This window comes from Agrobacterium tumefaciens, assembly GCF_005221385.1.
In the GTDB taxonomy this organism is placed as follows: Bacteria; Pseudomonadota; Alphaproteobacteria; order Rhizobiales; family Rhizobiaceae; genus Agrobacterium; species Agrobacterium tomkonis.
Genome location: NZ_CP039903.1, coordinates 2910344 through 2966051, shown reverse-complemented (window position 1 = coordinate 2966051; position 55708 = coordinate 2910344). Strand labels below are relative to the sequence as shown.

55 protein-coding genes and 1 tRNA gene (2 of these 56 cut by a window edge) are annotated in these 55708 nt (G+C 58.4%); 37 read left to right on the top strand and 19 right to left on the bottom strand.

Annotated features, from left to right (window positions below; translation table 11 throughout):
* Together CFBP6623_RS14750 and CFBP6623_RS14745 are read left to right on the top strand one after the other, a co-directional pair.
* Positions 1–66, top strand: partial view of a SelT/SelW/SelH family protein gene (locus CFBP6623_RS14750; protein ID WP_046799220.1) — the 3' end only. Its footprint begins 240 nt before the window's first position; 66 of the gene's 306 nt are visible here — the last part of the coding sequence; its start codon lies beyond the left edge, outside the window; the stop codon is at positions 64–66.
* Between the two features lie 120 nt (positions 67–186).
* A tRNA-Leu gene (locus CFBP6623_RS14745) sits at positions 187–273 on the top strand.
* A 239-nt stretch (positions 274–512) separates the two neighbouring features.
* Here the strand turns inward: CFBP6623_RS14745 and CFBP6623_RS14740 are convergent.
* Complete coding sequence (locus CFBP6623_RS14740) at positions 513–875, bottom strand: pilus assembly protein N-terminal domain-containing protein (protein ID WP_046799219.1); 363 nt, start codon at positions 873–875, stop codon at positions 513–515.
* A gap of 461 nt (positions 876–1336) precedes the next feature.
* Between CFBP6623_RS14740 and CFBP6623_RS14730 the strand changes: the two genes are divergently transcribed.
* From CFBP6623_RS14730 to CFBP6623_RS14690, 9 genes are all read left to right on the top strand, one after another.
* Positions 1337–1525, top strand: a complete 189-nt coding sequence (locus CFBP6623_RS14730; protein WP_046799218.1) for a Flp family type IVb pilin — start codon at positions 1337–1339, stop codon at positions 1523–1525.
* Between the two features lie 117 nt (positions 1526–1642).
* The gene (locus CFBP6623_RS14725; protein ID WP_046799217.1) at positions 1643–2155 is read left to right on the top strand and encodes an A24 family peptidase; all 513 of its coding nucleotides are present in this window, start codon (positions 1643–1645) and stop codon (positions 2153–2155) included.
* Between the two features lie 125 nt (positions 2156–2280).
* Entirely contained in the window at positions 2281–3087 is an 807-nt protein-coding gene (gene cpaB / locus CFBP6623_RS14720; RefSeq protein WP_052820178.1) for a Flp pilus assembly protein CpaB, read from the top strand.
* Positions 3084–4667: a type II and III secretion system protein family protein gene (locus tag CFBP6623_RS14715; protein ID WP_046799215.1), complete on the top strand. Its 1584-nt coding sequence runs from the start codon at positions 3084–3086 to the stop codon at positions 4665–4667. The genes cpaB and CFBP6623_RS14715 overlap by 4 nt, the downstream gene beginning before the upstream one ends.
* A 56-nt stretch (positions 4668–4723) precedes the next feature.
* The gene (locus CFBP6623_RS14710; RefSeq protein ID WP_046799214.1) at positions 4724–5404 is read left to right on the top strand and encodes a CpaD family pilus assembly protein; all 681 of its coding nucleotides are present in this window, start codon (positions 4724–4726) and stop codon (positions 5402–5404) included.
* Positions 5405–5438: 34 nt separating this feature from the next.
* Positions 5439–6722, top strand: coding sequence for an AAA family ATPase (locus CFBP6623_RS14705; protein ID WP_046799213.1), 1284 nt, complete (start codon positions 5439–5441; stop codon positions 6720–6722).
* A gap of 33 nt (positions 6723–6755) precedes the next feature.
* Complete coding sequence (locus CFBP6623_RS14700) at positions 6756–8228, top strand: CpaF family protein (RefSeq protein ID WP_046799212.1); 1473 nt, start codon at positions 6756–6758, stop codon at positions 8226–8228.
* Positions 8229–8243: 15 nt separating this feature from the next.
* Entirely contained in the window at positions 8244–9248 is a 1005-nt protein-coding gene (locus CFBP6623_RS14695) for a type II secretion system F family protein (RefSeq protein ID WP_046799211.1), read from the top strand.
* 10 nt (positions 9249–9258) lie between these two features.
* On the top strand, positions 9259–10248 hold the full coding sequence (locus CFBP6623_RS14690) for a type II secretion system F family protein (RefSeq protein WP_046799210.1): 990 nt from the start codon (positions 9259–9261) through the stop codon (positions 10246–10248).
* A 93-nt stretch (positions 10249–10341) separates the two neighbouring features.
* On the opposite strand, the gene CFBP6623_RS14685 is transcribed toward CFBP6623_RS14690, so the two are convergent.
* Positions 10342–11052 carry a tetratricopeptide repeat protein gene (locus CFBP6623_RS14685; protein ID WP_046799431.1) on the bottom strand — a complete coding sequence of 237 codons (711 nt, stop codon included), beginning with the start codon at positions 11050–11052 and terminating at the stop codon, positions 10342–10344.
* Between the two features lie 356 nt (positions 11053–11408).
* Here CFBP6623_RS14685 and CFBP6623_RS14680 point away from each other — a divergent pair, with 356 nt between their 5' ends.
* Positions 11409–12803, top strand: a complete 1395-nt coding sequence (locus CFBP6623_RS14680) for a leucyl aminopeptidase family protein (RefSeq protein ID WP_046799209.1) — start codon at positions 11409–11411, stop codon at positions 12801–12803.
* A gap of 43 nt (positions 12804–12846) precedes the next feature.
* Here CFBP6623_RS14680 and pncB read toward each other — a convergent pair whose 3' ends face one another.
* The 8 genes from pncB to CFBP6623_RS14640 all read right to left on the bottom strand — a co-directional run bounded on the left by pncB (position 12847) and on the right by CFBP6623_RS14640 (position 20038).
* Positions 12847–14151 carry a nicotinate phosphoribosyltransferase gene (pncB, locus tag CFBP6623_RS14675; protein ID WP_046799208.1) on the bottom strand — a complete coding sequence of 435 codons (1305 nt, stop codon included), beginning with the start codon at positions 14149–14151 and terminating at the stop codon, positions 12847–12849.
* A 200-nt stretch (positions 14152–14351) separates the two neighbouring features.
* On the bottom strand, positions 14352–14711 hold the full coding sequence (locus tag CFBP6623_RS14670; protein WP_046799430.1) for a hypothetical protein: 360 nt from the start codon (positions 14709–14711) through the stop codon (positions 14352–14354).
* Positions 14712–14806: 95 nt separating this feature from the next.
* On the bottom strand, positions 14807–15658 hold the full coding sequence (locus tag CFBP6623_RS14665; RefSeq protein WP_046799207.1) for an NlpC/P60 family protein: 852 nt from the start codon (positions 15656–15658) through the stop codon (positions 14807–14809).
* Positions 15659–15675: 17 nt separating this feature from the next.
* A complete protein-coding gene (locus CFBP6623_RS14660) occupies positions 15676–16020 on the bottom strand; it encodes a MarR family transcriptional regulator (protein ID WP_046799206.1) in 345 nt (114 codons plus the stop codon).
* 382 nt (positions 16021–16402) lie between these two features.
* Complete coding sequence (locus CFBP6623_RS14655) at positions 16403–17509, bottom strand: DUF475 domain-containing protein (protein WP_046799205.1); 1107 nt, start codon at positions 17507–17509, stop codon at positions 16403–16405.
* A 292-nt stretch (positions 17510–17801) separates the two neighbouring features.
* Complete coding sequence (locus tag CFBP6623_RS14650; protein WP_046799204.1) at positions 17802–18719, bottom strand: DMT family transporter; 918 nt, start codon at positions 18717–18719, stop codon at positions 17802–17804.
* A 123-nt stretch (positions 18720–18842) separates the two neighbouring features.
* The gene (locus CFBP6623_RS14645) at positions 18843–19724 is read right to left on the bottom strand and encodes a LysR family transcriptional regulator (protein WP_052820168.1); all 882 of its coding nucleotides are present in this window, start codon (positions 19722–19724) and stop codon (positions 18843–18845) included.
* Positions 19721–20038 carry a putative quinol monooxygenase gene (locus tag CFBP6623_RS14640; RefSeq protein WP_052820167.1) on the bottom strand — a complete coding sequence of 106 codons (318 nt, stop codon included), beginning with the start codon at positions 20036–20038 and terminating at the stop codon, positions 19721–19723. The genes CFBP6623_RS14645 and CFBP6623_RS14640 overlap by 4 nt, the downstream gene beginning before the upstream one ends.
* A 167-nt stretch (positions 20039–20205) precedes the next feature.
* On the opposite strand from CFBP6623_RS14640, the gene CFBP6623_RS14635 reads away from it, so the two are divergent.
* The 3 genes from CFBP6623_RS14635 to CFBP6623_RS14625 all read left to right on the top strand — a co-directional run bounded on the left by CFBP6623_RS14635 (position 20206) and on the right by CFBP6623_RS14625 (position 24059).
* Entirely contained in the window at positions 20206–21702 is a 1497-nt protein-coding gene (locus CFBP6623_RS14635) for a CoA-acylating methylmalonate-semialdehyde dehydrogenase (protein WP_046799201.1), read from the top strand.
* 226 nt (positions 21703–21928) lie between these two features.
* Entirely contained in the window at positions 21929–22999 is a 1071-nt protein-coding gene (locus tag CFBP6623_RS14630; RefSeq protein WP_046799200.1) for a YjgN family protein, read from the top strand.
* Entirely contained in the window at positions 22989–24059 is a 1071-nt protein-coding gene (locus CFBP6623_RS14625) for a M48 family metallopeptidase (protein WP_046799199.1), read from the top strand. Before CFBP6623_RS14630 ends, CFBP6623_RS14625 begins: the two co-directional genes overlap by 11 nt.
* 24 nt (positions 24060–24083) lie before the next feature.
* Here CFBP6623_RS14625 and CFBP6623_RS14620 read toward each other — a convergent pair whose 3' ends face one another.
* Positions 24084–25133, bottom strand: coding sequence for a Fe(3+) ABC transporter substrate-binding protein (locus CFBP6623_RS14620; RefSeq protein ID WP_046799429.1), 1050 nt, complete (start codon positions 25131–25133; stop codon positions 24084–24086).
* A 173-nt stretch (positions 25134–25306) separates the two neighbouring features.
* Here CFBP6623_RS14620 and rirA point away from each other — a divergent pair, with 173 nt between their 5' ends.
* From rirA to CFBP6623_RS14585, 7 genes are all read left to right on the top strand, one after another.
* Positions 25307–25777 carry an iron-responsive transcriptional regulator RirA gene (gene rirA, locus CFBP6623_RS14615; RefSeq protein ID WP_046799198.1) on the top strand — a complete coding sequence of 157 codons (471 nt, stop codon included), beginning with the start codon at positions 25307–25309 and terminating at the stop codon, positions 25775–25777.
* Between the two features lie 169 nt (positions 25778–25946).
* Positions 25947–26993 (top strand): AbrB family transcriptional regulator, encoded by a 1047-nt coding sequence (locus CFBP6623_RS14610; RefSeq protein ID WP_046799428.1) that lies wholly within the window; start codon positions 25947–25949, stop codon positions 26991–26993.
* Positions 26994–27131: 138 nt separating this feature from the next.
* A complete protein-coding gene (gene osmF / locus CFBP6623_RS14605; RefSeq protein ID WP_046799197.1) occupies positions 27132–28043 on the top strand; it encodes a glycine betaine ABC transporter substrate-binding protein OsmF in 912 nt (303 codons plus the stop codon).
* Positions 28044–28131: 88 nt separating this feature from the next.
* Positions 28132–29298: an ABC transporter permease gene (locus CFBP6623_RS14600; RefSeq protein ID WP_046799196.1), complete on the top strand. Its 1167-nt coding sequence runs from the start codon at positions 28132–28134 to the stop codon at positions 29296–29298.
* Positions 29295–30233, top strand: coding sequence for an ABC transporter ATP-binding protein (locus CFBP6623_RS14595; protein WP_046799195.1), 939 nt, complete (start codon positions 29295–29297; stop codon positions 30231–30233). Before CFBP6623_RS14600 ends, CFBP6623_RS14595 begins: the two co-directional genes overlap by 4 nt.
* A complete protein-coding gene (locus tag CFBP6623_RS14590; protein WP_046799194.1) occupies positions 30230–30970 on the top strand; it encodes an ABC transporter permease in 741 nt (246 codons plus the stop codon). Before CFBP6623_RS14595 ends, CFBP6623_RS14590 begins: the two co-directional genes overlap by 4 nt.
* Before the next feature lie 108 nt (positions 30971–31078).
* The gene (locus CFBP6623_RS14585; protein ID WP_046799193.1) at positions 31079–31567 is read left to right on the top strand and encodes a gluconokinase; all 489 of its coding nucleotides are present in this window, start codon (positions 31079–31081) and stop codon (positions 31565–31567) included.
* A 58-nt stretch (positions 31568–31625) separates the two neighbouring features.
* On the opposite strand, the gene CFBP6623_RS14580 is transcribed toward CFBP6623_RS14585, so the two are convergent.
* From CFBP6623_RS14580 to CFBP6623_RS14550, 7 genes are all read right to left on the bottom strand, one after another.
* On the bottom strand, positions 31626–32927 hold the full coding sequence (locus CFBP6623_RS14580; RefSeq protein WP_046799192.1) for an NAD(P)/FAD-dependent oxidoreductase: 1302 nt from the start codon (positions 32925–32927) through the stop codon (positions 31626–31628).
* Position 32928: 1 nt separating this feature from the next.
* Positions 32929–34290: a glutamine synthetase family protein gene (locus CFBP6623_RS14575; protein ID WP_046799191.1), complete on the bottom strand. Its 1362-nt coding sequence runs from the start codon at positions 34288–34290 to the stop codon at positions 32929–32931.
* 173 nt (positions 34291–34463) lie between these two features.
* Positions 34464–35711 carry an NAD(P)/FAD-dependent oxidoreductase gene (locus CFBP6623_RS14570; RefSeq protein ID WP_046799190.1) on the bottom strand — a complete coding sequence of 416 codons (1248 nt, stop codon included), beginning with the start codon at positions 35709–35711 and terminating at the stop codon, positions 34464–34466.
* Between the two features lie 101 nt (positions 35712–35812).
* Positions 35813–37453 carry an ABC transporter ATP-binding protein gene (locus CFBP6623_RS14565; protein WP_080842744.1) on the bottom strand — a complete coding sequence of 547 codons (1641 nt, stop codon included), beginning with the start codon at positions 37451–37453 and terminating at the stop codon, positions 35813–35815.
* A gap of 5 nt (positions 37454–37458) precedes the next feature.
* Positions 37459–38604 (bottom strand): ABC transporter permease, encoded by a 1146-nt coding sequence (locus CFBP6623_RS14560; protein WP_046799188.1) that lies wholly within the window; start codon positions 38602–38604, stop codon positions 37459–37461.
* Entirely contained in the window at positions 38604–39698 is a 1095-nt protein-coding gene (locus CFBP6623_RS14555) for a microcin C ABC transporter permease YejB (protein ID WP_046799187.1), read from the bottom strand. Before CFBP6623_RS14555 ends, CFBP6623_RS14560 begins: the two co-directional genes overlap by 1 nt.
* Positions 39699–39838: 140 nt before the next feature.
* Complete coding sequence (locus tag CFBP6623_RS14550) at positions 39839–41683, bottom strand: extracellular solute-binding protein (protein ID WP_046799186.1); 1845 nt, start codon at positions 41681–41683, stop codon at positions 39839–39841.
* Positions 41684–41885: 202 nt separating this feature from the next.
* On the opposite strand from CFBP6623_RS14550, the gene mepA reads away from it, so the two are divergent.
* From mepA to dapB, 4 genes are all read left to right on the top strand, one after another.
* Complete coding sequence (mepA, locus tag CFBP6623_RS14545; protein WP_046799185.1) at positions 41886–42941, top strand: penicillin-insensitive murein endopeptidase; 1056 nt, start codon at positions 41886–41888, stop codon at positions 42939–42941.
* A 101-nt stretch (positions 42942–43042) separates the two neighbouring features.
* Positions 43043–43426 carry a methylglyoxal synthase gene (locus CFBP6623_RS14540; protein ID WP_046799184.1) on the top strand — a complete coding sequence of 128 codons (384 nt, stop codon included), beginning with the start codon at positions 43043–43045 and terminating at the stop codon, positions 43424–43426.
* Positions 43427–43451: 25 nt separating this feature from the next.
* Entirely contained in the window at positions 43452–44474 is a 1023-nt protein-coding gene (locus CFBP6623_RS14535) for a glucokinase (RefSeq protein WP_046799183.1), read from the top strand.
* Positions 44475–44613: 139 nt separating this feature from the next.
* Positions 44614–45441, top strand: coding sequence for a 4-hydroxy-tetrahydrodipicolinate reductase (gene dapB / locus CFBP6623_RS14530; RefSeq protein ID WP_046799182.1), 828 nt, complete (start codon positions 44614–44616; stop codon positions 45439–45441).
* A 2-nt stretch (positions 45442–45443) separates the two neighbouring features.
* Here dapB and phnF read toward each other — a convergent pair whose 3' ends face one another.
* Positions 45444–46181, bottom strand: a complete 738-nt coding sequence (gene phnF / locus CFBP6623_RS14525; protein WP_046799181.1) for a phosphonate metabolism transcriptional regulator PhnF — start codon at positions 46179–46181, stop codon at positions 45444–45446.
* Between the two features lie 82 nt (positions 46182–46263).
* Between phnF and phnG the strand changes: the two genes are divergently transcribed.
* The 11 genes from phnG to phnE (CFBP6623_RS14470) form a co-directional block, all read left to right on the top strand.
* Positions 46264–46725, top strand: a complete 462-nt coding sequence (gene phnG, locus CFBP6623_RS14520; protein ID WP_046799180.1) for a phosphonate C-P lyase system protein PhnG — start codon at positions 46264–46266, stop codon at positions 46723–46725.
* Positions 46725–47333, top strand: coding sequence for a phosphonate C-P lyase system protein PhnH (phnH, locus tag CFBP6623_RS14515; protein ID WP_046799179.1), 609 nt, complete (start codon positions 46725–46727; stop codon positions 47331–47333). The genes phnG and phnH overlap by 1 nt, the downstream gene beginning before the upstream one ends.
* A 1-nt stretch (position 47334) precedes the next feature.
* Positions 47335–48444, top strand: a complete 1110-nt coding sequence (locus CFBP6623_RS14510) for a carbon-phosphorus lyase complex subunit PhnI (RefSeq protein WP_046799178.1) — start codon at positions 47335–47337, stop codon at positions 48442–48444.
* Between the two features lie 133 nt (positions 48445–48577).
* Positions 48578–49480 carry an alpha-D-ribose 1-methylphosphonate 5-phosphate C-P-lyase PhnJ gene (locus tag CFBP6623_RS14505; protein WP_046799177.1) on the top strand — a complete coding sequence of 301 codons (903 nt, stop codon included), beginning with the start codon at positions 48578–48580 and terminating at the stop codon, positions 49478–49480.
* Entirely contained in the window at positions 49477–50253 is a 777-nt protein-coding gene (gene phnK, locus CFBP6623_RS14500) for a phosphonate C-P lyase system protein PhnK (protein WP_003524419.1), read from the top strand. Before CFBP6623_RS14505 ends, phnK begins: the two co-directional genes overlap by 4 nt.
* A gap of 4 nt (positions 50254–50257) precedes the next feature.
* Positions 50258–50965: a phosphonate C-P lyase system protein PhnL gene (gene phnL / locus CFBP6623_RS14495; protein WP_046799176.1), complete on the top strand. Its 708-nt coding sequence runs from the start codon at positions 50258–50260 to the stop codon at positions 50963–50965.
* Positions 50962–51579, top strand: a complete 618-nt coding sequence (locus CFBP6623_RS14490) for a DapH/DapD/GlmU-related protein (protein ID WP_046799175.1) — start codon at positions 50962–50964, stop codon at positions 51577–51579. The genes phnL and CFBP6623_RS14490 overlap by 4 nt, the downstream gene beginning before the upstream one ends.
* Before the next feature lie 238 nt (positions 51580–51817).
* The gene (gene phnC / locus CFBP6623_RS14485; RefSeq protein WP_046799174.1) at positions 51818–52678 is read left to right on the top strand and encodes a phosphonate ABC transporter ATP-binding protein; all 861 of its coding nucleotides are present in this window, start codon (positions 51818–51820) and stop codon (positions 52676–52678) included.
* 85 nt (positions 52679–52763) lie between these two features.
* A complete protein-coding gene (gene phnD / locus CFBP6623_RS14480; protein WP_046799173.1) occupies positions 52764–53669 on the top strand; it encodes a phosphonate ABC transporter substrate-binding protein in 906 nt (301 codons plus the stop codon).
* A 71-nt stretch (positions 53670–53740) separates the two neighbouring features.
* Positions 53741–54727, top strand: coding sequence for a phosphonate ABC transporter, permease protein PhnE (gene phnE, locus CFBP6623_RS14475; RefSeq protein ID WP_046799172.1), 987 nt, complete (start codon positions 53741–53743; stop codon positions 54725–54727).
* A protein-coding gene (phnE, locus tag CFBP6623_RS14470) for a phosphonate ABC transporter, permease protein PhnE (RefSeq protein WP_046799171.1) crosses the window boundary here: on the top strand, positions 54727–55708 show its 5' portion. Its footprint extends 368 nt past the window's final position; only the first 982 of its 1350 coding nucleotides appear in the window; it begins with the start codon at positions 54727–54729; its stop codon lies off the right edge, out of view. Before phnE (CFBP6623_RS14475) ends, phnE (CFBP6623_RS14470) begins: the two co-directional genes overlap by 1 nt.

Below are 55708 nucleotides of genomic sequence, written 5' to 3'. Positions count from 1 at the left end.
ATCATCGATCCGGACCGCGACCTCGGCCATGTGGACAGAACGAAGCATGACGGGCTCGACACCTGACCCGGCGACATGTTTCAACAGCCTCCAACCAAGTTTTTTCCCTTTAAAATCAATGATCGTCATAAAAGTTCAAAAAGTCTGTTGACACCGGGCGGCTGCCCTCGTACATCGCTCTCCGTCGCCCAGATGGCGGAATTGGTAGACGCGCCAGCTTCAGGTGCTGGTACTCGAAAGGGTGTGGAGGTTCGAGTCCTCTTCTGGGCACCATTCCTTTTTTGATCTTAGCCAGATCAATGACTTAGACGAAAAAACAGCAACATGCAGGCCTTCCGCGAAACGCAGGAGAGCATGTTGTGTTTTTTCGATGTGATCAGACTCTTGGCTCCCGTTTCCCCAAAAAAATGATTGCCGCCTGCGGGAACGCAGCATTTGTCACGTCGACAAAAAACCTGCCGTTTCCTCATGCAAAATCATTATATGTGAATGCTCATTTGGCTTCGCCGAGCTTACGGCTGAGAATCCTTGTCGCCGCTGTTTTGCGAATGTTGTTCGCAATTCGGCGTACAGGAAAGCACGGTTCGTTCCGTCTGGCGGAAAACGCGAACCGTATTGCCTTCATCGATGGAGACGAGAATGCGCTCGTCGACGATCGGATTTCCATCGGAATCAAGAAGCACGAGATTTGTCGTTCCGAAACTGCGGCCAGTTAGCACAATGGTCGTGGCATCGGCGACCGTGGCATCGGCAACTTTCGAATTGCCAACAATAACCTTGCTGACGGGACGATCGAGACGGAGAACACGGGCGTGGTTCATCGAAACGCGCAATATGTCTTCCTGGGCGAAAACAGATTGCGACGAGCCTCCCATAATGACGGACAAGCCGACCACAATTTTCGCCAGTTTTCCGGATGACACGCGTTTGGCCCTTGTTCATTACCCGCACTTTACTGCGTCGCAGAATGCGCGGTTTTAGTGAATGAAGCGTTAAATGGCGAAAATGCGTGGCGCGGGCGGTAACCATGCGCGGCTGAAGTCTTTGTCCGCCTTCGCCGGCCCGCATCAAAATTGAACATATATGTCCCATTGAGGGAGCAGGTTTCCAAAAATGGGAAATCCCTTGCGGCGGAATATATTTGTTTATCAGCAAATATAAAAATATGCACAATACTTTTTGCCTTTGTTTACCAAGAGAAACTCATCATGCCATTTACTTTGGATTAAGGATTTTTTTTAAGTGGTTGGAAATCGCTCGGCTGTAGTTTGAACGCAACCGAACAACGGAAAACAGTTGTCGGCGTGCTGAACCAAACAAGAGTTAGGAGATACTCATGACCAAGATTTTCGCTCGTTTCCTCAAGGACGAATCCGGCGCCACGGCAATTGAATACGGCCTGATCGCAGCGCTTATTTCCGTTGCAATCGTTGGTGGTGCCACGACCGTCGGCACTCAAATCAAGGCGCTTTTCGTTAACATTGGTGCGAAAATGACGGACGCCAAAACCAACTCGGGGCTGTAATAGCTGCAAGACGTCTTTTGATGGCCACTCTTAAAGGGGTGGCCGTCTTAGTATTGTTGGCATCCTCCTCGCACTGGTTGCCACCCATGCAGGGAAACCCTTTGTGGAATTGATCCAATGGTCGTAGCAGCAATTTTTCTGACTTTGCCTTTGTGCCTCGCGTTTGCTGCGCTGAATGATTTATTCAGCATGACCATACCAAACAGAATACCGCTTATATTGCTGTTTTCTTTCATAGTAGTTGCACCATTTACGGGTATGGATTGGCAGGTTTTCGCAATGAGCATTGCAGCCGCCGCAGCAGTATTTTTGGCCTGCTTTGCACTTTTCGCAGCTAACTCAATGGGCGGCGGAGATGCAAAATTGCTGACCGCCGCGACAGTCTGGTACGGATTCAACTCCTCGCTGATAGAGTTTCTGCTCGCAGTGACCATCATCGGTGGCGTGTTGACAATTGGCATACTGCTTTTGCGCTCGCGCTCGCAGGAGATTATGGCCGTCGGCATTCCCATCCCAGATTCCCTGATGGTAGCAAAGAAAATTCCCTATGGTATCGGCATCGCTGCTGCCGGACTGTTAACCTACGGTGACGCGCCGCTTGTAAAAGCCGCCATCGCCAGTCTTTCCTGAACAAGTCACAGCGCTGACGGATTAAAGACCCGTTAACCACAAATCCAAGCACAATATTAACTATAATTATACCAATCACGCGCCATCCTGAGGGGAGAACAACCTGATTCCCTCAAGGATCGAGCATGAAACCGTCGCGTATCGTTATTCTATCCGTTGCCTTGGTCGCTGCCGGTCTTGCCGGTCTCGTCGCCATGCAGATTTCCGGCGCAAAGCAGGTCATCGAAAAAGCGGAAACGATCATCCAGAAGGAGCCGACGGTCAATGTTCTCGTTTCCTCGGTCAATTTGCCCGTCGGTAGCCGCCTGAACGATAGTTCGATGCGCTGGACACCGTGGCCGCAGGGCAATGTCGTCGATAACTTCATAACCGAAACGAAAAATCCGAACGCGATCACCGAACTCACCGGTGCCGTCGTGCGGTTGCCCTTGTTCGAAGGCGAACCGGTGCGACCGGAAAAGGTCGTCGATTCCAGCACCCGCATCATGTCTTCACTTCTGCCGGCAGGCAAACGCGCCGTCGCCACGGAAATTTCCGTCTCCACCGGCGCCGGCGGTTTCGTGCTGCCGAATGACCGGGTCGATGTCATCATGGTTCGCAAGGGCGATAACGGCAATTTCCTGACCGAGAACGTTTTGAACAATGTCCGGGTTCTAGCAATCGACCAACAGATCAAGGAAGGCGAAGACGGCATCTCCGCCGTCGTCGGTGCGACTGCAACTCTGGAGCTGACCCCAGAACAGGCAAAAATCATAACGGTGGCGCAGCAGATGGCGGATCGCCTCACCCTTGCGTTGCGCTCGATCGCCGACGCGCAGGAAAACGATACGCTTTCAGCGGGTTACCTTCTGAACGGCGGCTCCGGTCAACCGGAAATCCAGGTGATCAAATCCGGGTCGATCGTCAAGGGCAGTCAAGGAGCATCACAATGACCGGGGGGTTCATGGCAAAGCGTGTTAAAAAACACCTGCGTTCATCGATGCTGGGCGGACTTGCATTCTGCGTGGCTTTTTCAGGCATTCCAGGCCCGCATTCGCCTGAATTTATGCGCCTTGGCGAAGCCGCGGCACAAAGTGCGAGTATCGTCCGGATCACCGAGAGCGGTTCAGGCATCCGCAAACGCCTGAAGCTCGGCCTCAACAAGGCATTGGTGATTGATCTGCCTGAGGATGCGCACGACATTCTCGTTGCGGATCCAAGCCTTGCCGATGCCGTGACACGCACCTCCAAACGAATTTACCTCTTCGGAAAAACGGTGGGGCAAACCAATATTTTCATTTTCGGTGAGGGCGGTCGCGAAATCGTCAGCCTCGACCTTGAAGTAGAGCGCGACATCTCCGGTCTCGAGGCCAATATCCGCCGTTTTATTCCCGAGTCGGATATCAAGGTGGAAATCGTTTCGGACAACATCGTTCTCACCGGCTCTGTGCGCACGCCGCAGGATTCTGCGCGTGCCGTGCAGCTTGCCGACGCGTTTCTTAAGGGTGGGGAAGCCACCACGCGTAATATATCGCTCACCGGCGGCGACAATGGTGGAGATGCGGCGATTTTTGCGGAAAGACGCCAAGTATCGCAAATCGTCAACATGTTGACGATCGAGGGCGAGGATCAGGTAACGCTGAAGGTGACTGTCGCCGAAGTCAGCCGGCAGGTGCTGAAACAACTCGGCTTCAATGGCTCCATCGGCAGTTCGACAAGCAGTAACGGCTTTGAGTTCTCAAATCCGTCCAACCTCGGGAATGCAATCAGCACTGCGTCTAAAATAGCCAGCGGTTCGATCGGTTCCGGCTCGCTGAACTTTGCCTCCTATCTCAATGCCATGGAGCAGGCTGGCGTCGTTCGCACTCTTGCAGAACCTAGTCTTACCGCCATCTCCGGCGAACAGGCCAAGTTCTATGTGGGGGGAGATTTCCGGATCGCCGGAACCCAGGAAGTTACGCTCGACAAAGATACAAATACTCCGACGATCACCCGCGAAACGGAAACAGTCGACTACGGTATCACCTTGAATTTCAAACCAGTGGTGCTTTCACCGGGAAGAATAAGTCTCAAAATCGAGACCAATGTCTCCGAGCCAACCTATGAAGGCAATGTGGTAACCGGCAACTATGGGCGGAACATTCCCGGCTCGACCTATATGTCAGTTCGCAAGCGCGAAACCTCCACAACAGTCGAACTTCCGTCCGGCGGATCGATCGTGATCGCAGGTCTTGTTCAAGACAATGTCCGCCAGGCCATGTCCGGACTGCCGGGCATGTCGAAAATCCCGATTTTCGGCACGCTTTTCCGCAGCAAGGACTTTATCCGCAACGAAACGGAACTGGTCATCATCGCGACGCCCTATCTGGTGCGGCCCGTTGCGCGCAACCAGATCGCCCGGCCGGATGACAACTTCAACCCGGAAAACGATGCCGCCATGTATTTCATGAACCGCGTCAACAAGGTCTATGGCCGCAAAGACCAGGTCCAGGCAGCGCCCTATCAGGGATCAGTGGGGTTCATCTACAAATGACGACACGCGCGCGAAATCTCCTCTTCAGAGCAAGCCCGGTCAGGGCAGGAAACGTCATGCCGGAAATAACTTCCTCTTCCTTCCTCAGACGGGCCGGTCTCATCTCCATGGTTGCGCTCGCCGCCGGCCTGCTGCAAGGCTGCGCGCGCGATCCGCTTACGACCAATGCCATTCCCGATGATTATCGCACACGCCATCCGATCACCCTGTCGGAAGCGGAGCACTCGCTGGATATTCCGGTTTCGGCGGGCGACAGCCGGTTGACCACCGCAGTGGCGGATAACGTGCGTGGTTTCGCCCAGAATTATGCGTCCATGTCGACCGGTATCATCAATATTCAGACGCCGTCGGGATCGGCCAATTCGGCAGCGGCCTCAAGAATGGCGAAGCAGATCCGCTCGACGCTTTCCGGCGCCGGCGTACCCTCGGGCAAAATCATGGAAACACGTTATTCGGCGTCCCCGAATGGCGATGCCGCCCCCATCCGCCTGAGTTACGTTGCCGTCACCGCAATGACCGGGCAATGCGGCCAGTGGCCCGAAGACCTTTCGGACAATACCTTCGCCAACAAGAACTGGTACAATTTTGGATGCGCTTCGCAGAGCAATCTCGCCGCGCAGGTTGCCAATCCCATGGATCTGGTCGGCCCGCGGGGCATGAGTCCGATCGATGCCGAGCGTCGCGCGGTGGTCATTGACGCCTATCGCGGCAAGAGCACGACGGCGACGACGGACTGATGCGGTTCCACCATTTGTTACGGCAGGATAGACGATGAGCGCTGTAGAATACGACATCAAATCAAACAGCGGCACAGACGCCGAAGCGCCCGTTCGCGTCGGGGATATGGATCGCCTGCGGCCCCTGCCCCGCATTTCCGTCCATGCCTTCTGTGTCAGCGACAATATGCAGGGCGTCATGGACGCATTGTCCGGCGACAGGCGCATGAGCAAGGTGACCCTTCGGGTGACCAAGGGGGACATCAACGCGGCAGCCACGATGTTTTCCGCTTCGCCCACGCCCAATCTCATCATTCTGGAGACGGCAAGCGCACCCGCTTCGCTGCTGGATGATCTCGCCCCCCTGGCGGAGGTTTGCGACCCCACCACTCGCGTCATCATCATCGGCCGACACAATGACATAACGCTTTATCGCGATCTCATCCGTAACGGCATTTCCGAATATCTTGTCGCCCCGGTCAGCATGGCCGATCTGCTAGCCTCGATCGCGACGATCTTCGTCGATCCGGAGGCGGAGCCGCTCGGCCGCAATATTGCCTTCATCGGCGCAAAAGGCGGGGTGGGCTCCTCGACAATCGCGCATAATTGCGCCTTCGGCATATCCACGCTGTTTTCCACCGAAACCATCTTGGCCGACATGGACCTCGCCTATGGCACGGCCAATATCGATTTCGATCAGGATCCTGCCCAGGGCATGGCTGAAGCCGTGTTTTCACCGGAACGGCTGGACGAGGTGTTTCTCGACCGTCTTTTGACGAAATGCTCCGACCATCTGTCGCTTCTGGCAGCACCGTCGCTTCTCGACAGGACCTATGATCTCGATCGTCAGGCTTTTCTGCCGATTCTCGAGGTTCTGCAGCGCAGCGCCCCTGTCGCAGTCCTCGACCTTCCCCACCAATGGTGCGACTGGACGCGAGCAGTCCTTGCGGAAGCCGACGAAGTGGTGATTACGGCCGTTCCGGATCTTGCAAATCTGCGCAACACGAAGAACCTGTTCGACGCTCTGTTAAAACTGCGACCCAATGACAAGTTGCCACACCTCATTCTCAATCAGGTGGGCGTGCCGAAACGGCCGGAGATTGCCCCGGCAGATTTCCTCGAGCCACTGGAAATCGAGCCCATCGCAATCATCCCATTCGATACCCAGCTGTTCGGCAATGCCGCCAATAGCGGGCGCATGATCAGCGAGATGGATGAAAAATCCCAGATCGCAGAAACTTTCTCGCAGATCGCCCATACGATTACAGGCCGCACCGTGCTGCGCAAAAGCAGACGCGGGGGTCTGGACAAACTCAAGAATATTCTCAAGCGCAAATAGGGTTTACCTCTGCGCCTTTAGACGGAAACGCCGATGTTCGGAAAACGCGGGTCTGAAGGCCCAGCCAAAAGCACAAAGCCGGATTTGGCCGCAGCTGTACCCATGCAGGCAGCGGTGGCAGCCGAGCCTCGGCCTTCTACAATCGACACTTTGGAACCTGGCCAGTCGCCCGCAACGCGACAGGCACAGGCAACATCGCAGTCGCCGCAGAAAAAACGTGCGCGCACGGAAGATTATTACAATACCAAGAGCCAGGTTTTCTCAGCGCTTATCGATACGATCGACCTTTCGCAGCTCGCCAAGCTCGACGCGGAGAGCGCACGTGAGGAAATTCGCGATATCGTCAACGATATCATCACGATCAAGAATTTCGCCATGTCGATTGCCGAGCAGGAAGAATTGCTCGAAGACATTTGCAATGACGTTCTCGGTTACGGCCCGCTGGAGCCACTTCTAGCCCGCGACGATATTGCCGATATCATGGTTAACGGATCCGGCCAGACCTTCATCGAAGTCGGCGGCAAGACCATCGAATCCGACATCCGCTTTCGTGACAATGGCCAGTTGCTGTCCATCTGCCAGCGTATCGTCAGCCAGGTCGGCCGGCGTGTAGATGAATCGAGCCCAATATGCGACGCCCGCCTGCCGGATGGATCGCGTGTCAACGTCATTGCGCCACCGCTCGCCATCGACGGGCCAGCGCTGACGATCCGAAAATTCAAGAAGGACAAGCTGACGCTTGACCAGCTGGTGCGCTTCGGCGCAATCACGCCCGAAGGCGCGACCTTGCTCAAGATCATCGGCCGCGTTCGCTGCAACGTCGTCATCTCCGGCGGTACCGGCTCGGGCAAGACCACGCTTCTCAATTGCCTGACGAGCTTTATCGACAAGGACGAACGTGTCATCACCTGTGAGGACACCGCCGAACTGCAATTGCAGCAGCCGCATGTGGTGCGCCTGGAAACCCGCCCGCCGAACATCGAAGGTGAAGGCGAGATCACCATGCGCGATCTAGTCAAGAACTGCCTTCGTATGCGCCCAGAACGCATCATCGTCGGCGAAGTGCGCGGACCGGAGGTTTTCGACCTGCTTCAGGCCATGAATACCGGCCACGACGGCTCGATGGGGACGCTGCACGCCAACACGCCGCGCGAATGCCTCAGCCGTATCGAATCCATGATTGCCATGGGCGGCTTTACCCTGCCAGCCAAAACGGTGCGCGAAATCATTTCGGGATCGATCGATATCGTCGTTCAGGCGGCGCGCCTGCGCGACGGCTCCCGCCGGATAACGCAGATCACCGAAGTCATCGGCATGGAAGGCGACGTCATCGTTACCCAGGATTTGATGCGATATGAAATCGAAGGCGAGGATGCGAGCGGCAAGCTGATCGGCAGGCATGTATCGACCGGCATCAGCAAACCGCATTTCTGGGATCGCGCACGCTATTATGGCGAAGAAAAACGTCTGGCGGCCGCGCTCGATGAAATGGAAAAGACATCTTAAGGGAAAGCGACTGCCATGGACCCGACAATCCTGTTACTGGCCGTACTTGTCGCTATTTCGGCAGGAGCGCTGGCTTACGCCTTCCTTTTCCAGCAGATAGAGGTCGAAAAAAAGACCACCAGCCGCTTCAAGCGGGTGAAAGCCGCTGAAACGGATCACGCTAATATCAAAGCTGCGCGCGACCGTGTTCAGGAACTCGGAAAACGCCGCAAATCCATGCAGGACAGCCTGCGGGAAATGGAAAAGAAACAAAATGAAAAGGCAAAAAGGACAAAGAATGTCAGTTTGCGTGACAAACTGGTTCAGGCTGGCCTGCAGCTTTCAATCCGGCAGTTCCACCTGCTGAGCGCAGGTGGAGCTTTTGTCTCCGGTATCATAGCAATTCTTTATGGTCTGTCGCCGCTTATCGCTCTGCTTATAGGAGTGGTCGTCGGGTTGGGGCTACCACGATGGGTATTGGCCTTTCTTCTCAAGCGGCGGCAGAAAAAATTCCTGGAGGAATTCCCCAATTCGCTGGACGTCATGTGTCGGTCGATCAAGTCCGGACTGCCGTTGAACGATGCCGTGCGATTGATCGCATCGGATGGCCAGGAGCCGGTGAAAACGGAATTTCAGCGGGTCGTCGATGCACAGCAGGTCGGTATCAGCATTCCTCAGGCAATCGAGCGCATGATGCTGACCATGCCGCTGTTCGAGGTCAGTTTCTTCGGCACCGTCATCACCATTCAGGCACAGGCGGGCGGTAATCTTTCAGAAGCGCTGTCCAATCTTTCAAAAGTCCTGCGTGACCGCAAGAAGATGCGAGCCAAGGTGAATGCCCTCTCAATGGAGGCGAAAGCCTCGGCGGTCATCATCGGCGCGCTGCCCTTCATCGTCATGATGCTGGTGCACTTCACGTCGCCCGATTATTTGTCCGTGCTTTTCAGCGATTTGCGCGGGCACATCATTCTCGGAGCATCCGGGATCTGGATGCTGATTGGCATTTTCATCATGCGTCAAATGATCAATTTCGATATCTGAGGGCGGGGCCATGACAGGAAATCTCGTTTCCCGCCTGACGGATCCGCAGACGATCATTGCCATTCTGGTCACGCTTGCGGTTTTTGCCACCCTTTACACCCTCATCATGCCGTTCTTCGAGCGCAAGGACTTCGCCAAACGGATGAAAGCGGTGTCGACGGAACGCGATGTTATCCGCAGCCGCGAACGCGAGCGGCTAGCAACGACCTCCAGAGACGGAAAAACCTCGTTGCGCGGCAGCAACAACAAATCCGCGCGCCGCATCGTCGAAAGGTTCAATCTTCAGGAAGCACTTGCCGACGCGAATACGATGAACAAGCTGCGTGCAGCGGGTTTTCGTTCACAGAATGCGCTCAACACATTTCTCGCCGCGCGATTCGTCCTGCCATTCGCCTTTCTTGCCATCGCTTTTACCTGGGTTTTCGTCCTGGGAAACCTCGCCGACAAGGCTTTTGTCGTCAGGCTGATGGCTGTCCTGCTTTTCGGTTATATCGGTTTTTACGCGCCGAATATCTACGTTTCCAACGCCATGACGAAGCGACAGGGGTCGATCAAGCGTGCGTGGCCGGACGCGCTGGATCTGATGCTGATCTGCATAGAATCCGGTGTCTCAATGGAAGCCGCGATGCGCCGTGTGGCGGAAGAAATGGGCGAGCAGTCCCCTGAACTCGCCGAGGAAATGATGCTGACGACAGCAGAACTTTCCTTCCTTCAGGACAGGCGCATCGCCCTTGAGAATTTCGGTATGCGCACACAGCTGGATGGTGTCAAAAGCGTGGTGCAGGCGCTTATCCAGGCGGAACGCTATGGCACGCCGCTCGCTCAGGCGCTACGCGTTCTGGCGCAGGAAGGCCGTGACGAGCGTATGAACGAGGCCGAAAAGAAAGCCGCCGCGTTGCCGCCGAAACTGACCGTACCGATGATCATATTTTTCCTGCCGGTACTCATCGCCGTCATCCTCGGGCCGGCCATAATCCGGGTTATGGACACGTTCAAATAAAGAAAAACCGCCGGCATTTTGCGCGGCGGTATATTCCGATCCCGGCTGGCAAGATCGCGGGTCCACTCATACGGGCGGCCATACCTAACCCTATCAGCCTGCGGGCTTTGCGTCTTTTTTCGCCAGCTGCTGCCAGGAATTCTGCTGCGAGAGCATCGCGCGCAGATAGGTAAGATTTGCCTGCGCCTGCTGCGGTGACAATTCCTGAACCGCGATGCGCTCGGCTTCGGCGAAACGTCCCTGAAGACCCACCACAAGCGCGAGGTTCTGGCGAACGCGGCTATCGGCGCCGGGTTGCGAAATGGCGGATTGCAGATATGTTTCGGCGGTGCGGGGATCGCTCGACAGGACATAAGACATGCCGAGGTTTGAAAGCACGCTTGGATCGTTCGGCTTGAGGTCGAGCGCCTGCCGGTATCTCGAGCGCGCCTCGTTCGAGCGTCCCAGCTGGTCGAGAACGGCGCCTTCAGCGGAATAAAGCCGCCAGTCGGGTCGGTCGGGGGTCTGCGCCCTCTGTATGGTCGAAAGCGCCTGCTCCAGCTGGCCGGCAGCCGCCTGCGCCTTGCCATAAGCGGCAAGCACATCGCGATCCGCCGGATTGGCGATGGCGATCTGCTGCATGACGGCAAGTGCCTGGGTATTCTTGCCCGTCATCATCAGAACGCTGGCGTAGTTCATGCCGACCGACTTGTCCTTGGGGCTGCGTTCATAGGCCTTGCCGGCGGTCTCTTCCGCCTGCCGCAGCTGGTCCATGTTCATCGTGTCATAAGAACGGGTGGCGGCGGGAATGGAACCGGTGGACATGCGATCCGGCTTGTTGGTGCTCGCGCATCCGGACACGGCCAGAACCAGCGCTACCAGACAGGTTCCGCGCAGCAACCCGGTCCGGCCTGTTTTAGCCAAAGAAAAAGCAGTCATGGCAGCGCCCCCGCCCAAAAATGATCGATCTTGCGCCCGACATACGACAGACTCACATGACGCAACTTTCACTAAAGCAATAATCTGTTAACCCTAACAGAGCGTTAATCGCACCGATTCACGACACTGGAGCGCCGCGTCCGAGAGGACGCAAAAGGCCGCTCTGGCACTTTGAAACTGCGCATCGTTCCTGTCGAAAATCATCCCGATTTTCGGGGCCGGTGCACCAACGGAAGCATACAATGGCGCCCTACCAGTTCATCGAACGCCCCACCCCTTTCAGCTCAAAGGCCGGCAACACCTTGCCGGTTTTTGCCGTCACGCCAGCCCATATCGAACAGGGCGCCATCGATCCTGTTGCTCTGGACTGGGCGAAAAAGGCGGGGTTCAAGGCGGAAGCAGGCGCCATCCTGCTCGTGCCTTCCGCCGATGGTTCGCTGGGTGGCGCGCTTCTTGGGCTTGGCGGCAATCCATCCGAAATTCCCTTCATAACCGGGAAACTTGCCCGTGAACTGCCGGAAGGCGAGTGGCACATCGAAACCGCGCCCCTGACCGCCAACCGCCTGGCGCTCGGCTTTGGCCTCGGCAGCTATCGCTTCGACAAATACAGAACCACCAAGACCAACGGGGCAAAGCTTCTCATTCCGCAAGATGCGGAAGACGGCGAGATCAAACGCATTCTGGCCGGCGTTTTCCTTGCCCGCGATCTCATCAATATACCGGCCAATGACATGGGACCGGACGAGCTTGAAATCGCCTTCCGTGCCCTTGCCGCTCACTATAAGGCAAAGGTCAGCGTCACCACCGGCGACGATCTGTTGAAGGAAAACTTCCCGCTGATCCACGCCGTTGGCCGCGCGAGCGAAAGCGCGCCGCGCCTCCTTGAGATGAACTGGGGTAAAAAGGGCAATCCACGTCTCACCCTCGTCGGCAAGGGTGTCTGCTTTGATACCGGCGGTCTTGATATCAAACCCGCTGCCTCCATGGCATTGATGAAGAAGGATATGGGCGGTGCGGCCAATGTTCTCGGCCTTGCACTGATGATCATGGATGCGAAGCTGCCTGTCGATCTTCGTGTGCTTGTACCAGCCGTCGAAAACTCCATCTCCTCCAATGCCTTCCGCCCTGGCGATATCTATAAAAGCCGTAAGGGGCTGACGGTACAGATCGACAACACCGATGCGGAGGGACGTCTCGTGCTGGCGGATGCGCTGGCCTATGCCGATGAGGATGCGCCGGACCTGATGATCGACATGGCGACGCTGACGGGTGCCGCCCGCGTCGCTCTCGGCCCGGATCTGCCGCCTTTTTATACCGATGACGAAGATCTGGCCCATGACATCTCGGAAGCCAGCATCGATATCGACGACCCGCTGTGGCGGATGCCGCTCTATATGGGATATGACAAGGATATCCGCTCGCGGGCAGCCGACATCACCAACGCGCCGTCAGGCGGTATGGCCGGCTCGATCACCGCAGCCCTGTTTCTCAAGCGTTTCGTGACGAATACCAAGCGCTGGGCGCATTTCGATATTTACGGCTGGTCGCTGAGCGAGAGGCATCACTCGTCGATCGGCGGCGAGGCGCAGGGTATCCGGGCGATCTTCCATTACATCGCACATCAATTCGCGAAGTAATCACTTCCACGGGCGCTTCGACAATTGGAGCGCCCGGTCTCTATCAAACAAGAACCTTCTGTTCCTTGTGGTCTTCCTCGCCGAAGAACTTCAGGTAACGTTCCACTTCGGCCGGCTCGCCCGTCGCCTTTTGCGGATTATCTGAGAGCTTGACCGCCGGCCGGCCATTGGCGTCGCTGACCTTGCAGACGATCGAGATCGGCTTGAGGCTGGCGATGGTTTTTGGCGCGCAGCCGGCAAAGTCATTGGTCAGATTGGTGCCCCAACCGAAGCTCATCCGTACCCGGCCTTCGAAATGTCTGTAGGTGTCGATAATGGCGTTGACATCGAGACCGTCGGAGAAGATCAGCATCTTCTTACGCGGGTCGCGGCCCATCTTCTGCCACCACTCGATGATCTTTTCGCCGCCCTCGATCGGTGGCGCGCTGTCTGGGCGGAAACCCGTCCAGTCCGCCACCCATTCCGGCGCATTGCGCAGAAACGCAGCCGTACCGAAGGCATCAGGCAGCACGATCAGCAGGTTGCCGCCATAAAGCCGGTTCCAGTCTTTCAGAACCTGATAGGGGGCGGCCGCCAGTTCCTCATTCGTCTGCGCAAGCGCTGCAACCACCATCGGCAATTCATGCGCATTGGTACCCACGGCTTCGAGATCGGAATCCATGGCGAGCAGGACATTGCTCGTGCCGGTGAAAGCCGGTCCAATGCCTTCCTTCAGCGCCTCGACGCACCAGCGCTGCCAAAGAAAGCTGTGGCGGCGGCGCGTGCCGAAATCGGAAATGCGCAGGCCCGGCAGTTCCCGCAGCCGTTCGACCTTTTCCCACATCTTGGCCTTCGCCCTGGCATAAAGGACGTCCAGCGTGAAATAACCGAGCGAGCGCATGGCGCTGCGCGAGCGCAACTCGTTGATGATCGCCAGCGCCGGAATTTCCCAGAGCGTCGTGTCCATCCACCGGCCATGGAAATTCAACTCATACTGCCCGTCACGCTTGAAAAGCTCATATTCCGGCAATTGATAACTCGAAAGCCATGAGAGGAACTCCGGCTCGAAAATCTGTGAACGACCGTAAAAGGAATTACCCGCGAGCCAGATATTTTCTTTCTTGGAGAGACGCAGGGTGCGCGCGTGATCAAGCTGCTCGCGCAGCTCCATCTCGTCGATCTCTTCGGCCAGCCGCACCGTCTTGGTACGGTTTATCAAGGAAAATGTCGCGTCGACTTCCGGATAGAGCTTCCAGATCATCTGCAACATCAAGAGCTTGTAAAAATCCGTGTCGATCAGGCTGCGAACGATCGGATCGAGCTTCCAGGTGTGATTGTGGACACGGGTCGCTATATCGGTCTTCGTCATGCTCGCATTCCCCAACATCGGCCGAGACCCGACGTCACCCCGCACCTCGGCAGGTCTCAACCTGTCATGGCAAAGACTTATCTGAAAAAGCGACAACAAGTCCAGAGCGGCGGCGGCAGAGGGCCTTAGTTTTGCTCGTGCAGCCGATTTTTCGAAAAGCGTACCGCACTTTTCGGGTGAAGGCGCTCAATCCCTTTACCTCAGAAGGTCGGGTCGATGGGATTGATGCCGGGATACCAGTCCTTTGAGACCGGATTTCTGCCCCCGAAGCTGGAAATACCGTTTTCATCCGTGCAGCGATAACCCTGAACGGGAAGTCCCCGGCTGCCGAAAACATCGCGGTAGGGGCCGCGGGAATATCCGGTAGTTCCAAGTTCGCTATGGCAGGTATAACGGACTTTGGGCTGCAGCGTGCGCGGGTCCTTGACACCCGGCAGGTTCGCATAGGCATCGGGTGCCGGGGCAAAGCCATTCTGGTAAACGGTCTGCGCCTGTGCCGAGGCGCTCAATAGAACCGCCGTCAGGAACGCTGCCAATTTCGTCGCCGTTTTTGTCTTCATCGATGCCGGTCCCATACCATCCTTCATCCGATGTAGGCCGTTGACGACCTTCCTACAAAGGGTGAGGTAGGCACGATTTCGTGAAAACGGCTTTCTCAGCCCTCCAGCCGGCGGAAAGCCGTCGGCTTTTCATAAAGCCAGCCGATGCGCTCGATGGCCGCATCGAGATTTTCACGAGCGACATTCATCGTATGCCCATTGGCGTGGAGCAGCGTTTCCTCGTTTTCCATGAGGCCGACATGACCCTTCCAGAAGACCAGATCACCGCGGCGCAATTCGTCGCGCTCTATTTCCACGCCAAGCGACTTCACCTGCATGTCGGTATCGCGCAGAACCCGCCGACCCGTCATTGCCATGGAAAGCTGCACGAGGCCGGAACAATCGATGCCGAGGCCCGAGCGGCCGCCCCAGAGATAGGGCGTCTCGATGAAGCGCAGTGCTATCGCCACATAATCCTCTTCAACAGCATCACCGACTGCCCGGCAATGGGCGGCGATGATGCCCTCGCCTTTTTCAGTCATCAGATAGCGGGTGCCGCGCGTCTCGGCCTCCCCGACGATGCGAATAAGGCTGCCCATGGAAAGGGCCGCGACCGGTGGTTTGCGCAGTTCAGCGGCAGGATAGAGAAAGGTGCGCGGCGCAACGACGCGATGCGTGACGGTAACGACATCGCCAATAGCGGTTTCCGGCACGTAACCGGCGTAACCATCGGCGTCCGCCTGCACCCATGCCCAGCCGTTCGTTCTATCGAAGACACGGATGGTTTCGCCAAACAAAAGCTCCGTATCGATACCGGAGGCAAGGTCTGGCGTCGGCCGCAGGCCAATGACGGGAACAGCGACTTGCGCGGGCGAACCACTGACGAAGCGGTCGGCCTGCACCACACCTTGCAGTTTTTCATCGGCCAAGTCAGAGCGGAAAACATTCAGGCGGCGGTCGAGCATCATGGGTTTCACGTCCAGAGTTAGATCTTACGCGCCTGATCAATAATCAGATCGCCGAATTTTTCCAGATAGAGCGCACCTGTGACAGTGCGTTTTATCACAACATTGCGTCTGTCCCGCTCATCCCTCACCCTGTCAACCAGCCCCAGCGCCCCGAGACTGTCGAGTGCGCGGGTGATGACCGGCTTGGTCACGCCCAGCATTGCAGCGAGACCGCGAACGGTGTGCGGCGGCGGCACGAGATAAATCTGCAGCAGGATGGCGCTCTGGCGCAAGGTCAAATCAGGCGCATCGGCAATGACCTGCGCGATCGCGACGCGATGCCAGAGCCCCAAGGCTTCCGTGGGCGAAAGTTCTGCAGGCACGCCGATAAACCTTCCAGTCGTTATCGTGCCTTTTTCAGGCAATGAAAGGCAAAACTCAAGAACCATAGCGCACAAACAAAACCGCCGCGCTGTTGCAGACCGGATAGGTCGAACAGCGCGGCGGCATTTCGGACCCGTTTTCCGGGCTTCCAACGTCCCCTCTGGACTTAAAACAGGAGAAGCAGGAAGCGTGCCAATTTTATTGCGGCGCACAAATATGAGATAAAACAACGATTTATCGTGCAATCGCGGCGCCATGGCCGGATTTCTGCAAACGAAGATTAGCAATAAAAATAAGCAGACAGGAATTTAGTGCTTAAAAACTGCCTTCCGCCGCAAGGGCGGAAGGCAAGGATCGTTGTGGATCAGATTTCCGCGTGGCTCAGATTTCTGCACCGCGGGCCGTATCAGCGGCATTGGCGCCTTGCTGCCGGTTATGCCGGATCGACGACCAGAGCGAAATACCGATCAGGGTCGCACCGCCAAGGCCGGTGATGACCTCCGGTATATGGAACATGGTCTGCACATACATGATGACCGACAGGATAAGGATCGCGTAAAAAGCGCCGTGTTCCAGATAACGGTATTCGGCAAGCGTTCCCTTCTCAACCAGCATGATCGTCATCGAGCGCACATACATGGCGCCGATGCCGAGGCCGATGGCGATGATGAACAGGTTCTGGGTCAGTGCGAAAGCACCAATCACGCCGTCGAAGGAGAAGCTGGCATCCAGCACTTCGAGGTAAAGAAACGCACCGAAGCCGCCTTTGGCTGCGCCTTCCAGCATTTCCTGGCTGCGATCGAGAATACCGCCGACGACTTCCACCAGCAGGAAGGTCAAAAGACCCCAGATCGCCGAATGGAAGAAGGTGTTGGCAGCGACCGGACCGAGTTCCGGGTTATCACTGGCACCGATGATACGGGAAAAGACCAGCATGACGACCAGCACGAAGGCGATCTCGATGCCCTTGACGGAGGAATAGGTCGCAGCCTTTTCCTCGATCCAGCGCACCCAGTGCACGTCCTTTTCATGGTCGAAGAAGAAGTTAAGACCAACCATCATCAGGAAGGTGCCGCCAAAAGCCGCAATCGGCAGATGGGCGTCACGCATGATTTCCGAATAACGTTCCGGCTGCGTCGCCGCCATGACGATTGCCGTCCAGGGGCCGACATTGGCGGCAACGACGACGATGAGCAGCGGGAAGACGATACGCATGCCGAAAACGGCAATCAGGATACCCCAGGTCAGGAAGCGGTGCTGCCAGACCGGCGTCATATCCTTCAGCTTATTGGCGTTGACGATGGCGTTATCGAAGGAGAGCGAGATTTCCAGCACCGCAAGAACGACGCAGATGAAGAAGATCGTCGCCGTGCCGCCCACCGTTCCGGTCATTTCCCAACCGAGATAACCGCCGAGGATCAGACCGACGATGGTGACGATAAAAGCCCACTTGAAGTAGGAAAGCGTGGATTTCTGGGCGGCGCTCATGTCCGGTCACCTTCGATGACGAGGACGTTCACGGACAGATGCAGAGCATCAGCCCGCACGCAGAAAGCACGCGCGCGAAGCACATTCAGGTTTTTCATAGTTTTTAATCCGCCGGCCAATTTTTGCAGGCGGTACCGACATCGCGAGAGCGCCGTAAAACTCTCGCCAGAGGGGCCCGGCACCTTTGTTTCCTCTGCCCTTGCGAGACATATGATCGCAGGGCCTTCTCTTACTCCCTGAAGATCACGCGCTCGTCAAGTCCCGTGATTGTATCTACGGTGGTCAGGAAAGATCAAACCTGTTCTTCAACCAGTCCTTCGGCGGTTTCGCGGCGTCGCTTGAGCGTATTATCGCGGAAGAAAATATAGAGGCCGGATAGAACGATCAGGCCCGCGCCGATGACGATGCTGATATGCGGCACATCGCCGAAGAATGCCCAGCCGAAGATCACCGCCCAGAGCAGCAGCGTATATTGCAGCGGCGCGACGGTCGCAGCATCGGCAAGCTTCAGAGCCCGATTGACCAGCACATGCGCTGCCATGGCGACTACGCCGAGCAGGCTGAGGAACGCCAGATCGAAGCTGGACTGGACCGGCAGCCAGCCGGATGGTGTTAGAAACACTGCAACGATGCCCGCAAGACCGGCACCGATGATCTGCCAGAAGGCAAGTACGGTATCCGGCGTATTGCGCAGCTGGCGTCCGGACAACATCATGAAGGCGAAGGCAGCACTGCCGAGAATGGAAAACAGCGCAGCGGAAGTGAGGCTTGCCGAACTGGGTTTCAAGGCGATGAGAACACCGACGAAACCGATCGCGATGGCCGTCCACCGACGCCAGCCGACCTTTTCTCCGAGCAGAAACGGTGCCAGGGCCGCCACATAAATGGGCGCCGCCAGCCAGTAGGTCATGACGTCTGCCAATGGCAGGCTCGCGACCGCGAAATAGAAACAGAAAAGCTCGGCAGTGGAGAAAAAGACACGCGCCACCTGCAATCCGGGCCGCTCGACCTTCACAAGGCCGGAAAGGCCAGCTCGCCAGACGATGGGAACCAGGATGACAAGGGCCGCAGCACTTCGGATCAGGATAACCTGCCCCTGGCTATAGGTCGATACAAGCCATTTTCCCATGGCATCGTTCAGCGCAAAAAGCAGCATTCCAAGCAGCATGACGGCCACGCCGAGGCCAGTCGGCGAAAGCTTTCGTATCATAGTCGACATGTCAGTTCCGATCTCTCCCAATGGCTGCATTGGTCGTTCAGCCAGCCACCCCTTGTCAAGCCCGGAGCGGCTGACTTGAGAAATAATATTACTAATAGATCGAAGACTTATATGTCAGAAGAATATTCGCCTCTCTTCAGCCACGAGTTCCTGAAGAAAATCGACCACGGTACGGACGCGAACCAGTTGGCGGGCGGACTCGTGATAGGCGGTCCAGTAGGACCGGCTTATGCTGATATGCGGCATGATCCGCAACAGTTCAGGATATTGCCCGGCGATGTAATTGTGCAGAATGCCGATACCCGCCCCCGACCGGACCGCCTCCGTCTGGCCGGTGGCGCTGGAGATTTCAAAGGCGGCATCCCAGTCGCGCATGATCTCACCGGTGTAATTCAGGGAAGGCGAGAAGATCAGGTCCTCCACATAACCGATCCGACGGTGGCGCTTGAGCGCTTCGACATCATCAGGCGTTCCATATTCGGCCAGATAGTCGGCGGAGGCATAAAGCCCGAGCGAATAATCGGTGAGCTTTGAGAACATCAGCCTGCCCTGCTCCGGTCGCTCGATGGTGATGGCGATATCGGCCTCGCGCTGCGACAAAGAGAAGGAACGCGGCACGGGAACGAGCTGGATTTTGAGGTCAGGATAACGGGCCGTCAGCCGGCCGAGCCGTGGCGCGAGAAAGGAGACGCCAAGACCGTCCGGCGCACCGATACGCACCGTTCCCGCCACCGCCGTATCGACGCGGCCGAGATTGGCCTGGGCATTCAGCATTTCGGTTTCCATGCGCTCGGCGGCACCCAAAAACCGCTGACCTTCCTCGGTCATTTCGCAGCCATTCGTCCGGCGGATAAACAGCTGGGTCTTCAGTGCCTGCTCCAGCAGCGTCAATCGCCGCGAAAGCGTTGCGTGATTGAGTCCGAGCCGTTTCGATGCGGCGAGAATCTGCCCAGAGCGGGCAACGGCAAGGAATATGCGGACGTCATCCCAATTCATGGCTTGCTGCGCATCATTACGGGTTCAACTTCGATCAAGGTAAGCGATGTCACCATTCCCGCCACACCCTCTTTATATTTCAGGAAATGCGGCGTCTGCAGATGCGCCTCGTATGCCGCCTGGTTCGCATAGATTTCGAGGATGCGAATCTTTTCCGGGCTGCCTTTGATCGCCACCGCATTTAATGCAAGCACACCATTTTCAAGACGGACCGAAGCCTCGATCTCCTCTGCAAGCAATCTGCGATAGGCGTCCAGATGGGTCGGATCGATTTCTATTTCAGCCATCCTCACGACAGGTTCATCGCTCGCCATCTTTTACCTTTCTTTTTTGACTGGCGAACTCGCCGTGCCGGATCAGGAAACGCCTTAAATGCTTATCGTACTTTAATTTACGCACAACGGTTTCTTATTCGAGTTCATTGATTTGTACAAATTCAAGTGCGATGCTGCGCCCATCAAAAAATCGCGGAGGACTACCCATGAAGGAAATCGGTCATTTCATTAACGGCAAGCATGTGCCCGGCACCAGCGGCCGCACATCGAATGTCTATAACCCGGCCACAGGCGAAGTGCAGGCAACCGTTGCGCTTGCGAGCGACGCTGAATTGCGCGCCGCCGTTGAAAGCGCCAAGGCGGCACAGCCGAAATGGGCTGCCACCAACCCGCAACGCCGCGCCCGCGTTTTTTTCAAATTCGTTGAACTTCTGAACCGCGACCTCAACGAGCTGGCGGTGCTGCTTTCCAGCGAGCATGGCAAGACCGTCGAGGATTCCAAGGGTGATATCATCCGCGGCCTCGAAGTCTGCGAATTCGTCTGCGGCATTCCCCATCTGCAGAAGGGTGAGTTTACCGAGGGCGCTGGCCCGGCCATCGACATGTATTCGATCCGCCAGCCGGTCGGTATCGGCGCGGGCATCACCCCGTTCAACTTCCCCGGCATGATCCCGATGTGGATGTTCGCCCCGGCGATCGCCTGTGGCAACGCCTTCATCCTCAAGCCTTCCGAGCGCGACCCGTCGCTGCCGATCCGTCTTGCCGAACTGATGATCGAGGCTGGTCTTCCGGCCGGTATCCTCAACGTCGTCAACGGTGACAAGGGCGCTGTCGACGCCATCCTGACCGATCCCGATATTGGCGCGGTCTCCTTCGTCGGCTCGACGCCGATCGCCCGCTATGTCTATGGCACCGCTGCCATGAACGGCAAGCGCGCGCAGTGCTTCGGCGGCGCGAAGAACCATATGATCATCATGCCGGACGCCGATCTCGATCAGGCGGTGAATGCGCTGATGGGTGCGGGTTACGGTTCAGCCGGCGAGCGTTGCATGGCCGTTTCCGTTGCGGTTCCGGTTGGCGAAGAAACGGCCAATCGCCTCGTAGAAAAGCTCATCCCGCAGATCGAGAGCCTGAGAATCGGCCCCTATACCGATGACAAGGCCGATATGGGCCCGCTCGTCACCAAGGAAGCCCAGACACGCGTCAAGGGTCTGATCGACAGCGGTGTTGAACAGGGCGCAAAGCTGCTGGTCGATGGCCGCGATTTCAAGCTGCAGGGTTATGAGGACGGTTATTTCGTCGGCGGCTGCCTGTTCGACCACGTCACGCCTGACATGGACATCTACAAGACGGAAATCTTCGGACCGGTTCTGTCGGTCGTTCGCGCCAAGAACTACGAAGATGCGCTGGAACTGCCAATGAAGCATGAGTACGGTAACGGTGTCGCGATCTACACCCGTGACGGCGATGCTGCACGCGATTTCGCAAGCCGCATCAACATCGGCATGATCGGCGTCAACGTTCCGATCCCGGTTCCGCTCGCCTACCACTCCTTCGGAGGCTGGAAGGCCTCGAGCTTCGGCGATCTCAACCAGCACGGCACCGATTCGATCAAGTTCTGGACGAAGACCAAGACGATCACCTCGCGTTGGCCGTCGGGCATCAAGTCGGGTGCTGAATTCGTGATGCCGACGATGAAGTAAGCCGGAAAGCCGGCAACCAAAACAAAAGCCCCGCTGCGAAAACAGCGGGGCTTTTTTGGTTAAAAAGATTACTAAAAAAATCAAGTTTCTTTTGTCAAAATAATTCCACTTAAAGCTGTTATCGCGTAAGAGAGCCGTTGCGGCGTGGGGACGCTGCCAATCGAGGATAACGGGGAAGCCTGCAAACTCAATCTGCCCGGAGAGGGGCATGTCATGAGGGACTATTATGAGTGAAATCTCTGTCAGCGTGGATCAGCGCGCACTCGAACGCGGCTCGTTCAGTGGAAATGCCAAGGAATATTTTGGTATCTGGATCGTCAATATTCTGCTGACGATCGTCACGATCGGCATCTATTCCGCCTGGGCAAAGGTGCGCCGCAAGCGTTATTTCAATGGTAACACCGTGCTGGCCGGCCGCGCTTTCGGTTATCACGCCACCGGCGGGCAAATCTTCAAGGGTCGGTTGATTGCATTTGCCTTCATCGTCGTCTCGCAGCTTGTCGGCCTCATCCATCCGTTTCTGGTCTTCGTGCCGGCGCTCCTGCTGATGATCTTCTTTCCCTGGCTGATCACGCGCAGCATTCGTTTTAATGCGCGGGTGACAAGCTATCGCAATGTCCGTTTCGATTTCGTCGGCACTGCGGGAGGCGCCTTCGTCTCCATTCTGCTCGGCAGCCTCGTCGCGCTTTTCTCCTTCGGCATTCTGGCTCCACTGTCCAGCCGCTGGGCAAACCGCTACATTTTCAGCAACCTGCGTTATGGTGACCGGCCCTTCAGTGCCGACCCTAAGATCAGCGCGCTTTATTGGGTCTGGATCATTCCGGCGATCATGGTGGTGATTGGCAGCATCGTGGTCGGTTTCTTCGGCGTTGCCGCCTTTGCGGCCAATAGTGCGGTCCTCGAAGACGAAACGGCCGCCATGGTTACCGCGCTTGCTTCCCTCTATGTCGGCCTTTTCGGCGCATTTTTGGTTTACGGCCTCGCGGGCGTTGTTTATCGCACCGGCGTTCGCAACGTTGTTATTTCGTCCATGCTGCTGGACGGAAAGCACGATCTGCGCAGCGACCTGCATCGCGGGCGTTACCTCTGGATCGTCATCTCCAACCTTGTTGTCACCGTCTTCACGCTTGGCCTGATGCGGCCATGGGCGGCAGTGCGCGAAGCGCGTTATACCGTCGAACGCACGGCAATCCGTTTCAATGGCGATGTGGGCGAGGTCCTTTCTTCGATGGAAGCAACGGGTGCCGCCGTCAGCGCCGAATATATGGATATGGAAGGTTTCGAGTTTGGTTTCTGATATCGGAGAAACCGTTGCGGGCGAGTGGCACGCCGCTCGCTCCAGCCTTTCCAGCGCCGCCAGGCTGAAGCTTGGCGGCACGGTCCTTCTCGTGCTCGACGCGAAGGACAACCATGTCAGAACCCAGGCCGAGATAAAAACGGTGGAGATCAGCCACCGCGTCGGAGCTATTCCACGCGAGTTGCATTTTCCCGACGGTTCGCTGTTCGAAACTCGCGACAATGACGGTGTGGACCGTCTGCTCGTCCAGCACATTACCAAGCGCGCTGGCTTCGTAAACTGGCTGGAACAGTTCCGCCTGCGACTGATCGGCATCACCGCCGCAGCCGTACTTCTGGCTTATGGCACTTACAAGCTGGCGCTGCCGGCGCTGGTGGAACTGGCGGTTGCGGTAACTCCGCCGATCGTTCCGCAAATCATGTCGGCCAGCACCATGCAGGCCTTCGACCAGACGGTGTTCTCCGCAAGCGAACTACCACAGGAACACCAGGACGCCATCCGCGCGGAATTTGCCCGGATCGCCGCCCATGCGGAAGGTTCGCCCGAGGATTACAAGCTGAATTTCCGAAAGGGGGGCTATATCGGTCCCAATGCCTTCGCGCTGCCGGATGGCACGCTGGTTTTGACGGACGAGCTGGTGGAACTCGCAGGCGACGACAGGCAGATGATCACCGGGGTTCTCGCGCATGAAATCGGCCATGTGGAATATGAACACAGCCTGCGGCAGCTTTACCGCGCCGCCGGTGTTGCCGGTCTCGTCATGCTGATTGCCGGCGACGTCGGTTCGGCCATGGAAGATATTCTCACCCAGGGTGGCGGTCTTCTGGCGCTCTCGCATTCGCGCGATGCCGAGCGGCAGGCGGATCAGCGCTCCGTCCAACTGATGCGCCAGGCCGGGCTTGACCCCACCGCCATCGAGCGGTTCTTCGCGCTGCTTGAGGAAAAGCTGGGGGACAAGGGCGGCACCAGCATCGTATCCACCCATCCCGGAACGCCGGAAAGGCGCAAGGCTATCCTCGATTACAACGCCTCACTGGACAATAAGCCGACGGGTAACTGACCCGTCGGCCTCAGGAAAACGGCGTCAGTTGGTCGGACCGTCGTTGAAGCCCACTTCGTCCACCAGTTCGGATGCCTGCTTGCGATGAGCGGCAATATCCGTCAGCGGCAGCTTGTCCGGATTGATGGGGCCGAAACCCTTGACGACATCGGATGGCTCGGCGCCCGGCAGCACCGGATATTCGAAGACCTGCTTGGCGTAGATTTCCTGTGCCTCGCGGGACGCCAGGAATTCCATCAGCTTCAGCGCATTGTCCTTGTTGGGTGCATATTTCGTCAGGGCCATGCCGGAAATATTCACATGCGTGCCGCGATCGCCGGCGTTGGGGAAGATCACCCGCACCGATCCCGCCCATTCCTTTTCTTCCGGCTCGCGATCATTGGTCAACATCAGACCGACATAATAGGTATTGCCGAGCGCGATGTCGCATTCGCCGGAAAAGATCGATTTCGCCTGGCTGCGGTCGGTTCCATCAGGCTTGCGGGCGAGATTATTCTTCAGGCCGGTCAGCCATGTGCGAGTGTAATCGACGCCATGATGGGCGATCATCGAGGCGATCAGGGCAATATTGTAGGAATGCTGACCGTCGCGAATGCAGATCTTGCCCTTCCATTTCGGTTCGGCAAGCTCCTCATAGGTGATGTCCTTCTGGGTCACCCGCTCTCTGGAGGCATAAACCACCCGGCCGCGCGTCGTCAGGCCGAACCACTCGCCCTGCGGATCGCGGAGATTGGCGGGGATGTCCTTTTCGATGACGGGATCGTTGAGAACCGGCTGCGTGACGCCACCTTCCTTCGCCTCGATGAGACGGGCGATATCAACCGTCAGCAGCAGATCGGCGGGCGAATTGACGCCCTCGGCCTGAATGCGCTCCACCAGCCCCTTGTCGAGGAAAAGAACGTTGGCTTCTATGCCCGTTTCTTTCGTGAAGGCATCGAGCAGCGGCTGGATCAGCTCGGGCTGGCGATAGGAATACACATTCACCTCGCCTTCCGCAAAAGCTGCGGGCGCGCCGGAAACGATCGTCAGCCCTGAAAAAACGGCAGCGGAAAAATACGATTTCAAGCTTGCCATTACGAATGCCTCCATTACATTCAGATTCTTGACTTGTTTGTTCATGAATCATTGAGGCGGTCAACAAGGCTGTTCGAGAAATATCGAATGGGCGCCAGTTTTTTCAGTTTCTGGAATTGTTCTAAACTGAAAAAGAGACTATATAACTCCACATTGAGAGTTAGGAGACCAGCATGCGTTTGACCAAACAGACCAACTATGCCGTTCGCATGTTGATGTATTGCGCTGCGAATGAAGGCAAGCTGAGCCGCATTCCGGAGATCGCCAGGGCTTACGGCGTATCTGAGCTGTTCCTTTTCAAAATCCTGCAGCCGCTCAACAAGGCGGGCCTGGTAGAAACCGTGCGTGGCCGCAATGGCGGCGTGCGGCTTGGCAAGCCTGCCGAAAAGATCAGCCTTTTCGACGTGGTACGAGTGACTGAAGACAGTTTTGCCATGGCAGAGTGCTTCGAGGACGGCGCTGTTGAGTGTCCGCTTGTGGACAGCTGTGGCCTGAACTCGGCGCTGCGCAAGGCGCTCAATGCCTTCTTCGATGTTCTCGCGGAATATTCGATTGACGATCTCGTCAAGGCGCGCCCGCAGATCAACTTCCTGCTCGGTATCGACACGGAAATGCCGAAGGCCATGCCCCTTCCCGCCGCCTGATCACGCAAATATCAGAGCAGCGAAAGCCAAAGCCCGTGCCCACAGGTCGCGGGTTTTTCTTTTATAAAATACTCATGAAATACAATATTTTTGGCGATGCAGGTTGACGCCGCCAGACGAAACGGCGCATTTGGTCACGAGCTTTTTCAAGCAACCAATCAGCGTCGCAATGATCATCAAGCCTGAATTCCATACATTTGCGCTTACCGCCCTTGTCGGCAGCATGGGCGCACTGCTCGCCAGCCTGCTCCATGTTCCCGCCCCCTTCCTTTCCGGGCCGGCACTTGCCGTAACGATCACCGGACTGGCGGGCGTAAAGCTCGGAATTCCCGCCTTCATCCGCAATGCCTGTTTCGTCGTCGTCGGTATTTCGATGGGAACGAGCGTAACGCCCTCGGTCATCGATGCGGCAAAGACATGGCCACTGAGCTTCGTCGTCGTGCTCGCCGCCGTCGTCATCATGCTCTATGTCGCCTATTGGATCCTGCATTACGGTTTCGGATATGACCGGACGACGGCGATGCTGGGCGCCTCCCCCGGTCACCTCAGCTATATCATCAGCCTTGGGGCGGAAACGAAAAGCGACCTTGCGACCGTCAGCATCGTACAAAGTGTCAGAGTACTGGCGCTGACGCTTTCCGTACCGCTGATCGTCGAATATTTCGATCTGGTCAGCACCGAACCGCTGATGACCAACCCGCCAATGGGTCTGCTGACCCTGGCGCTGACCATCGCCGCATCGCTTCTGACCGGCTGGCTTTTCCTGCGCTGGAGATTTCCGGCAGCCCTGCTGCTTGGCGGCGTGGCCGTTTCGATCGGCACCCATATTACCGGCCTCACAGAGGGCGGCGTTCCCACCTGGCTCAGCCTGCCGGTCTATGTACTGATCGGCTGTCTCATCGGCACGCGTTTTTCCAACGTATCGCTGATGGAAGTGCGCAAAGGTTTTCTGGCCGGCTTCGTCGTCACTATCGCCGTGATGGTGATCGCCGGCAGCATTGCCTGGATGATTTCCAGCGTCACCGGCGTTCCGCTCAATGCGGTGATGATCGCCTATGCGCCGGGCGGTCTCGAAACCATGGCGGCCATGGCGGTGATGATGCATGCCGATACCGCCTATGTCGGCTCCCACCATGTCATCAGGCTTCTGTTCCTTTCCGTACTCATGCCGCTCGTCATGGGCAAGGACGCCCGCAAGCCGAACGACAAGACCTGACAGCACCCAGCCGGAACCGGCAGCGCTAAAAATCCGAATGGCGTGCAACCATTTTTCCTCACGGCCGTTGATATTTCGCCGCAATTGCGGCGGCGATCTCTCGCCTGTTCGGCAGGCTGACCCACCGGAGGAACATTCATGAACCGCTTGATGACGTTGACCGGCGCGGGACTTGCGCTTGCCCTTTCTGTTTCCATCGCTCAGGCGCAGGTGGTTGTGTCGTCGAAGATCGACACCGAGGGTGGCGTCCTCGGCAACATCATCCTCGCCGTGCTGAACAAGAATAACATCGAGACGACGGACCGCATCCAGCTCGGCGCCACCCCGGTGGTCAGGAAAGCGATTACGGCGGGCGAAATCGATATCTACCCGGAATATACCGGCAATGCCGCCTTCTTTTTCTCCAAAGCCGATGATCCGCTCTGGAAAGACGCCGCAAAGGGCTATGAAGAGGCGAAAACGCTCGATTACGACGCCAACAAGATCGTCTGGCTGACGCCATCACCGGCAAACAACACCTGGGCTATCGCGCTGCGCAAGGATGTCGCCGACGAGAACAATCTGAAGTCGCTTTCGGACTTCGGCAAATATGTTACGGGCGGCGGTGAGGTGGTTCTTGCCGCATCTTCCGAATTCGTCAATTCTGCCGCTGCCTTGCCGGCGTTTCAGACGACCTACGGGTTTACCTTGAAACCGGAGCAGCTGATCACGCTGTCTGGCGGCGACACGGCGGCCACGATCGCAGCTGCCGCCAACCAGACGAACAATGCCAATGCCGCTATGGTTTACGGCACCGATGGCGGTATCGCGCCTTCGGGGCTTGTCGTGCTGGAAGACGACAAACATGTGCAGCCGGTCTATCAGCCTGCGCCGATCATTCGCGAGGAGGTTCTGAAAAAGAACCCCAATATCGAGGAACTGCTGAAACCCGTGTTCGAAAAACTTGATCTGGCAACGCTGCAGGAGCTGAATGCCCGTGTGCAGGTGGGCGGCGAACAGGCCAAGACCGTGGCGCTCGACTTCCTGACAAAGAACGGTTTCGTCAAATAATCACCTGTGAGACAATGAAGCGGGATGGCGAAAAGCGGGGGCGGTTTTCAGTATCCGCCCCCAGCTTAGCGTCCAGGGGGAGCGGAACTTGACGAAATGGCCTGACAAGGTGGGTGTGCTGATTTCGTGCCTGCTGCTCTACGCGCTTTTCGCCTCGCCCTTCATGATATTCCGTGCCAATCGGATTGTTCAGGGTGAAGCGCGAACGATCTTCGAAGCCCTTACCCCTATGGCCGCAGCCTTCCTTGTCGCCATTATCCTGATTGCCGCCTTCATCGCGTTCTTTCCCTTCCCGGCGCGGCTAAAACTGGCGGCAGCGCTTGGAGGGCTGGCGGCACTGGCGATCTTCGTCGGCCAGGCAGCCTCTGCCCTGATACCGGAGGGCAACAGTTTTGCCCGCGTTTCACCTGCCAGCGGTTTCTGGCTGATGTTTGCCGGGCTGGCGTTGCTCGCGACGGACTGCATTGCCCGTCTCCAGCCGAAACCCGCCTTGCGAATTTTGCTGTTGCTGCTGGCGATTGCCTCACTTGCAGGGATCTTAACCAGCGGCCTCTGGAATGATCTCTCCATCATCAAGGAATATGACGGCCGGGCAGATATATTCTGGACCGAGGCCCTGAGGCATGTGGAACTTGCAATCGGCTCGCTGATCGCGGCAACCGTCTCGGGCATTCCGCTGGGAATACTCTGTTACAAGGTCGAACGGTTGCGTGCCGGCCTGCTGAACAGCCTCAACATCATCCAGACCATCCCGTCCATCGCCCTTTTCGGTCTTCTGATCGCGCCACTCGGATGGATCGCTGCCACTGTGCCGGGCGCGGCAAAGATCGGTATTGCCGGCATCGGCATGGCACCCGCTTTTGTGGCGCTGTTTCTCTATTCGCTGCTGCCGGTCGTTTCCAACACGGTTGTCGGCCTTTCCGGCGTCTCGCAGGCGGTCCGGGAAGCGGCACGCGGGCTCGGCATGACACCGGTGCAAAGGCTGTTGCGGGTGGAATTTCCGCTTGCCATGCCGGTCATCTTAACCGGTATCCGCATCGTGCTGGTGCAGAATATCGGGCTGGCGACGATCGCCGCGCTGATCGGTGGGGGCGGATTTGGCGTTTTCGTATTTCAGGGCATCGGGCAGACGGCCATGGACCTCGTGCTGCTCGGCACCGTTCCGACCGTTCTCCTCGGTTTTGCCGCCGCGATCACACTCGACGCCCTCATCGACAGCAATCTCTTCAGCGCAGGCGGAAGGCAACAGGCATGATCGAGATAGATACCATCACGAAACGATATGGCGATGCAGCCGTCGTGGATCAGGTGTCGCTGACGGTAGCGCCGCGCACCGTCACCGTCATCGTCGGCACATCAGGATCGGGAAAAACCACGCTGCTGCGGATGATAAACCGGCTGGTGGAACCGACCTCCGGCACGGTCCGGATCGACGGCGAGGATGTCAGCACTATGCCGGGTTACAAACTGCGCCGACAGATCGGCTATGCCATTCAGGGCCATGGCCTGTTTCCACACAGAACGGTGGCGGAGAATATCGCCACCGTTCCGCAGTTGGTCGGCTGGGACCGCAAACGTATCGAGGCGAAGATCGATGCGCTGATGCACCTCTTCCAGCTTGATCCCACGCTTTATGCGGACCGTTTTCCGCATGAACTTTCCGGCGGTCAACAACAGCGTGTCGGCGTGGCGCGGGCGCTCGCCGCAGAGCCGAACATTTTGTTGATGGACGAACCCTTCGGCGCGCTCGACCCGGTGATCCGCGCCAAGGCACAGAACGATCTTCTCGATATTCAGAAAAAGCTCGGGGTCACCGTCGTCCTCGTGACGCATGATATGGACGAGGCCTTTCATCTGGCGGACCGTATTGCCGTGATGGACAAGGGGCGCATCGTGCAGGACTGCCCGCCGGCGGAACTGGTGCTGAAACCGGCAACCGATTTCGTGCGAACGATGATCGGCGAAAACGAACGCGCGCTGAAACTGCTTTCGGTTCTCTCCATTGCCGACATCGTGGAGCCGGGAAGCGCCGAGGGCGAGCCGCTCACCGAACATACAAGCCAGCGCGATGCCCTATCAGCGATGTTATGGGCGGGCTGCGATGTCTTGCCGGTGGTCAAAGACGATGGCCAGCTCACCGGCCGGGTGCGGCGGGACGTTCTCCTCCAGCGTGCTGCCGGAGCCTCATGAAAAACGCAACCTCTTTGCTTGCAATCGGATTTCTGGTGCTGGTGCTGATCGTCTTTCTTGCCGCGCCGCAAATCTTCGCGCCGATATTTCGCCCTCTCGTGCAGGCCAATGCACCGGCGATCTACACCCAGGCCAACCTGCTTTCCCTCACCCTTTCGCATCTGACCACCGTGGCGATCGCCACGGGGCTGGCCACATTGGTGGCGGGTGCGCTCGCAGTTCTCGTCACCCGGCCTTTCGGGGCGGATTTCCTGCCGCTGTCGCGCAGCATCGTCAATATCGGCCAGACCTTTCCCCCCGTGGCGGTACTGGCGCTTGCAGTGCCGATGATCGGTTTTGGGGAGAAACCGACACTTATTGCGCTGTTTTTATACGCGTTGCTGCCGGTGTTCGAAAATACGCTGACGGGGCTTACCACCCTGCCCGCCACGGTGATGGATGCCGCCAGAGGCAGCGGAATGACCGGCTGGCAGCGGCTTGTCAAAGTGGAACTGCCGCTTGCCTTGCCGGCCATTCTCGCGGGCATCCGGCTTTCAGCAGTCATCAGCCTTTCAACCGCCACCATCGGCTCCACGGTCGCCGCGCGCACGCTTGGCGAAGTGATCATCGCCGGGCTACAATCCAACAATCTCGCCTTCATCCTGCAGGGCGGTTTGATCGTCGCCGCACTGGCAATCCTGATCCACTCTGCCTTTTCCGCGCTGGAAAGGACCGCAGCCCGCAAAACCGGGCACTGACACGGGCTAGCCTCGCATTTTTATGTTCCCGACGTCAGCCGCACATGTTAGGGGCTGACCGTCGAAACAGTAACATCAGAGGTTCGGGTGACACAGGCAATCGTCGTGATGGGAGTGAGCGGCTCTGGCAAGTCCACGGTCGCAGAGGAACTGGCCGAAAAACTGGGCATTGCCTTCATAGAAGGCGACAAGCTTCACCCGAAATCCAATGTCGATAAAATGTCCGAGGGCATTCCGCTGACGGACGAAGACCGCTGGCCGTGGCTTGACCTGATCGGCGCGGAACTGCGCAAGGGCAGCGAAGGTAACGGTGTCGTCGTCTCCTGCTCGGCACTCAAGAAAATCTACCGCGACCGGCTTCGCACGGCCACCGGCAGCCCGCTTGCTTTTGTTTATCTGGATGGCAGCCTGGAGCTTCTCAGCCGGCGCATGGGTGAACGCAAGGGCCATTTCATGCCGCTCTCGCTGCTTCAGACCCAGCTTGCCACGCTGGAAGTGCCGACCGGCGAACCGGGCGTCGTAACCGTCAGCATCGACACCACACCGGAAGAAATCGCGAAGAATGCGCTTTCCGGCCTAAAAACGGTGACGTTCTAACTCCTTGTTTGTTGCATTTCCGGACGCGAAACCGCTTCACGCTTTCGCTGGAAATGCTCTAAAAGCCGAGCCTGTCCCGCATGCCGTACCACCAGGCGCCAAGCATGGTCAGTGGCACGCGGAAGGTCTTGCCGCCGGGGAACGGATAGTTCGGCAGCGAACTCCAGACATCGAAACGTTCGGCATGGCCGGCAACGGCCTCGCCCAGTATCTTGCCGAGCAGATGTGTGGTCGTGACGCCATGGCCGCTGTCACCATGCGAAAAATAGATATTGTCCGAAAGCTTGCCCATATGCGGGATGCGCGTCAGCGTCAGCGCAAAATTGCCACTCCAGGCGAAGTCGATCCTGGTCTTTTCCAGTTGCGGAAAGGTCTTCAGCATGTTCGGGCGGATAACGCCCGTCAGGTCGGCAGGGTCGCTGCCGCCATAACCGATGCCGCCGCCATAAAGCAGGCGGTTATCCGAGGTGCGACGGTAATAATCGAGAATATAATTGGCATCCTCGACGCAATAATCGGCGGGCAAAAGCGCCTCGATCAGATCGGCATCGAGCGGCTCCGTCGCCATGACCTGACTTGAGACCGGCATCATCCGCTCGCCGATTTCCGGCAGCAATGTGCCGAGATAGGCATTACCGCAGACGAGTACATATTTCGCCTTCACACTGCCCGTCGCCGTGCGCACCACGGGGTTTGCACCCTGTTCTACCGAGATGACCCGCGAATTCTCAAAAATCCGCGCGCCAAGGCTTTCGGCTGCCGCCGCCTCGCCCTGCACCAGATTGAGCGGGTGGATGTGCCCGCCCAGGCGGTCGATCATGCCGCCGGCATAACGGTCGGACTTTACATAAATGCCGACATCCGCCCTGGAGACCATCTCCAGCCCACCATGGCCGTGCTTTTCCCAATGGGCCTTGTGAGCCTCCATCTCGCGGATCTGTTTCGGCGTGAAGGCGGCAAAGAAGCCGCCATCGACGAGATCGCAATCGATGGCATATTTGGCGATGCGGCTACGGATGATCGCGCCGCCTTCCAGCGACATTTCCCCGAGCTTCACCGCCTTGTCATGCCCATAACGGCCAGCGATGGTTTCGAGATCACGGCTGTAACCATTGACGATCTGGCCGCCATTGCGGCCCGAGGCGCCGAAGCCAACCCGCACGCCTTCCAGAACGATGACGGCATAACCGCGTTCACTGAGTTCCAGTGCCGCGGAAATGCCGGTGAAACCACCGCCGATGATGCAGACATCGGCTTCCAGCGCGCCTTCAAGCGTCGGTCGCACGGATTTGACATTGGCGGAGGCCGCATACCATGAGGATGCGTGACCTGGATTGGGAATAGTCGTTACCTCAGCCATCTCACACCGTCCTGATATAGGCGTCATATTCGACGTCGGTTACACGCAGGGAAAATTCGGAAAGCTCCTGCTGCTTGCAGGCGGAAAACAGCGTGCGGTACTTCTGGCCGAGCGTCGCATAAGCAAAGCTCGATCGTGTGAAGCGTTGCAGGGCGTAGTCCCAATTGGTGGGCAGCGGTTCGTGGTTGATGGCGTGGCTGTCACCCGCGATCGCTCCGCCGGGCTGGCGCTTTTCCTTCATGCCGGCAAGTGCCGCACTCAGGATCATTGCGACAACGAGATAGGGATTGGTATCGGCGCCGGCGACCCGGTGTTCGATACGCGTCGCGGCCTTGCTGGCAACGATGACGCGCACCGCTGCCGAGCGGTTGTCGATGCCCCAGGAAGCGTAGGTCGGCGCATGTTCGCTCGGTGTCAGGCGGCGGTAGGAATTGGCATGGGGGGCGAAGATCGCCATGCTTTCCCCCATATTTTCCAGAAGGCCGCCGACCGAATGCATCAGTGCATCCGAAGGGCCGTTTTCGCCGGCATAGATATTCCTGCCGTCCCTATCGAGAACGGAAAAATGCACATGCATGCCGTTGCCGGCCTGCAATCCATAAGGCTTGGCCATGAAGGTGGCGTCGAGCTCATGCCGCCGCGCCACGCCCTTGACGATGCGTTTCAGGAAAACGGCGAAATCGGCGGCCTGCAAGGCGTCCGGCACATGGTTGAGGTTGATCTCATATTGCCCCGGCCCGTTTTCCCGCAGCGTCGTATCGGCAAGTACACCCTGCGCCCGGCAGGCTGTGGCGATATCATGGAAGACATCCTCGAAATCCTGCAATTCGGAAATCGACAGAACCTGGGTCTGGCCCGTGTGCCAGCGTCCCTCGCGGCTGTGCGGCGGGCGCACGGGATCAAGCGCAGAGCGGACTGGATCGATCAGGTAAAATTCAAGTTCGGTCGCCACGACCGGCGTGAGGCCAGCCTTTTTATAGGCGCTGAGAACCTGCGACAGAACATGGCGCGGATCGCCATAAAAGCCGGTTCCATCCGGGTTTCTCATCGCCAGCAGCACCTGCGCCGTTGGACGGCCAAGCCATGTCACGCGCGACAGCGTGCCGGGAACGGGGAAACAAAAACCATCCGGATCGCCCGTACCTTCGGCAAGGCCTGCGGCGTGCACATCCCGGCCCCAAATATCCAGTGCATAAACGGAGCGGGGAATGGCCATTCCCTTTTCGAGCACGTCGATTGCCCTCTCACGCGGAATCCATTTGCCGCGCGGAACACCGTTCGCGTCTATGACAAAGGCTTCGAGAATTTCGATATCGGGGTTGTCGGCGAAAAATTTCTTTGCTTTTTCAATATCATCCATCATGCACCAGCAGGCCGTTTCTCTTCTGTTTCGCGCGCAGAAGCGCTTCGCTAACGAAAATCATCCTGCTGCTGATAAATGAGAAACCTCGCCACCATGATGACGCTTGCCCCTTTTCCCCTTTGCATGGGACCATGTTACGTGGCCTGCCACAGGAAGGCCAGCGGATTTAGCTATTAGGGATTGAACCTTTCAGGGCGATAAGCGTCGATGGCGATAACAGGCGTTTCGCCCAGCATGGTTTCCGCCAGCACACGACCGGTGATCGGCCCGAGTGTGAGGCCGTGATGGGCATGCCCGAAAGCGAACCACAATGTCCTGTGCCTTGGCGCCTTGCCGATGATCGGCATCATATCCGGCGTGCAGGGACGCGCGCCCATCCACGGCTCCGCATCCAGCCTGCCGCCGAGGGGAAAGACGCTGCGAGCCACCCGTTCGGCCCGCTCGATCTGTACCGGGGATTTCGGCGCATCGCGTTCGGCGAACTCCGCGCCGGTCGTCAGGCGGATGCCTTTTCGCATCGGCGCCAGGAAATAACCGCGCTCGGCATCGATCAGCCAGTTGTTGAGCTTTGTCCCTTCCTGCGGCGCATAATGCATGTGATAACCACGCTTCACCCCGAGCGGGAAACGATAACCCAGCCTCTCTGTCACCGTATCTGCCCACGGACCAAGCGCCACGACGGCATGTTCCGCCTCAACTGCGCCGGTTTCGGTACGCACCGTCCAACCGCTTACCGTCTGGCTGAGCGTCGATGCATCACCCCGGACAAAGGTTCCGCCGTAGCTCTCAAACAGTTTGAGATAGGCGAGCGTCAGCGCGTGCGGATCGAGCACGGACCAGGGATCGTTCCATTTCAGACCGCCGACAAAATCACGGCTGAGATGCGGTTCGGCGGAGGCAAGCTCTTCAGCATCGAGTTTCGTGTGGGAAATGCCGTGGTCCCGCGCCAGCCGCTCGGCGAAGGCATAATCCGCATCCCGCCTTGCGGCAGTCCTGTAAGCCTCCATCCAGCCGTTTTTCACGATCAGATCGCCAGCCTTCGCTTCATCGATCAAAATGCTGTGTTCGGAAACCGAATGCTCGATTAGTGGCGCATAGGCGCGGGCAATCGCCCCGTGGCGTGTGGCTGCGGAATTATACCAGTAGCGGCCGAGGAAAGGCGCGATCTTCGGCAGTGCGGAGAGGTGATAACGGGCATCGATGCTGTTGTTCAGGGAATAACGCAGCAGCAGGGCGATATCCTGCGGGAAGGCGTAAGGCACGACGCCTTCTCTCTGGATCAGCCCTGCATTACCAAAGGAGGTTTCCTCGCCCGGCCCGCGCCGGTCGACCAGCACCACCGATTTGCCCCTTCGGGCCAGTTGCAGAGCGACAGAGACCCCGATGATCCCCGCTCCCAGAACAATCACATCCGCTGCCATGGCAATCAATCCGTTTCCGCGTCACATTGCCTCCGCAACATGGGTCGGCATTTTCCGCAAAGCAACAGAAAAATCATTGCCTTAATAGAAGCGCGATGCGCCTACTGGCTCACCGCTTTGGTTTCGACAGCCTCAATATTGAAGGCGGCCGCCAGCAGCGCCCTGGTATAGTCCTGCTGCGGGTTGGCGAAAATCTCCGCCGCCGGGCCGCTCTCCACCACCTTGCCGTGACGCATGACGATCAGGTCGTTGGCGAGCGCCTTCACCACCTTCAGATCGTGGCTGATGAAGAGGTATGCGAGTTCATGCTTTGCCTGGAGATCGCGCAGCAGATCGACCACCTGCGCCTGCACGCTCATGTCGAGCGCGGATGTCGGCTCATCCAGCATGACGAAACGGGGTTTAAGCACCATGGCGCGGGCGATGGCGATGCGCTGGCGCTGGCCGCCGGAAAATTCGTGCGGATAGCGCCAGCGGGTGGCCGGATCGAGGCCGACCTCTTCCAACGCGACGGCGACACGTGTATCGCGCTCATCGGCGGACAGGGACCGCTCGTGCACCTTCAGGCCCTCGGCGACGATTTCGCCCACCGACATGCGCGGGCTAAGCGAACCATAGGGATCCTGAAACACCACCTGCAGCCGGTTCCTGAGTGGCTTCATCATCTCATAGGAATAATGATCTATCGACTGGCCGATGAAGCTGATGCGTCCCTCAGATGCGATCAGCCGGGAGAGAGCCAGACCAAGCGTCGTCTTGCCCGAGCCGGATTCGCCCACCACGCCCACCGTCTGGCCGGCGCGCAGGGTAATATCGATGCCGTCCACCGCCTTCACATGGTCGACCACCCGGCGCATCAGTCCCGCCTTGATGGGGAACCAGACCTTGATATCGTCACCCTGCATGACCACCGGTTTGGTCGTGTCGGAATGCGGCGGCTCGCCTTTGGGTTCGGCTGCAAGAAGATGGCGCGTATAGGCGTGCTGAGGATCAGTAAACACCTGCTCCACGGTGCCGGTCTCGACGATCTTGCCCTTGGTCATGACACAGACGCGGTCGGCAAATTTTCGGACAATACCGAGGTCGTGGGTGATGAACAGCATGGACATGCCGTGCTTCGTCTTCAGATCACTCAGAAGCTCGAGGATCTGCGCCTGCACTGTCACGTCGAGCGCGGTGGTCGGCTCATCGGCGATCAGCAGTTTCGGCCGATTGGCAAGCGCCATGGCGATCATCACACGCTGCCGCTGGCCGCCGGACAATTCATGCGGATAGGCTTTCAGGCGCTTTTCCGGTTCGCGGATGCCGACCTGCAGCAACAGTTCCAGCGTGCGCGCCCGCGCCTCAGCCCCGGTGATTGCCTGGTGCAGCTCCAGAATCTCGCCGATCTGCCGCTCGATGGTGTGGAGCGGATTGAGCGAGGTCATCGGCTCCTGAAAGATCATGGTGACGTCGTTGCCGCGGACCGCACGCAGGGAGCGTTCCGGCAGGGCCAGCATGTCCTTGCCGTCAAACAGGATTTTTCCAGACGGGTGGCTCGCCGCCGGATAGGGCAGCAATTTGAGGATGGAATTCGCCGTCACCGATTTTCCGGAACCGGATTCGCCAACGAGGGCAACGACTTCGCCCGGCATGAGGTCGAAGGAGACGTGATCGACGGCGATGCTGGTCGCGCCGCCCTGATGAAATGCGACCGAAAGGTCACGGACGGAGAGAAGTGGCTGGATGGTTTTTTCCGTCATGGCGGTCACCGGAACGTCTTGCGTGGATCGAAGGCGTCGCGCACCGCTTCACCGACGAAAATCAACAGCGAGAGCATGATGGACATGGTGAAAAACGCAGTGAGGCCAAGCCAGGGGGCCTGAAGGTTGTTCTTGCCCTGCGCAATCATCTCGCCCAGCGACGGCGATCCCGGCGGCATGCCGAAGCCGAGGAAATCGAGCGAGGTGAGCGTCGTGATCGAGCCAGAAAGGATGAACGGCAGGAAAGTCAGCGTCGCCACCATGGCGTTGGGCAGAAGATGCCGGAACATGATCGTCCAGTTGCCAACGCCAAGTGCACGGGCCGCACGGACATATTCAAAGTTTCTGGCGCGCAGGAATTCCGCTCTCACGATGCCAACGAAGCCGACCCATGAGAACAGCAGCATGATGCCGAGCAGCACGAAGAAGCCGGGTGGAAGAATGGCCGCGATGATGAGCAGGATATAGAGCACCGGCATGGACGACCAGATTTCGATGAAACGCTGCAAAAGCAAATCGGTCCAGCCGCCGAAATAACCCTGAATGGCGCCAGCGGTGACGCCGACAAGGGCCGACGCGATCGTTAGTGTCAGGCCGAACAGCACGGAGATGCGGAAACCATAAATCATTCGCGCCGTGACATCGCGCGCCTGATTGTCGGTTCCCAGCCAATTCAGATTGCCGAGGGTGCAACCGGGATCGGCATCGCCCTGCGGGTAAGCCGAGCAGCGATCCTTTTTATCCATCAGCCAGAAGGGCGCGGTGGGCGCTGAATGCGGAATATTGGAATTGACCGTCTGGTAGGAATAACGGATCGGCGGCCAGATCATCCAGCCATTGGCGTTGATCTCATCCTGGATGAAGGAGGATTTGTAGTCGGTCTGGGCAAGGAAGCCGCCGAATTTCTCCTCGGGATAATCGACCATGACCGGCACCAGAATCTCACCCTTGTAGGAAGCGAGAATGGGTTTGTCATTGGCGATGAATTCCGCGATCAGGCTCAGAAAAAACAGGATCAGGAACAGCCAGAAGGACCAGTAACCGCGCCGGTTCGCCTTGAAATTCTGCCAGCGGCGTTTGGTGGTCGGCGAAAACCACGGGCGCTTCGGCTTTTCTATCGTTTCGGCTGCGGCGGTATGGGCGAGCGTCATCACACGTCCCTCCGCTCGAAATCGATGCGCGGATCGATCCATGTATAGATGAGGTCCGATATGAGGCCGACAACGAGGCCCATCAGTGAGAAGATGAAGAGCGTGCCGAACACGATCGGATAGTCACGGTTGACGACCGAGAGATAACCGAGGCGGCCAAGGCCATCGAGCGAGAAGATATTCTCGATCAGCAGCGAGCCGGTGAAGAAGGCCGAAATGAAAGCGCCAGGAAAACCGGCAATCACGATCAGCATCGCGTTGCGGAAGACGTGGCCATAGAGAACCTTGCGTTCGGTGAGACCCTTGGCGCGGGCGGTGACGACATATTGCTTCTTGATCTCGTCGATGAAGGAGTTTTTCGTCAGAAGCGTCGTCGTTGCGAAAGCCGAGAGCGACAGCGCGATCAATGGCAGCGTCAGGTGCCAGAAGTAGTCGATGATCTTCTGCCACCAGTTCAGCTGGTCAAAATTATCCGATACCAGACCGCGCAGCGGGAACCAGTCGAAGAACGATCCGCCGGCGAAAAGCACGATGAGCAGAATACCGAACAGGAAGCTCGGCACCGCATAACCGATGATGATGATGCCGGAGGTCCAGACATCGAACGTCGAGCCATCGGAAACGGCTTTCTTGATTCCGAGGGGAATGGAGATGATGTAGGAGATGATCAGGATCCAGAAACCAAGCGACATCGACACCGGCAGCTTGTCGATGATGAGATCAATGACCGAGGAATTGCGGAAGAAGCTGTCCCCGAAGTCGAAGCGGATGTAATTCCACATCATTTCGAGAAAACGGGTAAGCGGCGGCTTGTCGAAACCGAACTGCTTCTCGAGCTTGGCGATCAACTCCGGATCAAGCCCCTGCGCACCGCGATATTTCGAGCCGCTTTCATCGAAGCCGCCGGATTGACCCATGAGATCGCCGCCGCCCGAGAGCCGGTCGGAGGCGCTGTCGCCCTGCCCCGTCAGCTGCGCGACAACCTGCTCCACCGGCCCGCCCGGCGCGAACTGGATGACGAGAAACGAAATGCCCATGATGCCGATGATGGTCGGGATCATCAACGCCAGACGTCTGAGGATATAGGCGCCCATCAGCCTCGGCTCCCGGCCGACACGTCAGCGGTTTTCGTTTCTGTCAAACCCGGTCCTTTCCTGAAAGCGCTTGCCTGCGCCTTAAGCGATTCGTTTCGCCCTATGTGAATCAAGCCTTCGGCGCGAAAGCAAGGCCAGCGTCAGTTTCCGGCCTGACTGGACCACCATGCGTCCGGAAAACCGATGCCGTATTCAGGCAGGTTTTCAGGACGCGTGAGTGTGTTCCAGTAAGCGAGGAACATCTCGCCGCGGTAAAATTGCGGAATGACGTAGCTGTTTGCCAGAAGCACCCGGTCGAGCGCCCGCGCCGCGGCCACCTGTTCATCCCGGTTGGGCGCAAATATGACCTTTCTGACCAAAGCATCGACGGCGGGGTTCTTGATGCCGCCAAGGTTGTTGGATCCCTGCCGATCGGCGGCGGCCGAGCCCCAGAAATCCGCTTGTTCGTTGCCGGGATTGGCCGATGTCGCCCAGAGTTTGACGGCGATGTCGAAATCGAAGCTGCGGGCGCGGTTGGTATATTGCGAGGCATCGACCGTGCGGATCGTGGCATTGATGCCGATCTTCTTGAGGTTCTGGACATAGGGCAGGATCGTTCTTTCCATGCCGGAGGAATCGATCAGGAATTCCATATCCAGCTGCTGTCCGGTTGCCGCATTGACCATGCGGTTGCCGCGCAGCTCGTAACCGGCCTCTTTCATCAACTTCACCGCCTCGCGCAGATTGTCACGCTGCTTGGCAGGATCGCCTGCCACCGGGTTACGGTATTCGGTGGTGAAGACTTCCGGCGGAACCTGGTCCTTCAGTTCCTGAAGCAGTTCCAGCTCGCGCCCGGTCGGCAAGCCGGAAGAGGCGAGCTCGCTGCCCATGAAGAAGCTGTTGATGCGCTGGAACTGCCCGTAAGCGAGCGTGCGGTTCAGCTCCTCGAAATCGAAGGCGTAATTGAGCGCCTTGCGCAGTTTCGGGTTCTGGAACTTTTCACGACGCATGTTCGGCACGAAGGCCTGCATGATGCCGACGGAGCGATAAATGTTCGGCAATTCTTCCTTCTTGACGCGGCCTTCCTTGACGGCCGGAAAATCGTAACCGGTAACCCAGCGGCTGGAAGAGGCTTCCTGGCGGAAATCGACCGTACCGGACTTGAAGGCCTGGAATTCCACATCCTGATCGGAAAAGAAATTGTAGGTGATGGTTTTGAAATTGTTCATCCCGACATTCACATTGACGTCCTTGCCCCAATAGTCGTCGCGACGCTCATAGGTCATCGTCGAGCCGGGAGACAGGGACGCGATCTTGTAGGGGCCGGAGCCCATAACCGGCTCCAGCGTGCCACGGGAGATATCACGCGGCTTGCCGTCTGGGCCGGCAGCTTCCCACCAGTGCTTCGGAACGATGAGCAACTGCCCGACAATCTGCGGCAATTCGCGATTGTTCTTTTCATCGAATGTGAAGGTGATGTCCCTCTCGCCACTCACCTCCGCCTTGGTGACGTGGGTGTAATAGGTGGCAAGCTGCGGGCTCAGATCCTTGGCCTTTTCGAAGCTGAAAACCACGTCCTCCGGCGTCACCGGCTTGCCGTCCGCCCATTTGGCCTCCGCCCGTAGCCGGAATGTCGCCTTCGAAATATCGTCGGGATAGCTGACGCCCTCGGCCAGAAGCCCGTAGGAGGCTGACAGCTCTTCTTCCGTCGATTTCATCAGCGTATCGAAAACCAGCGAAAGGCCGGTCGCCGCCTCGCCCTTGGCGAGCAGCGGATTGAGCGTATCGAAGGTTCCCGTCGTCGACATGCGCAGCGCACCGCCTTTCGGGGCCTTGGTGTTCACATAGTCGAAATGATCGAAACCATCAGGATGTTTCAGTTCCCCGACCGTCGAAATCCCCTTTCGCCAGACATCGCCCGACTGGGCGAAGGCAGCCGCCGGGATCAGCATGGCGGATGCCGCAAGGGCGATCAGAAGGCGGGATTTCAGTGGAGCCAATATCATTCGGGGCGGTTCCTGTTTTGTGTTTGTTGCGCAGAGCATAAAACAAAGATTGGCAAAAAACAGATGCTTCGACTCACAAGCTCTTTATCGGCACCCTTAATTCCCTGCTTTGCACAAACAGGGCGAAACATGGTTTCAACAAAATCCCGTTCCAGTTTATTCTAAGGGGAAGAGAATCATCTGATCGGACGGACACGGCTATATGACGGCGGGATCATCGAGAGTTTTCAAGGCGGCCATGCTGGCGATTTCGGTCGTTTCCGCGCTGCAGTTGCAGATGGAAACCGCATCGGCCGAGGACCGGCCCGCGAAAGAAGTGTTCGGCCACACGGCCCTGCCCTCCGCAGCAGCCTCCCAGCCGATTGGCTCCTATGCCAAGGGCTGCCAGTCCGGCGCCATCGCCATGCCGACCGACGGTCCCGGCTGGCAGGCCATGCGGCTTTCGCGCAACCGGCGCTGGGGCCAGCCGCAGCTGATTTCCTTCCTCGAGCGCTTTTCGCAGGATGCGCAGAAGATCGGCTGGCCGGGTCTGCTGCTCGGCGATATTTCCCAGCCACGCGGCGGGCCGATGCTGACCGGCCATGCGTCGCACCAGATCGGACTCGATGTGGATGTCTGGTGGCGGCCAATGCCTAATCCCCGGCTGAGTGTGGAGCAGCGCGAAACGGTGCCGTTCATTTCCATGCTGGACAAAGCCAAGTTTTTGACGGTCGATGATCGCAAATGGTCGCCGCTCAATGCCCGGCTGGTGATGATGGCGGCGAGCTATCCGCAGGTGGAGCGCGTCTTCGTCAACCCGGCCATCAAGCAGAAGCTTTGCCAGACATGGACCGGCGACCGCACCTTCATGGGCAAGATCAGGCCGATCTATGGGCACGACGAACATTTCCACATCCGCCTCGAATGCCCGCCCGGCGCGCCTAACTGCAAGCCGCAGGCGGCCGTGGGCAAAGGCGATGGCTGCGACAAGTCGCTCGCCTGGTGGTTTACCAAAGAACCATGGGCGCCGCCGAAAAAAGACCCCAATGCCAAACCGGTGAAACCGCGTCCGGTCATGGTCTCCGACCTGCCCGCCGCCTGCGCCGCCGTGGCTGCCGCCCCTTCCGCCAACCCCGAGGGTATTGCTGCGCAGGCATATTCCCCCGCGCCGGTCCAGGCCGTGCGCCAGCAAAGCGTGGAACAGGTTATTCAGAACGCTCCGACCCTCCAGCCGCCTTCGGATATTCCGCTTCCGACCCAACGTCCGACATTGAACTGAAACAGAAATGAGGCATTCAACAGCTTCCCTTTTCAAATGGCGGCAAGCTGTTATAGAAGGCTTCAAATCGATTTAATTCTTTACGGGGACAGGCTGGGACCATGGAAGGGCAACGCTGTATCGCGCTCATCGCTCACGACGAGAAAAAAGACGATATGGCGGATTTCGCCCGTCATCACCAGAAGGCGCTCTCCAGTTTCAGGATCGTCGCCACCGGCACGACCGGCGGGCGGGTACAGGAAGCCTGCCCGGGGCTCGAGGTCATTCGTCTGAAAAGCGGACCGCTTGGCGGCGACCAGCAGATCGGCGCGATGATCGCCACCGGCGAAGTGGACATGCTGATCTTTTTCACCGACCCGCTGACGGCCATGCCACATGATGTGGATGTAAAGGCGCTGACCCGGCTTGCCACGGTTTACGATATTCCCATGGCGCTCAACCGCGCCACCGCAGAAAACCTGATCGACTTCAACTCCGCCGACTGACCCGCACCCCAATATGGAACAGGCAATGCCGAAGACGTCCGATACCGAATATCTGTCCTTTCCGATCCTTCTTGGCGACATCGGCGGCACCAATGCCCGCTTTTCCATCCTGATCGATTCCTTTGCGGAACCGGTGCACCTCACCACCGTGAAGACGGCGGAATATCCGACGATCGACGACGCCATCCAGAAAGCGGTCCTGGACAAGACATCGCTTCAGCCGGTCTCGACAATTCTTGCGATTGCCGGCCCCATCGAAGGCGACGAGATACCGCTCACCAACTGCCACTGGGTCGTCAAGCCAAAGGGCATGCTGGCTAATCTCGGCCTGAAGGATGTCATCGTCATCAATGATTTCGAGGCACAGGCTCTGGCGATTGCAGCGCTTGACGACGACAACCGCGAGCCTATCGGCTCCGGCAAGAAAGACATGCTGGCGTCGCGCGTCGTTCTCGGACCCGGCACGGGTCTCGGCGTCGCCGGTCTGGTTTACGCCCGTCATATGTGGTTCCCGGTGCCCGGTGAGGGCGGCCATATCGATGTCGGCCCAAGAAGTGCGCGTGATTATGCGGTTTTCCCGCATATCGAAACCATTGAGGGCCGTGTTGCCGGCGAACAGATCCTGTGCGGGCGCGGACTGGTCAATCTTTACCGCGCCGTCTGCAAGACCGATGGCATCGAACCCGTCTTTTCCGATCCGGCCGATATCACCTCGCATGGGCTTTCGGGCCAGAACGCGCAGGCAAAAGAAACGCTTTCGCTTTTCAGCACCTATCTCGGCCGCGTGGCGGGCGATCTCGCGCTGATTTTCATGGCAAAGGGCGGCGTCTATCTCGCCGGCGGCATTTCGCAGAAGATCATCCCGGCGCTGAAGAGTCCGGAGTTCCGGGCCGCCTTTGAAGACAAGGCGCCACACAGCGCGTTGATGCGGACCATTCCGACCTTCGTGGTCACCCATCCGCAGGCGGCCCTTTCCGGCCTCGCCACCTATGCGAGAACGCCTGCCGATTTCGGCCTGGCGCTGGACGGGCGGCGCTGGAGAGCCTGATCGCTCTCCTCTCAACTGGCTATCCTTCCCATGTGACGCTTGCGAAGCGAGCGGCTGGTCTTTAACGTCACCGCTGCAAACATCAAACGTCCGATACCGGCGGGTTCCGATCCGCCCGACATGAAAAGTGAGTGAAAACATGGGCAGCAGCGACATGAAACTGGTGGTGGTCGGCGCGGCGGGCCGCATGGGACAGGCGCTCATCCGCCTCATTCACCAGACATCAGGCGTCCAGCTGCATGCCGCCGTCGCGCGTGAAGGCTCGGCCTTTGTCGGCCGCGATGCTGGCGAGATTGCCGGTCTTGGGCCCATCGGCGTCGAAATCACCAGCGATCCGCTGCAGGCCTTTCTCCATGCCGAAGGGGTGATTGACTTCACCTCACCGGCAACCAGCGTCACCTTCGCCGGTCTCGCCGCGCAGGCTCGCATCGTGCATGTCATCGGCACCACCGGCTGTTCGCCGGATGACGAGGAAAAATTCAAGGCGGCGTCGCGCCATGCGCGCATCGTCAAGTCGGGCAATATGAGCCTCGGCGTCAACCTGCTCAGCGTTTTGACGCAGCAGGCGGCGCAGGCGCTGGATGCGCAGAACTGGGACATCGAAATCCTGGAAATGCACCACAAGCACAAGGTGGACGCGCCTTCCGGCACGGCGCTTTTGCTGGGTGAAGCGGCCGCGGCCGGCCGCAAGGTCGATCTCACCACCTCTTCCGTTCGCGTGCGCGACGGACATACGGGTGCGCGGGAGACTGGCACCATCGGTTTCGCCACGCTGCGCGGCGGTTCGGTGATCGGTGAACATTCGGTGATCTTTGCCGGCGAGGGTGAACGCGTCGAGCTTTCCCACTATGCCGGCGACCGCTCCATTTTCGCACGCGGTGCGATTGCGGCAGCTGTCTGGGCTTTAGACAAGAAGCCGGGCTTCTATTCCATGCTGGATGTGCTCGGTCTTTCGCAGACGGAATAAGCCTAATTTTCCACCGTGAATTCGACGGTATCGGCCGAAAATCGGCTGACGGCATATTGCACCGGCACGCCATCCATATCGGCATTCAGCGCCTGGGTGACGAGTAGAATCGCGCCCGGCGACAATTCGAGATCGGCCAGATCCTGCGTATCCGCATGGCTGGCGGAGATGACGGTGGAAATGCGCACGTAGTCGGCCACGCCGAGCGATTTGAAAGCGGCCGTGATCGAGCCGCTTTTCTGATAGGCCTCGCCAATTCCGGCAAAACGATCCGCCGGAAACCACGTGGTCGAGCGGGAAACCGGCCGGGTGTCAGCCTTGCGCAAGGTCTCCAGACGCACGAGCGGTGCGCCGGTCTGCAGTTGCAGCCGCGCTGCCAGATCGGCGCTTGCGGGTTCGGTCGTGTGGGAAAGAAGCAGCGCCTCCATTTCCTTCACCTGATCTGCGATGCCTGCCGTGAACCGTGTGCGCAGTGAAATCGGAAAACTCAGCCGTTCCTTGCGGGCGATCATCGTGCCACGCCCCTGCATCGGCTCGAGGATGCCTTCGCTCGCCAATGCGGCAATGGCGCTTCTGACGGTGTGGCGGTTGACGCCGAATTTTTCGGCCAGCGCCATTTCCGGCGGCAACATGCCGGTTTCGTCGTGATCGCCTGCCGCGATCTCGCCTCTGATCCGGTCGGCAATCTGCCGCCAGAGCGCGACGCCGTTCTTTCTTTTCATTGCTGCTGCAGGGCTCATGTCACACGCTTGTCATTCATCGCCGTTAATTGTAGCTTATATTGTATAGTTGTCTATATCAATAGACATTAGAGGTCAAGCGATGAATAACGAAGCTGCGAATATACATGCGGGAAGGAAGCGGGTGGCGGCCCTTCTCGCCCGCGCAACCGTTCAGGAACTCGAAACGGTCTGGAACCGGCAGGACGCCAGCCCGCAGATGGAAAATGTGCGCGGACCGGAAACCGGCCTCGTCATGGTCAAGGGACGTATCGGCGGCGGCGGCGCGCCTTTCAATCTGGGTGAAACCACCGTTACCCGCGCAACGATCAAGCTTGCTTCCGGCACTGTCGGCCATGCCCATGTTCTCGGCACCGGCCGCAAGAAGGCCTGGTACGCGGCCGTTTTCGACGCGCTCTGGCAGGAAAATCCGACGCGGGACTTCATTGAAACCGAGCTTCTCTCACCGGTCGAAAAAAGACTGACCGAGGAAAAACAGCGGAAAACAAAAGAGACCGCCGCCACGCGTGTCGATTTCTTCACCATGGTTCGAGGAGAAGATTGATGGGTGTCAAAGCCGAAGCATTGACGGGCGGTTTTTCCGACGCCGTCTTCGATTCCCAACGGGTTTTCAAAAAGCTGATGGACGGCATGGCCCGGCCGGGCACACCGCAGACGATCGAAACCGCAGTTACCCCGCCGGCACCGCTTGCCACCGCAACGGGTGCGGTTCTGCTGGCGCTCTGCGACCACGACACACCAGTCTGGCTGAGCGGCGCGCTGCGGAAAACGGCCGTGCCGGGTTGGGTTGGGTTTCACACCGGCGCGATTGCGACGGAAGAAAAGGGGGCTGCGCAGTTCGCCGTGATCGAGGCGGGCAGCACCATTGCCTCCTTCGGCCTTTTCGCTCAGGGAAGCCAGGAATATCCCGACCGTTCGACGACGGTCATCATCGAATTGCCAGATCTTGATGGCGGACAGGAATTAATGCTGTCCGGCCCCGGCATCCGCCACATCAATATCATCAGCCCTTCCGGCCTGCCGGAGATATTCCCGAGGCTCTGGGCGGAGAACAACGCCATTTTCCCGCGCGGCGTCGATGTCATTCTGACCTGCGCCGACAAATTCGTCTGCCTGCCGCGCACGACGCGTATTAAATCCGTGGAGGCATAAGATGTATGTTGCTGTCAAAGGCGGGGAAACCGCCATCGCCAACGCCCACCGGCTTCTGGCCGACAAGCGGCGCGGAGACCGTGACCTGCCGGCGATGACTGTCACGCAGATCGTTTCCCAGCTTTCACTCGCCGTCGACCGCGTCATGGCGGAAGCCTCACTTTACGATCAGTCGCTTGCAGCCCTTGCCGTCAAGCAGGCACGCGGCGACATGATCGAGGCCATCTTCCTGCTGCGCGCCTACCGCACCACGTTGCCGCGGTTCGGCTATTCGCTGCCGGTCAATACGGCTGACATGACGGTGCAGCGACGCGTTTCGGCAACCTACAAGGACTTGCCGGGCGGGCAATTGCTGGGACCGACCTTCGATTATACCCACCGTCTACTCGATCCCTCGCTGCTCGAAGACGAGGCTGTCGAAACCCCCGCCATTCGTGAAGGCGAGCCGGATTATGTCATGCGGGTTTCCGACATTCTCGCCGAAGAAGGGCTGATCGAAAGCGATGGTGATATGCCTGATGAGCATATTGCCGGCGATCTGACGCGCGAGCCGATGGAATTTCCGATGCCACGCGACCTGCGTCTGCAATCGCTGGCACGCGGTGACGAGGGCTTCCTTCTCGCACTCGCCTATTCGACACAGCGCGGTTACGGCCGCACGCATCCCTTCGTCGGTGAAATCCGCATCGGTGATGTTGAAGTGGAGCTGGAGGTTCCCGAACTCGGCTTTACCGTCTCGCTTGGGGACATCCAGGTTACCGAATGCCAGATGGTCAACCAATTCAAGGGCTCGGCCAAAGCGCCACCGCAGTTCACCCGCGGTTATGGTCTGGTTTTCGGCCAGAGCGAACGCAAGGCGATGGCCATGTCGCTGGTCGATCGCGCGCTTCGCGCCGGTGAATTCGGCGAAGATGTCGTCGCCCCGGCGCAGGATGAAGAATTCGTCATTTCACATGCAGACAACGTCCAGGCGACGGGTTTCGTCGAACATCTGAAATTGCCGCATTACGTGGATTTTCAGGCCGAACTCGGTCTGGTCAGGAAAATGCGCGCCGATTTCGAGGCGATCAACGCTGATGGCGCGGAGTGGATGGGCGATGCAGCCGAATAGCTCAGCGGCTGTGCTGCTCTCCAAACCAGTAAGCGCAAAAGACGGTCGATGCTGCAAAAACAGCAAAGAACACGGCTGCAAGAATTCCAATCTCCATGAGCTTGTACTCCTTTTTTCGCAAGGTTAACGCGCAATGCTTAAAGAAGTTTCATTTGACGACGGGCTGGCTGCCTACAACTTCGCCTATCTGGACGAACAGACCAAACGGATGATCCGCCGGGCGATCCTGAAGGCCATTGCCATTCCCGGTTATCAGGTTCCCTTCGCCTCCCGTGAAATGCCCATGCCCTATGGCTGGGGCACCGGCGGTGTGCAGTTGACCGCTTCCATCGTCGGCCCCGACGATGTGCTGAAGGTCATCGACCAGGGCGCCGACGACACCACCAACGCGGTTTCCATCCGCGCCTTTTTCCAGAAGGTGGCGAATGTTGCCGTCACCACCCGCACCAGGGATGCGACCATCATCCAGACGCGGCACCGCATTCCGGAGGAAGAACTGCATTCCGGACAGGTTCTGGTCTATCAGGTTCCCATTCCCGAACCCTTGCGCTTCCTCGAGCCACGCGAGACCGAAACCCGCGTCATGCACGCGCTGGAAGAATATGGCCTGATGCACGTCAAGCTCTACGAAGACATCGCCCGCAACGGCCGCATCTCCACCACCTATGCATACCCGGTGAAGGTTGCCGGACGCTATGTGATGGATCCTTCGCCGACGCCGAAATTCGACAATCCGAAAATGAATATGTCGGACGCGCTGCAGCTGTTCGGCGCTGGGCGCGAAAAGCGCATCTATGCCGTGCCGCCCTATACCGACGTGGTCAGCCTGGATTTCGAGGACCATCCGTTTGAAATTCAGCGCTTCGACAAGCCCTGCGCACTGTGCGGCGGCGAGAATGTCTATCTGGACGAGGTGGTGCTTGATGACAAGGGTGGGCGGATGTTCGTCTGCTCCGATACCGACCATTGCGAGGACCGCCGCGCCCATGGCCACAAGGGCCATATGCTGGCGGATGTGAAGGAGGCCGCAGAATGAGCGACGCACCACTTCTGAAAGTCCGGGACGTTTCCAAATATTACGGCGACCGGGCTGGTTGCCGCAACGTTTCCTTTGAACTTTATCCGGGCGAGGTCCTGGCCATTGTCGGAGAATCCGGTTCCGGCAAGACCACGCTTCTCAACTGCATTTCCACTCGGCTGATGCCAACGGCGGGCAGCGTGGAATATCGCATGCGCGACGGCTCTGTGCGCGACCTCTACCACATGGGTGAGGCCGAACGCCGTTTCCTGATGCGCACCGACTGGGGCTTCGTTCACCAGAACCCGGCGGACGGGTTGCGTATGGCTGTTTCGGCCGGCGCCAATGTCGGCGAACGGCTGATGGCCGTGGGCAATCGGCATTATGGCAATATAAGGCAATCGGCCAGCGAATGGCTGGAGCGGGTGGAAATTGGCACCGACCGTATCGACGATCAGCCGCGTGCCTTTTCCGGTGGCATGCGCCAGCGCCTGCAGATCGCCCGCAATCTCGTCACCTCGCCGCGCCTTGTCTTCATGGACGAACCGACCGGCGGTCTCGATGTCTCCGTGCAGGCACGCCTGCTTGATCTGGTCCGCGGCCTCGTCAACGATCTCGGCCTTGCCGTCGTCGTCGTCACCCATGATCTGGCGGTGGCGCGACTGCTTTCCCATCGCATGATGGTGATGAAGGGCGGCGACGTCATCGAGCATGGTCTCACCGACCGGGTGCTCGACGATCCGCGCGAGCCTTACACGCAATTGCTTGTTTCCTCTATTCTGCAGGTTTGACGCCATGCCGACGCCCCTTATCGTTTCGGAAGTCTTCAAAAGCTTCACCATGCATCTTCGCGACGGCATCGAATTGCCGGTCGTTCGCGATGTCAATTTCTCCGTTTGCGGCGGCGAATGCGTCGTGCTCGGCGGCCCATCGGGTATCGGCAAAAGCTCGATCCTGAAAATGCTCTATGGCAACTACGCCATCGACAGCGGGCAGATCCTCATCCGCCACGGGGATCAGGTCGTTGATATCGGCAATGCCTCGCCGCGGACGATCCTCGAAATTCGCCATCACACGATCGGTTATGTCAGCCAGTTCCTGCGCACCGTGCCGCGTGTCGCTGCCATCGATGTCGTTGCCGAACCGCTTCTGGCCCGCAAGGTGGCCGCCGAAGATGCGCGCGAACAGGCGGCGACGCTGCTTTCGAAGCTGAACCTGCCACGGGAATTGTGGTCGCTTCCGCCCGCAACCTTTTCGGGCGGCGAGCAGCAGCGCGTCAACATCGCGCGCGGCTTCATCACCGATCATGCGATCCTGCTTCTCGACGAGCCGACGGCCTCACTCGACGCCACAAATCGGCGCGTGGTCGTCGACATGATCAGGGAGAAAAAAGAAAAGGGCACCGCGCTGCTGGGCATCTTCCACGACGAGGAAGTGCGGGAAGCCGTGGCCGACCGCATTCTCGACGTCTCGCAATTCTCTCCCCGGAAGGCAGCGGCATGAGTGTCAAGGTCGGTCTCGAACCCGTCATTCACGAAACCGCCCGCGTCACCAACTCCTCGATCGGCCGCTATACCGAAATTTCGGAACGCTGCCGCCTCGAAGAGGTTGAGATGGGCGACTATTCCTATGTCATGCAGGACGGTGCGATCTGGTGCGCCATCATTGGCAAATTCGTCAATATCGCCGCCTCCGTCCGCATCAACGCCACCAATCACCCGATGCAGCGGGCGACATTGCACCATTTCACCTATCGCGCCCGCAGTTACTGGGACGACGCTGAGGATGAAACGGATTTCTTCGCCGCCCGCCGCGCCAAGCGGGTGGTGATCGGCCATGATGTCTGGATCGGCCATGGCGCGACCATCCTGCCCGGCGTGACGGTGGGGAACGGTGCAGTGATCGGGGCTGGCGCGGTGGTATCGAAAGATGTCGCGCCCTATACCATCGTCGGTGGCGTGCCCGCCCGGCTGATCCGCGAGCGTTTTCCAGCGGAGCTTGGCCGGCGCATGGACGATCTGAATTGGTGGGATTGGGACCATGCCAGACTGCGCGGCGCGCTCGATGATTTCCGCGCGCTCGCCGCCGAGGATTTCGTGGCGAAATATGGTGGATGAACTCCGCTCATAGCGAAGCAATTGCAAATCCCGGGCCACGTCCCGGGATTTCTGTTTGTCGGCTCCAGATATGCCGGTGGGATTTCCTGCTCATGACATGCCTGACGAGAGGTTTGTCGGCGAACCCCCGGGTGTCGTATCTGCGAATTCTGTAATATTTTATTCATGAAACTGACATCCACACTTCACGCACCGCTGTTACGCCGAACCCCGTCAAAAAAGAAGATTGGACGGGGAAATGAGCTTTCACCTGAAGCAAGTCACGCGCCGTTTCGGCAACCATACTGCGGTCGATGCCGTGAACGTCGAAATACCGCAGGGCCAGATGGTCGGCGTTATCGGACGCTCGGGTGCGGGAAAATCAACGCTGCTGCGCATGATCAACCGCCTCGTTGATCCCTCCTCGGGTTCCATCTATTTCAACGACACGGAAGTATCGGCGCTGAAGGGTGCGGCGCTCCGCAACTGGCAGCGCGACTGTGCCATGATCTTCCAGCAGTTCAATCTGGTGCCGCGCCTGGATGTGCTCACCAATGTCATGCTCGGCCGTCTCAACCACCGTTCGACAGCGCTCAGCCTGTTCAACATCTTCACCAATGATGAGCGCCTGATGGCGATCGCCGCGCTCGAGCGGCTCGGCATCGAACATGTGGCCATGCAGGCCGCGGGCACGCTTTCCGGCGGCCAGCAGCAGCGCGTCGCCATCGCCCGCGCCCTGATGCAGTCTCCGAAGATGGTTCTGGCCGATGAGCCGATTGCCTCGCTCGACCCGCTCAATGCCAAGATCGTGATGGATGCGCTGCGCGACATCAACGAGCGCGAAGGCATCACCGTCATCACCAATCTGCATACGCTGGATACGGCGCGCAATTATTGCGAGCGCATCATCGGCATGTCGCAGGGCCGCGTCGTCTTTGACGGAACGCCGGCGGAACTGACCGCTTCGGCCGTAACGGAGATTTACGGAACCGATTCTCAAGGGGCTGGCATCGATGAGACCATGACCTCGACCAGCATCAATATTCCCGGCGCGCAGCTTCCCGCGCGTCCGGTGCAGCAATCTGCCGGTCCCGAACCGCTCGCTCTCGCCGGGCTCTGAGGAACCGCTCAGCATCGTTTGTGCCCGCGTCAAGGGCCGACACTTCACAACAAACTCCGGCTCGCCGGGAAACAGGAGAAAGTCCATGTTGAAGAAAATCCTTCTTTCGGCAGTCGCCCTTGGCGTTCTGGCCGGTTCCGCCATGGCTCAGGACGTCAAGGTCCTGCGTATCGGTCTCGACGGTTCGGAAAACGAAGCCGACCAGATCCGCAACACGAAGTGCGTTGCCGATGGCCTGAAGGCTGCGACCGGCGTTTCCGAAGTTCAGGTTTTCCCGTCGCCGGACTATAACGGCGTCATCCAGGGTCTGCTCGGCGGCACCATCGACATCGCTTCCATGGGCGCGTCCTCCTACGCCAAGATCGCTCTTGCCGATCCGAAAGCCGTAGATCCGATCCTGACCACGGCCGGCGCTGACGGTTCGACCGGTTATTACACGATCATGGTTGCCCGCAAAGACAGCGGCATCAAGACGCTGGCTGACGCCAAGGGCAAGAAGATCGGTTTTGCCGATCCTGACTCCACCTCGGGCTTCCTCGTCCCGAACGTGGCTATTCCGAAGGAAACCGGCGTTCCGGTGAAGGAATACTTCGCCGAAACCGGCTTCGGCGGCGGCCATGAAAACCTCGTTCTCGCCGTTCTCGACAAGAAGTTCGACGTTGGCACCACCTTCGGTTCGGGCGTTGGCAAGTGGGAAGAGGGCTACACCGCCGGCAACCTCTACCAGATGGTCAAGAAGGGCAATCTCGACATGGACGATATCGTCGAAGTCTGGAAGTCGCCGCTGATCCCGAACGGCCCGCTCATGGTCACCAACAAGCTCGGCGACGCCATGAAGCAGAAGGTAGAAAACTTCTTCATGGAACTGCCGAAGAAGGACCTCGCCTGCTTCCAGGGTTTCACCCAGGGCAAGAACACCGCTTACATCAAGGTCGACCCGTCCTTCTACCAGACGATCATCGACGCCCGTAAGTCCGTTATCGGCGGCTGATCCTGCGATCATACCCGAAAGCGGCGGTGCCTTGCGGCGCCGCCGCTTTTGCCAATAAAGGAAAAAGCGGCATGGCGACCTCACTGCATCATGGCACCCTCTCCCCCAAGGGATTGAGCGCATCGTCCCAGACGGTCATGCGTCATTATCAACAGCAGCTTGCGACGAGACGGATTTATACCGTTATTTCGCTCGTGATCTTCCTCGTCATCCTCGCCGCTTCCCTGAACTTCGCCAACGCGGCCAATTCAGGCAAATTCTTCGAGCGCCTGCCCTATTTCTTCGACTTCATGAAAACCTTCGTGCCGGACAGCCCGCTGGAAATCTTCCGGGCGATGTTCGACCTGCCGTCACCCTATGCGGACGGTTCGCTGAAATATAATTACGTCGCAGACCGTGTTTACATCACCGACAGCTTTTACATCCCGCACTTCATCTATCAGCTGATCATCACGCTCAACATCGCGCTTGTTTCGACAATCATCGGCACCGGCTTCGCCTTCGTGCTCTGCTTCTTCGCCTCCACCAACCTTGTCGGCGCCGGTCTCGTGCGCTGGGTGGTGCGCCGGGTGATGGAAGTGCTGCGCGCCTTTCCGGAAATCGTCGTCGCCGGCTTACTGACCGCCATTCTCTCGATCGGTCCGATTGCGGCGATCATCGCCATTTCAGTCCACACGATCGGCGCTTTGGGCAAGCTGTTCTTCGAAGTGGTGGAAAATGCCGACATGAAGCCCGATGAAGGCCTGCGCGCCGCCGGCGCCAACTGGCTGGAGCGGGTCCGTTTCGCCATCGTGCCGCAGGTTCTGCCTAACTTTGTCTCCTACGCGCTGCTGCGCGCCGAAATCAACGTGCGTGCCTCAACCATCATCGGTGCTGTCGGCGGCGGCGGCATCGGCGAGGTGTTCCGGCTGTCGATCGGCAACGATCATGCTTCCAAGACTTATGCCATCATCATCCTGCTGCTGATCACCATCATCGCCGTCGACCAGTTTTCCAGCTGGCTGCGCCGCAGACTGATCGGCCATCAATCCTTCGAATTCGGACGGGGAGCAGCCTGATGTCCTCAAGCTTCATTCTCAACACTGCCGAGCGCGAAAGGCTGACCGCCGCGCATCCCGCGATTTTCAAACGCGGCTTCATGCAGCGTTACGGTCTGCTGGTCGGTATTCTCGCCACCGTCGTTTATCTCATCAGCTGCTTTTTCTTCTTTAATGTCGGGCCGGCTTTCATGCAGGGCCGCTGGGATCGAGCCTCGAGCTATATTCAGGACTGGTATTCCTGGCGTGCCCAGCCGCGCCTGCGCTTCGAAGATGGCAAGGTGGCGCCGCAGTGGTCCAGCCGCGGGCAATATCCGGTCGACTCAAAGATCGACTGGTTGCAGCCCCTGCCGGATGGCGGCTACAGCGTGATTTATGCAGGCATGGAAAACCGCCTCGACGTGACGCCAACCCGGGTGGATGTTTATGTCGACGGCAAGAACTACCCCGTCATCATCAATGGTGAGCAGGCGCGGGCACCTGAGGAACTGCCGGAAGAAATCCAGCAGGACGGTAACAAGGTTCTCGTCCATTACGGTTTTGCCGGCCAGGCGGAAATCCGCACCAGCCAGGTCTATGTGCAGCGCCGGTTCCTCGGATGGGCAAACTTCCTGTTCGACACCAAGTCGGAATTCTGGGGTAAAGGCTATGGCGAACTCGCGGCTCTGGCGCTGTGGGGTGAGAGGCTCGATCCCGAGCGCTCGAATATCAACCACATGGTCGATGATTTCCTCGACAACAGCGTCTGGCAGCATGCCGATATTCTTTCCAAGCTGATGCAGACCCTGGTCATGGCCTTTGTGGGCACGCTGTTCGGCACGCTCGTTGCCCTGCCGCTCGCCTTCATCGCCGCGCGCAACATCACCGCCAACAGGGCTGCCAACTGGGGCATGAAGCGTCTGTTCGACTTCCTGCGTTCGATCGACATGCTGATCTGGGCTTTGTTCTTCACCCGCAGTTTCGGTCCCGGACCGATCCCCGGCATTGCCGCGATCTTCTTCA

What these genes read in the sequence shown, in the direction of transcription:
- CFBP6623_RS14575 (WP_046799191.1), bottom strand. Translation starts at nt 34,290, where the DNA reads ATGATGGATGATATTGAAAAAGCAAAGAAATTTTTCGCCGACAACCCC.
- cpaB (WP_052820178.1), top strand. Translation starts at nt 2,281, where the DNA reads ATGAAACCGTCGCGTATCGTTATTCTATCCGTTGCCTTGGTCGCTGCC.
- CFBP6623_RS14740 (WP_046799219.1), bottom strand. Translation starts at nt 875, where the DNA reads ATGGGAGGCTCGTCGCAATCTGTTTTCGCCCAGGAAGACATATTGCGC.
- CFBP6623_RS14590 (WP_046799194.1), top strand. Translation starts at nt 30,230, where the DNA reads ATGAAAAACGCAACCTCTTTGCTTGCAATCGGATTTCTGGTGCTGGTG.
- CFBP6623_RS14710 (WP_046799214.1), top strand. Translation starts at nt 4,724, where the DNA reads ATGCCGGAAATAACTTCCTCTTCCTTCCTCAGACGGGCCGGTCTCATC.
- CFBP6623_RS14650 (WP_046799204.1), bottom strand. Translation starts at nt 18,719, where the DNA reads ATGATACGAAAGCTTTCGCCGACTGGCCTCGGCGTGGCCGTCATGCTG.
- rirA (WP_046799198.1), top strand. Translation starts at nt 25,307, where the DNA reads ATGCGTTTGACCAAACAGACCAACTATGCCGTTCGCATGTTGATGTAT.
- CFBP6623_RS14580 (WP_046799192.1), bottom strand. Translation starts at nt 32,927, where the DNA reads ATGGCTGAGGTAACGACTATTCCCAATCCAGGTCACGCATCCTCATGG.
- CFBP6623_RS14730 (WP_046799218.1), top strand. Translation starts at nt 1,337, where the DNA reads ATGACCAAGATTTTCGCTCGTTTCCTCAAGGACGAATCCGGCGCCACG.
- phnK (WP_003524419.1), top strand. Translation starts at nt 49,477, where the DNA reads ATGAGCGACGCACCACTTCTGAAAGTCCGGGACGTTTCCAAATATTAC.
- CFBP6623_RS14505 (WP_046799177.1), top strand. Translation starts at nt 48,578, where the DNA reads ATGCTTAAAGAAGTTTCATTTGACGACGGGCTGGCTGCCTACAACTTC.
- CFBP6623_RS14700 (WP_046799212.1), top strand. Translation starts at nt 6,756, where the DNA reads ATGTTCGGAAAACGCGGGTCTGAAGGCCCAGCCAAAAGCACAAAGCCG.
- CFBP6623_RS14640 (WP_052820167.1), bottom strand. Translation starts at nt 20,038, where the DNA reads ATGGCGAGCGATGAACCTGTCGTGAGGATGGCTGAAATAGAAATCGAT.
- CFBP6623_RS14510 (WP_046799178.1), top strand. Translation starts at nt 47,335, where the DNA reads ATGTATGTTGCTGTCAAAGGCGGGGAAACCGCCATCGCCAACGCCCAC.
- phnF (WP_046799181.1), bottom strand. Translation starts at nt 46,181, where the DNA reads ATGAGCCCTGCAGCAGCAATGAAAAGAAAGAACGGCGTCGCGCTCTGG.
- CFBP6623_RS14705 (WP_046799213.1), top strand. Translation starts at nt 5,439, where the DNA reads ATGAGCGCTGTAGAATACGACATCAAATCAAACAGCGGCACAGACGCC.
- CFBP6623_RS14635 (WP_046799201.1), top strand. Translation starts at nt 20,206, where the DNA reads ATGAAGGAAATCGGTCATTTCATTAACGGCAAGCATGTGCCCGGCACC.
- CFBP6623_RS14620 (WP_046799429.1), bottom strand. Translation starts at nt 25,133, where the DNA reads ATGGCAAGCTTGAAATCGTATTTTTCCGCTGCCGTTTTTTCAGGGCTG.
- CFBP6623_RS14725 (WP_046799217.1), top strand. Translation starts at nt 1,643, where the DNA reads ATGGTCGTAGCAGCAATTTTTCTGACTTTGCCTTTGTGCCTCGCGTTT.
- CFBP6623_RS14550 (WP_046799186.1), bottom strand. Translation starts at nt 41,683, where the DNA reads ATGATATTGGCTCCACTGAAATCCCGCCTTCTGATCGCCCTTGCGGCA.
- CFBP6623_RS14535 (WP_046799183.1), top strand. Translation starts at nt 43,452, where the DNA reads ATGCCGAAGACGTCCGATACCGAATATCTGTCCTTTCCGATCCTTCTT.
- dapB (WP_046799182.1), top strand. Translation starts at nt 44,614, where the DNA reads ATGGGCAGCAGCGACATGAAACTGGTGGTGGTCGGCGCGGCGGGCCGC.
- CFBP6623_RS14690 (WP_046799210.1), top strand. Translation starts at nt 9,259, where the DNA reads ATGACAGGAAATCTCGTTTCCCGCCTGACGGATCCGCAGACGATCATT.
- CFBP6623_RS14570 (WP_046799190.1), bottom strand. Translation starts at nt 35,711, where the DNA reads ATGGCAGCGGATGTGATTGTTCTGGGAGCGGGGATCATCGGGGTCTCT.
- phnD (WP_046799173.1), top strand. Translation starts at nt 52,764, where the DNA reads ATGTTGAAGAAAATCCTTCTTTCGGCAGTCGCCCTTGGCGTTCTGGCC.
- mepA (WP_046799185.1), top strand. Translation starts at nt 41,886, where the DNA reads ATGACGGCGGGATCATCGAGAGTTTTCAAGGCGGCCATGCTGGCGATT.
- CFBP6623_RS14645 (WP_052820168.1), bottom strand. Translation starts at nt 19,724, where the DNA reads ATGAATTGGGATGACGTCCGCATATTCCTTGCCGTTGCCCGCTCTGGG.
- CFBP6623_RS14610 (WP_046799428.1), top strand. Translation starts at nt 25,947, where the DNA reads ATGATCATCAAGCCTGAATTCCATACATTTGCGCTTACCGCCCTTGTC.
- pncB (WP_046799208.1), bottom strand. Translation starts at nt 14,151, where the DNA reads ATGACGAAGACCGATATAGCGACCCGTGTCCACAATCACACCTGGAAG.
- CFBP6623_RS14565 (WP_080842744.1), bottom strand. Translation starts at nt 37,453, where the DNA reads ATGACGGAAAAAACCATCCAGCCACTTCTCTCCGTCCGTGACCTTTCG.
- phnC (WP_046799174.1), top strand. Translation starts at nt 51,818, where the DNA reads ATGAGCTTTCACCTGAAGCAAGTCACGCGCCGTTTCGGCAACCATACT.
- CFBP6623_RS14630 (WP_046799200.1), top strand. Translation starts at nt 21,929, where the DNA reads ATGAGTGAAATCTCTGTCAGCGTGGATCAGCGCGCACTCGAACGCGGC.
- CFBP6623_RS14555 (WP_046799187.1), bottom strand. Translation starts at nt 39,698, where the DNA reads ATGGGCGCCTATATCCTCAGACGTCTGGCGTTGATGATCCCGACCATC.
- CFBP6623_RS14595 (WP_046799195.1), top strand. Translation starts at nt 29,295, where the DNA reads ATGATCGAGATAGATACCATCACGAAACGATATGGCGATGCAGCCGTC.
- phnL (WP_046799176.1), top strand. Translation starts at nt 50,258, where the DNA reads ATGCCGACGCCCCTTATCGTTTCGGAAGTCTTCAAAAGCTTCACCATG.
- CFBP6623_RS14685 (WP_046799431.1), bottom strand. Translation starts at nt 11,052, where the DNA reads ATGTCCACCGGTTCCATTCCCGCCGCCACCCGTTCTTATGACACGATG.
- CFBP6623_RS14695 (WP_046799211.1), top strand. Translation starts at nt 8,244, where the DNA reads ATGGACCCGACAATCCTGTTACTGGCCGTACTTGTCGCTATTTCGGCA.
- CFBP6623_RS14680 (WP_046799209.1), top strand. Translation starts at nt 11,409, where the DNA reads ATGGCGCCCTACCAGTTCATCGAACGCCCCACCCCTTTCAGCTCAAAG.
- phnH (WP_046799179.1), top strand. Translation starts at nt 46,725, where the DNA reads ATGGGTGTCAAAGCCGAAGCATTGACGGGCGGTTTTTCCGACGCCGTC.
- osmF (WP_046799197.1), top strand. Translation starts at nt 27,132, where the DNA reads ATGAACCGCTTGATGACGTTGACCGGCGCGGGACTTGCGCTTGCCCTT.
- CFBP6623_RS14540 (WP_046799184.1), top strand. Translation starts at nt 43,043, where the DNA reads ATGGAAGGGCAACGCTGTATCGCGCTCATCGCTCACGACGAGAAAAAA.
- CFBP6623_RS14560 (WP_046799188.1), bottom strand. Translation starts at nt 38,604, where the DNA reads ATGACGCTCGCCCATACCGCCGCAGCCGAAACGATAGAAAAGCCGAAG.
- CFBP6623_RS14715 (WP_046799215.1), top strand. Translation starts at nt 3,084, where the DNA reads ATGACCGGGGGGTTCATGGCAAAGCGTGTTAAAAAACACCTGCGTTCA.
- CFBP6623_RS14670 (WP_046799430.1), bottom strand. Translation starts at nt 14,711, where the DNA reads ATGAAGACAAAAACGGCGACGAAATTGGCAGCGTTCCTGACGGCGGTT.
- CFBP6623_RS14585 (WP_046799193.1), top strand. Translation starts at nt 31,079, where the DNA reads ATGGGAGTGAGCGGCTCTGGCAAGTCCACGGTCGCAGAGGAACTGGCC.
- CFBP6623_RS14655 (WP_046799205.1), bottom strand. Translation starts at nt 17,509, where the DNA reads ATGAGCGCCGCCCAGAAATCCACGCTTTCCTACTTCAAGTGGGCTTTT.
- phnG (WP_046799180.1), top strand. Translation starts at nt 46,264, where the DNA reads ATGAATAACGAAGCTGCGAATATACATGCGGGAAGGAAGCGGGTGGCG.
- CFBP6623_RS14490 (WP_046799175.1), top strand. Translation starts at nt 50,962, where the DNA reads ATGAGTGTCAAGGTCGGTCTCGAACCCGTCATTCACGAAACCGCCCGC.
- CFBP6623_RS14665 (WP_046799207.1), bottom strand. Translation starts at nt 15,658, where the DNA reads ATGATGCTCGACCGCCGCCTGAATGTTTTCCGCTCTGACTTGGCCGAT.
- phnE (WP_046799172.1), top strand. Translation starts at nt 53,741, where the DNA reads ATGGCGACCTCACTGCATCATGGCACCCTCTCCCCCAAGGGATTGAGC.